Origin of the sequence: Borborobacter xinjiangensis, assembly GCF_047739745.1 — a bacterium.
Classification (GTDB): domain Bacteria; phylum Pseudomonadota; class Alphaproteobacteria; order Rhizobiales; family Rhizobiaceae; genus Pseudaminobacter.
In genome coordinates, this window is the sequence record NZ_JBLLVA010000001.1 from 225,491 (window position 1) to 280,257 (window position 54,767).

Consider the following 54,767-nt stretch of genomic DNA (forward strand, 5'->3'; position numbering starts at 1 on the left):
GGCGGTCTCTTCATCGACCCGGCCTTTCATGGCCGCGGCTTCGGCAAGACGCTCATTCTCCATGCCGCGCAACTGAAGGGTGCCCTCGACGTCGAGCTTTATGCCGCCAATCGGGCGGCATACCGCTTCTACCAGCGCGCCGGCTTTGAAGAGACAGGAAGGCTTGCTCGGGATGCGGAAGGACGCCGGCATGCCGTCATCCGCATGCATCGGCCTGAATGACGTGTCTGGCCGGGTGTCTTTTGAGCGCCCGGCCAACATGCCTCTTTATCGTCATGCTGATGCGGGTAGAGTGACGACTCATTTGGGGCGGCCTGCCGGAGTGTGATGCTGGCGCGACTGTTTGTGTTCATCGGCGGATTGATCGTGCTGGCGCTGACGGCGGCGCTGGTGGGCCCGTATTTTATTGACTGGACGTCCTACCGTTCGGATTTCGAGCGCGAGGCAAGCGCAATTCTGGGGCGCAAGGTGAAGGTCGAGGGAACCGCGACGGCGCGTCTGCTGCCGTTTCCTTCGGTGACGTTTTCCGACGTTTCGGTCGGCGGCGCGGGTGATCGCGAGCCGGCGATGACGGTCGAAGAATTCTCGATGGATGCGGAACTCGCGCCGTTTCTGCGCGGCGAATTCCTGATCTTCGACATGCGGCTGGTGCGGCCGAGAGCAACGATCGACGTGGCGGCGGACGGAACGGTGGACTGGGCCATCAGGCCCTCGGCGCCGTTCGATCCAAAACGGATTGCGCTCGAAAAACTTACGGTGAGCGAAGGGCAGATCACGATCCGCCATGCGGCGGGCGGGCGCGAGCATCTTTTGTCGGAGATCGACACCGAAATATCGGCAAAGTCGCTCGCCGGACCATGGCGCGCAAATGGGATGCTGCGCTTTGACGGCATGAAAACCGCACTTGCCGTTTCCACCGGCTCCGTCGACGAGACCGGCCAGATGCGGCTGAGGCTCAGGGTCGATCCCGAACTCTATCCGGCGACAATCGAGGCGGACGGCAATGCGCGTTTGGAAAAGGGTGCCGCGCTTTATTCCGGTCAGTTCAAGATTACCGGAGAGGAGGGTGAGCAGGAAAAGCTGCGCGGTGGCGACGGTGAAATGGTCGAGGCACAGGCGTTGAAAGCCGAGCCCGGCTATCGGCTCAATGGCGAATTTGTCTTCGACCACAAGAAGCTCGACATCAGCGACTTCCGCTTCGAGACCGGGCCGCTCGACAATCCTTACACGGCCGATGGCACAGCCTTCGTGGAGTTCGGTGGCGAGCCTCGCTTTTCGATCGAGGCGAAAGGTGCCCAGGTGCGTTTCGACGAGGCGATCGCCGGCAGCGAAACCGGCGCCGGGCTGACGCTGGCTGACCGGATATCGGCCTTGGAAAAGGCGCTTGCCGATTTGCCCAAGCCGACCATTCCCGGCAAAGTCGAAGTCAATCTGCCGGCTGTCGTTGCCGGCGATACGACGGTACGCAACGTGCGGCTTTTGGCGGAGCCGGCCGACAGCGGCTGGGCCATAGAATCGCTCGCAGCCACGCTGCCAGGCCGCACGACGCTGGAGGCGGACGGCTTCCTGCGGACCGATCAGGCGTTCGGCTTTACCGGCTCGCTGCTTTTGGCGGTTGGCCAGCCGTCCGGCTTTGCGGCATGGGTATCGACGGACGTGGACGAAGCAATCAGGCGTCTGCCGGCAGCCGGCTTCAAGGCCAGCGTCGACATGACCGAAAGCCGCCAGACATTTCGCGACCTGGAACTCGTGCTCGGCACGGCGAAGTTCACGGGCGAGATCGATAGCCGGCAGCCCACGGATGTCCGGCCTTCGATGTTCCTGAAGCTCGATGGCGAGGCGCTGGACGTGGACGGGCTGGCGGCCTTCGCTTCTCTTTTCGTCAGCGACAAGGGAACGAACCGTTTCGCTGATCGTGACCTGGATTTCCGTATCAAGGCCGGGCCTGTCACGGCTGGCGGATTGACCGCCGATACCGTCGATACGGCGCTCAGATTGCGCAATGGTTTGCTCGAAATCGACCGGTTGTCGATCGGTGGGCTGGCCGGCGCGTCGCTGAGCGCCACTGGCACTGTGAAGGATTTTCCGAAAAACCCAACCGGAAATCTCGACGCCTCGATCGTGGCGGTCGATCTTGCCCCCTTGGTCGGGTTGGCCGCTGAACGCTTTTCCGACAATGTGCTGCTCAGGGAATTGAATGCGCGGGCGGTCGCCTATCCGGGCCTGCTGGAGGATGCGCGGATCGACGTCGTCGCCAATGCCGCCGCCGATGACGCCAAGCCTTCGGCCCTGGCGCTAAGCGTCAAGGGCAGTGCCGGAGGTTCGGAGATCTCCGCGGTGCTGACAGGCGATGGCAGGACCGACGCGCCGCTTGAGATGCCGCTATCGCTGTCGTTTTTTGCGCGCAACGATGATGCAACCGCTTTGATGGCGTTGGCCGGTCTGCCAGCCTTGCCGCTCGGCGTGACAGGTTCGGGCGAACTTGCCGCATCGGCGAAGGGCACGTTCGCGAGCGGTCTGGAGACGGCGTTCAGCCTGGCAGGACAGGATTTCGACATCAAATTCAGCGGCACCGGCAAGGTTACGGAGCAGGGGCCTGCAGCCAAAGGAACGGTCAGCGTGGACGCTGCCGATATCGAGCCCTGGCTGATGACGCTCGGCGTCGGCTTGCCGGGAATGGGCATGGGAACGCCGGTGGCGCTTGCCGCCAACGCCGATTTTGCAGCCGGTCGTCTGGCGCTTACCAATCTCAAAGGCACAATCAACGAAGGCGCGGTCGCCGGCGACATAGACGCTGAAATGAAGGAGGGCGTGCCGCATCTGTCAGGCAGGTTGGTGCTGGATGAGATCGAGCTTTCGCCGGCACTCGCCATGGTGCTGGGTGAGAAGGCGATTGCGCCGGCGAACGGACGCTGGCCATCGGTTCCTTTCCAGCAGAAAGCGTCGGTTCCGGTCAGCGCCGATGTCGAAGTTTCGGCTGGAACGGTCTCGGTCGGAGCGATCGCCACCACCTATGACGCGACGCTCACGCTTGGCCTCGGGGCTGAGGGTTTGCGTCTTTCCGACGTCAGAGCCCGCCTCTACGGAGGTGAACTCTCCGGCCTGTTCGAACTGAAGAATGATGGCGGAACAGGCTTGTTTTCCGCCCAGATGAAAATCGACCATGCCGATATTGCCGGGGCGGTTGCGGGAACGGGCCTTACCGGCAGCGGCGATTTTTCCACCGCCTTGACAGCCAGCGGCAAGTCGATTGGTGGCCTGGTCGCTGCGCTCTCGGGCTCGGGCACAGTGGCGCTCAGGAACCTCGTGATTCCGGGGGTGAACCCGGAGGCATTCGGAGCGATTATCGCGAAGGCGGACGCCTTGGGGCGCGATATCAATGCCGAAAAGACCGCATCGTTTGCGCCGGAAATTGCCGCAGCAGGCGCCTTTCCGGCGGGAAATGCCGAGGTGGCCTTCACGGTTGCAGGCGGCATCGTGCGCGCGCCGCCGATAAGCTTCGAGATTCCATCGGCGAAAATCTCGACGGATTTTCGTGCCGACCTCAACGCTGGCACGGTCGCGGCGGAAGGTTCCATCACCTACGAGCCGGGCGACGAAGCCTTGGTCGGCTCCGAACCCAGTCTGCGGTTCAGCCTTTCCGGTCCGCCGTCGCGCACTGCGCGGAAGATGGACAGCCAGCCACTGGCGCAATTCCTGACGCAGCGCGCGTTGGAACGTGAACAGGCGCGCGTCGAGGCCATGCAGGCCGCTGTGCTGGAAAAGCAAAGATTGCGGCGTGAGGCGCGCTATTACGCTGCGTTGCAGGAGGAACGGGACCGCGCTGCCGAGGCGCTTCGTCTTCGACGAGCGGAAGAGGCGCGATTGAAGGCGGAGGCCGAAGCGAGGGCCAGGGCTGAGGCGGAAGCAAAAGCGCGAGCCGACGCGGAAGCCGAAGCCAAGGCAAAAGCCGAAGCGCAAGCCAGGGCCGAGGCGGAAGCCGAAGCCAGGGCAAGAGCGGAAGCAGCGGCAAGGATCGAAGCAGAGAACAAGGCGCGCCGCGCCGCACAAGAGGCGGCGCGTGCGGCCGAAGCGGAAAAGGCGCGTAGAGAAGCCGAAGACAAGTCAACGCCAGCTCCGAAAGTCGAAAATACGCTGCCCGAACGGCCGGTGGGGCCGACCGCATCACCCGAGACCAGGCAGGGGATCGATCCGCTGTCGATCGACGGTTTTTTGCGATCGCTGGAGGACGGAGGGTAGGCTTAACCGACTCTCGATCGCTTCGCCTCTTCCAGCACAAAAAGCCGCAGCGCCGAAGAAAGATTTGTCTCGCGCGGACGATCGGCATCGATCTCGGCGATGAGACCAGCCAGGCTAAGATTGCGCCTGGCTGCAATTGTCGCCAGTTCATCGAAGAATGGCTTTTCGAGCGAATAGCTGGTGCGGTGGCCACGAATGGTGACCGAGTGCTTCTGCACGACGCTCACTTCTTACCGTCGCCGTTCGGCTCGGTTTGTTCGTCGGGATACTCGCGCTTATGACCGTCGATGAAACGCGCGGAGCGCTCCGCCGTTTGTCGATCCTTTGCCTTTTCAGTTTTCGTGCGGCCGTGCAGGAGCCTGTTCTGCTCGGCGGTACGCTCCTTTTCAGTGCGTTCTCTGCGCTTGCGCGCTTGGCGAAGATTGATCACGTCCGGCATTGGTTGACTCGGAACATATTGAATTCACACGACGGCGATATGCGAAAATGGCGTCTCTCGACGCTTCCAAGTGCTCGAAAGGGTGATTTTCCGGCGCGTTGAGCTAGATCTCAACGCGACAGATCATGCTACCGCAATGATGTCGCTATTTCTTGCGGAAGGCATCCAGCGAGACGACCTCGGCGCCTTTGTTGGGGGTTTCCTCGGAGTCGCTGCTCTCGGCGGGCGCCTTCGATTTCTTCTTCGGCTCACCCTTTTCTTCGGCGCGCGGTTCTGCCTGCACGGGTGCTGGGGCCAACGCGGCCCTCGGTGCTTCCGAGCCGGTATCGGGGGCTTCGTCTGTCTTTACGTCGAACTCGAGCTCGAAATTCACGGAAGGATCGTAAAAACCGCGCACCGCGGAGAACGGAATTTCAAGCTTTTCCGGCACGTCGGAAAACGACAGACCTATCTCGAACCCGGTCTCGCTCACCTTGAGATCCCAATATTGGAACTGCACGACAATCGTCATCTGTTCAGGATAACGCTCGCGCAGGCGGCTTGAGATGCGAACGCCGGGCGCTCCGGTCAGGAAGGTGATGAAAAAATGATGGCTTCCGGGAAGACCTGTGCGCGCGACCTCGGCCAGAACCTTGCGCATAACGCCGCGCAGTGCCTCCTGGGCGAGAATGTCATAGCGGATGTGGTCTTCGGCCATACTGCAAGCGTGTTTCGGTGAATCGACCTCCTAGCTGTAATCAAGCTTGAGGCCGTCGTAAACCGCATTTAGCGCTCTCGGTGTCTTTTGGGAGCCCCGTACCGAAGCCTGTCTGCTTACATATAAATTCCATGCGTTCAGCGATCGGTCCCGTTGGAACGGAGATCAACTCGTAGCCGAAGCGCGCGTAAGTTTCGGCCATTGCATCGAAGGTGCGCCGCGCCTCTGCGAAGGACTGCCTGCGCTCGGTGTCCTGACTGAAGATTTCAGCCCAGGGCGGCAGAATGAAGGCTTTGCGATTGTAGCGGAAAACCTCCGCCGCCTTTTCGATGTGGGCAGGTACCGGCAGGCCGGTCAGCCGCAGATAGCCGACAACATCGGGCACGCCGCGGTCGAAGAACACCGGGCTGCTTGCAGCCGAGGCAATGGCATAGGAGCGCATTTCCCACGACAGCATCAGTTCGGCGAAAGCGGCCGGATCGCTCCAAGGCAAGGCGGGGCCGCCAATCGCCGATTGATCGCGGATGATCGCTCGTCCGGCTTCGACCGATGTGGGAAAGCCTGCTGCGCCGAGCGCCTCGATCAGCGTGGTCTTGCCTGATCCCGGCCCTCCGGTCAGCACGAAAAAGCGGTCGGATGTAGCCGACATGTCGGTCGCTCCTGAATTGTATTGCGGAAATTCCGGCGCGTCTCTGCGGGCGCATGAAGAGCGCCTGCGAGTGCCGGCAGAGGTAAGGAGAAGGAGGGAGAAGTGGAGGTTTCTGTTGCCAGGTACCTCCGAACCCCGCCTAGAAGTGCGAACCTCTAGGGCTTGATTTGAAGCTATCGCACCGCATTAAGCGGCGAGACGTGCTTCCGCATAGTTGTCGTTTGCAACTACTAGTTTAGTCCGATAACGGTGGTACAATGCCGGGCAAAAGTACGATCTTTACACCTTCGTCGATCCTGTTTCGCCCCCAGCAGGAGCCGCTCCTCGAAGCGGTTTCTGGTGGAGGCGCCGGGTACCGCCCCCGGGTCCGAACGGCTTATTGCATCGCCCATTTATCGCCATAGTCAGTCAAGCTGACCCGCTGAATATAGGGAGGGCTGACAGAAATTGGAAGGGTGCAAGGTCGCAATTCCATTCCTTCAAAATGCTTGACAGGGCTGCGTGTTGCACGGAAGGTTTCAACTTGTGAGATTAGGCGGGGAACGCAGAGGTTGTGAGTCCGCGATCTCCCATCTGTGAGGTCTTTTCTACGAGGGGAATTTTTCATGGCCGATTATCTGGCGGACGTTAAAAAGTATGATGCTGCAGCCGACGCGGATGTCGTCAACAAAATAGTGAAGCACCTGGGCATTGCGTTGCGCAACCGCGACTCCTCGCTGGTATCGTGTAGCGATGAAAAAGAGCTCGATCGCGTCAAGGCGAACTGGATCGCCAAGAAACTCGGTGTCGCCGACGCTGCGAAGGCTGACGCGGCAATCGAGAAGGTCTGTCAGGCGATGTCGGCCGACAATACCAAGAGCCGCGTGACGTTCTACTATCTGGCCGCCAAGGAACTCGGCAAGCTCGGCGCCCTCTAAAGGCGTCCCGCCAATCGAGCGGCCATCGGGATATGCATGGCGCATGCGGGAGCTTCCGCTATGATCGGGAAGCTCCCGAATCGATGCGGAACCGATGCGCCAGTATCTCGACCTTCTGAAATGTGTTCTCGAAACCGGCGTGGACCGCAGCGACCGCACCGGGACGGGAACACGTTCGATCTTTGGCTATCAAATGCGGTTCGATCTGGGCGAAGGCTTCCCGGTCACCACGACGAAGAAGCTGCATCTGAAGTCGATCATCCATGAGTTGCTGTGGTTTCTGGCTGGCGATACCAATGTCGGTTATCTGAACGCCAACGGCGTGACCATCTGGGACGAGTGGGCGGACGAAAACGGAGATCTTGGCCCCGTCTATGGCAAGCAGTGGCGGTCATGGCCGACGCCGGACGGCGGCGAGGTCGACCAGATCGTCAATCTTTTGCGGGATATCCGCAACAATCCCCATTCGCGGCGGCTGATCGTCTCGGCCTGGAATCCGGCCGAAGTCGATCAGATGGCGCTGCCGCCATGCCACTGCCTGTTCCAGTTCTACGTGTCGGACGGCAAACTGTCCTGCCAGCTCTATCAGCGATCGGCCGATATTTTTCTCGGCGTTCCCTTCAATATCGCTTCCTATGCGCTGCTGACGCTGATGGTGGCGCAGGTGACGGGGCTGAAGCCCGGCGCGTTCATTCATACGCTGGGTGATGCGCATCTTTACGCGAACCATTTCGAGCAGGCCCGCGAACAATTGCGGCGTGCGCCCAAGCCCTTGCCGCGAATGCACATCAATCCTGAGGTGCGGGATCTTTTCGCATTCCGCTTCGAGGACTTCCGGCTCGAAGGCTATGAGGCGGACCCCTCGATCAGCGCCCCGATCGCAGTCTAGGATTGTTCCGCTCAGGCGGGCATCCAACACCAATTCACGCTTTGAAGTTCACCGCGCAAATCCGCTGCGTGATGCTGAGTGCCGTGCGCGAAAACGCATCGCAGAGATTTACTTCCTCGCTTCACTGTTATATCCGTTTGAATATATCGAGTCGAAGTTAGAATGCGCAGCCTTTATCCGACGAGAGGAGATTTCATGTTGACACGCAGGCGCTTCATTTCAGGATTTGCCGGCGCCATTTGCGGCCTTGCGATCATGTTTGGCGGCGCGCCAGCTCAGGCGCAGGACGACATCACCGTATTTGCGGCAGCGAGCCTCAAAAACGCCCTCGACGAGGTCAGTGCGGCCTGGCAGGCCGATTCCGGCAAGCATGCGACGATCTCATATGCGGCGAGCTCAGCGCTTGCCAAGCAGATCGAGGGAGGCGCGCCGGCGGATGTGTTTATCTCGGCCGATCTCGACTGGATGAAATATCTGTCGGAAAAGCAGCTGATCAAGGAAGGCACCGAGTTCGATCTGCTCGGCAATCGCATCGTGCTGGTCGCGCCAGCGGATGCCTCGGTTGAAACCACAATCGGGCCAAATTTCGATCTTGCCGGCCTGCTGGGCGACGGACGGCTCGCCATGGCGAATGTCGCTGCCGTGCCGGCCGGCAAATACGGCAAGGCGGCGCTCGAGAAGCTCGGCGTGTGGACGTCTGTCGAAGACAAGGTGGCGCAGGCTGAAAATGTCCGCGCTGCACTTGCGCTCGTTGCGACCGGTGAAGCACCGCTCGGCATCGTCTATCAGACCGATGCCGCAGCCGAACCGAAGGTGAAGGTAATCGCCGCCTTTCCGGAAGACACGCATCCGGCGATCGTATATCCCGTTGGCGTGACGGCCGATACGGATAGCGCCGACGCGGCGGGTTTCGTTTCATATCTTCAGTCGGCCAAGGCCAAGGAATTGTTCGAGGCGCAGGGCTTCACCTTCCTCGCGTCCGAACCGAATTGAAGGTTGAAGCTGACGCATGGAATGGCTGGACCTCAGTCCCGACGAATGGAATGCGGTCCGCCTCTCCATAAAGGTCGCCACATGGGCAATGGTGGTGAGCCTGCCGTTCGGAATCCTGATCGGCCTGGCTTTGGCGCGCGGCACATTCTGGGGCAAGTCGGTCCTCAACGGCATCGTTCATCTGCCGCTGATCCTGCCGCCGGTGGTGACCGGCTATCTTTTGCTGCTGAGCTTTGGACGGCGGGGGCCGGTGGGCGCTTTTCTCGAAGAGCACTTCGGCATCGTGTTCGCGTTTCGCTGGACCGGCGCGGCGCTCGCCTGCGGCATCATGGGCTTTCCGCTGATGGTGCGGGCAATCCGGCTGTCGACCGAGGCCGTCGACCGGAAGCTTGAGGCGGCCGCCGGCACGCTCGGCGCCAATCCGGTGTGGGTGTTCGCCACCATAACATTGCCGCTGATCCTGCCCGGCATCATTGCCGGTATGATCCTCTCCTTCGCCAAGGCCATGGGCGAATTTGGCGCAACGATCACCTTCGTTTCCAATATTCCCGGCGAGACGCAGACCTTGCCATCGGCGATCTACACCTTCACCCAGATCCCGGGAGGAGACATTGGCGCGCTTCGCCTGACCTTCGTGTCGGTCGTCATCGCCATGATCGCGCTGGTGGCGTCGGAGGTGCTTGCGCGTCGCGTCGGCCGGCGGATGGACGTCGAATGATGCTGTCGGTTGCCGTACGTCACCGGCTCGGCGGGTTCGTCCTTGACGCCGCCTTTGAAACGAGCGGCCGGCTGACCGCATTGTTCGGTCCCTCCGGCTCAGGCAAGACGTCGATTATCAATCTCATCGGCGGACTGACGCGCCCAGACCGCGGCCGGATCGTGGTCGATGGCCGGGTGCTGGCTGACAGCGAAATTCGCAAGTTCCTGCCCAAGCACAAGCGCCGGATCGGCTATGTATTTCAGGATGCGCGGCTGTTTCCGCACATGACCGTCAGCCAGAATTTGCGCTACGGCCGCTGGTTCACGCCGCCCGCCGAACGCTACAACGACATGAAGTATCTGGTTGAGCTGCTGGGCATCGAACATCTGCTCGACCGCCGCCCCGACCGGCTTTCCGGCGGCGAAAAGCAACGCGTGGCGATCGGCAGGGCGTTGCTGGCAAGCCCGAAGCTTCTGCTGATGGACGAACCGCTCGCCGCGCTCGATGCAGCCCGCAAGGCCGAGATCCTGCCCTATATCGAGCGACTGCGCGACGAGATCGGCATTCCGATCGTCTATGTCAGCCATTCCATTGGTGAGGTCGCGCGGCTGGCGACGGATATCGTCGTGCTTTCCGGTGGCAAGGTGATCGCTTCGGGTGCAACGTCCGAAATCATGCAGCGGCTCGACCTCCTGCCGGAAGAGGAAAAGCGCGAAGGCGGCGCGGTGATCGACATGAGCATCGCGCACCAGGACGACGCTTTCGGCATGACGGTGTTGCACTCCGCCGCGGGCGAAATCCGCATGGCGGCGGTGGAAGGAGCGATCGGCGCGACGGTCAGGGTGCGGATCAGGGCGCGTGACGTGATGGTTGCGACCGAGCGGCCCAAGGGCCTCAGCGCGCTCAACATACTGCCAGGCACCATCATCGACATTACCCCGGATGCAAGCTGGCTGGCTGATGTTCGCATCGATTGCAATGGCCAGGCGGTCGTGGCGCGCATAACCCGGCAATCGGTCGAGGCGCTTGGCCTGCATGCCGGGCAGGAGGTCTTTGCGGTGATCAAGACGGTAAGTTTCGATGGTCCCAGCATGATGCGAGGGTCGCTGCCGCGCAGCTAGCGCGCGCCTTTGGTTATGTCATTTTCGATATAACGACAGAAGGGACGCGAGTCTGATAGAACCGGAAGCATGAACCTGAACTGGCTGGTGCCAGCGGGGAGGAATGTGACCATGCCATCTCTCAGCCTGCGGATAAACCTGGATCCCGACGGTCGTATCGGGCCCGGCAAGATCGAGCTTCTCGAGCAGATCGCGGCTTTCGGATCGATCTCGGCTGCCGCGCGCGGCATGAAAATGTCCTACAAACATGCCTGGGATCTGGTCGAAGAGATGAACGAGCTGTTCGGAAAGCCGGTCGTGTCGGCCCAGACCGGCGGGAAACGTGGAGGCGGGGCCCAGTTGACGCCGGTCGGGCTTGCCGTGGTCAGCCGTTTTCGGGCCATAGAACGCGCCGCCAATGCGGTGGCCGAGCAACATATTTCGGCGCTTCAGGCAGAGATCGACGCGGCCTGATTTAGCTGAGGTCGGGCTGTCAGGCTTCCGTCTTTCTCCGCCCGTTTCGGCCGTAAATCATTGCATTTTCAGCAGAATTGGTCCAATCTGACACGTGCGGATTTGCTGGAAATTCCATCATGACAATACGTTTTGGCCTGCTTGGTGCAGGGCGCATCGGCAAGGTTCACGCCACGGCTGTGGCCTCCAACTCGCAGGCGAAGCTCGTCGCCGTCGCGGATGCATTCGAGAAGGCAGCGAGTGAACTTGCCGGCACCTATGGCGCGGCGGTGCGCTCCATCGAAGAGATCGAGAAATCGGCCGACATCGATGCAGTCATCGTCTGCACCCCGACTGACACTCATGCCGATCTGATCGAACGGTTTGCGCGTGCCGGAAAGCCGATCTTCTGCGAAAAGCCGATCGATCTCGACGTGATGCGCGTCGAAAAATGCCTGGACGTAGTCGAGCGGACGCAGGCCACTTTGATGGTCGGTTTCAACCGCCGTTTCGATCCGCATTTCGCCGCCGTGCGCAAAGCCATCGAGGATGGCGCAATCGGCGATGTCGAGATGGTGACGATCACTTCCCGCGATCCCGGACCGCCGCCGCACGACTACATCGTCCGTTCAGGCGGTATCTTTCGTGACATGACAATCCACGATTTCGACATGGCGCGGTTCCTGCTTGGCGAGGAACCGGTCGCAGTCAGCGCGCATGCCTCGGTGCTGGTCGACAAGAAAATCGGTGAACTTGGCGATTTCGACAGCGCCAGCATCATCCTGGAAACAGCGTCCGGCAAGCAATGCCTGATCTCCAATTCGCGCCGCGCCACCTATGGCTACGACCAGCGCATCGAGGTGCATGGTTCGACCGGCATGGTGTCGGCGGAAAACCAGCGGCCGGTTTCCATCGAATTGGCCAATGCCGAAGGCTACACCCGCCCGCCGCTGCACGATTTTTTCATGACGCGCTATACGCAGGCTTATGCCAACGAAATCGCGGCCTTCATCGAAACGGTGACGAAGGGAGGCGAGGCTCGGCCAAGTGGCCGCGACGGATTGATGGCGCTGAAGCTGGCGGATGCCGCGCTGCGTTCGGTGAAGGAGGGCAGGGCGATCCGGTTGGATTGAGCGCCGGGTGCGCAACCACGCACTTAAGCCTATCGCACGTCGATCCAGCGCTGCTCGGCAAATGACCGTGCCATGGAATGCACGGTGCGTTCGATTTCGAGCCCTTCGTCAAATCCGATAAGATTGGCGGGCTTGCTCGCGATCCGGGCGAGGAGTTCGTGGCATTCGATCGTCTTCAAATCATTGAAGCCAAGGCCATGGCCGGGCGCCGGTACGAAATTTCCGTAGGGCGCGTGCGCCGGTCCGGCAAGAATGGTTCGATAGCCCTGCTCGGCCGGCCGGCCTGAGGAGAGATAGAGCTGAAATTCGTTGAAGCGCTCCTGGTCGAACAGGATTGATCCCTTTGCGCCGAAGATCTGTAGCGCGATGCGGCCCTTGCGGCCCCAGGCCGAGCGATTGACCTGAAGCGTGCCGGACACGCCATTTTCCAGGTGCATCAGCGCGCTGGCGATGTCGTAAGTCTCGACCTCACGTCGGTTACGGCCGTCGACGCGTCTATCCGCATAGGGTTTCGACATGTCGCACATGACCTTTGCGACCTGGCCGAACAGGACATGGATCAGGGAGAGTGGATGAACGGCAAAATCGTCGAGCGCGCCATAGCCGGACGTCGCGGCGTGCTTCCAGAAGAACGGCGCGTCGGGATCGGCCATGAAGTCTTCGTCCATCTCGATGCGCAGATGATTGATCCTACCGATGGTTTCTTCGGCAAGCAGGCTGCGAATGTGGCGAATGGCAGGGCTCTGGATATAGTTGTAGCCGAGCACCGCGATCTTGCCGGAGTTGCGCGCGGCTGCGGCCATCGCTTCGGCTTCTTCAAAGGCAGGCGCCATTGGCTTTTCGCACCACAGATGCTTGCCGGCTTCCAGCGCGGCAATCGCCATTTGCGGATGGAGCTGGTTCGGCGTGGTCAGCGAAACCACATCGACCTCGGGGTCTGCGATAACCGCGCGCCAGTCATCTGACGCCTTTTCGAAACCGAGTTCGCGTGCCTTGCGCTTCGCCAGTTCGGCATTTGCCTCGCCAAGATGCACCAGGCGGATTTCCGGAACGTCGCCGAAAATCGGCCTGACCGCATTCCAGGCCAATGCGTGGCATTTGCCCATGAAGCCCGTGCCGATCAATCCGACGCCGATGCTTTCCATCTGATCTCAGACCGTTCCGCCAAGGGCGCTCGACAGTTCGGCCAGTTCCTTGCCGCCGGCCATCATGTTCTGCAACTGATCGGCGGTGATCTCGCCACGGACGGCGGTGCCCAGCGTCTTGCCGCGATTGAGCACGGTAAAGCGGTCGCCGACCGCCATGGCATGGCGGACATTGTGGGTAATGAACACCACGCCGAGCCCCTTCTTGCGTACCATGTCGATATATTTCAGCACCATGGAGGTCTGCCGGACGCCGAGCGCCGAGGTGGGTTCGTCGAGGATAAGCACCTTGGCGCCGAAATAGACGGCGCGGCTGATGGCCACGCATTGACGCTCGCCGCCCGAAAGCGTGCCGACCGCCTGGCCCGGATCGCGCACGTCGATGCCGATCCGCTTCATTTCCTCACGTGTGACCCTGTCGCAGAACTCGAAGTCGATGTTGCGGAAGGGCCAGATGCCTCTCACCGGCTCGCGCCCCATGAAGAAGTTGCGGGTGATCGACATCAGCGGGATCATCGCCAGATCCTGGTAGACGGTGGCGATCCCGGCATCGAGTGCTTGACGCGGGCTTGTGAAGGTGACCGGTTGGCCATCGACATACATCTGCCCTTTGGTCGGCTGGTGCACGCCGGCCATGGTCTTGATGAAGGTCGATTTGCCGGCGCCGTTGTCGCCGAGCAGGCAGTGTACTTCGCCTGCGTTGACGGTGACCGAAACGCCATTCAGCGCGATGACGGAGCCGAAATGCTTTTCGATATCGCGCATTTCCACGATCGGAGCGGTCATCACCGTTCTCCCGTCACGCGCTTGCGGATGATGTTGTTGAAGAACACCGCCATCAGCAGCATGGCGCCGAGGAAGACCAGATACCAGTCCTGATCGATGGTGGTGTAGGTGAGGCCGATCAGCACCATGCCGAAAATCACGGCGCCGAGTGCGGCTCCGATTGCCGAGCCATAGCCGCCGGTGAGCAGGCACCCGCCGATGACCGCCGCGATGATCGCCTCGAATTCCTTCTGGAAGCCGCGGCGTGCATCGGTGGAGCCGGAGTCGAGCACCGTGAGCACGGCGACGATTGCTGCGCAAACCGCGGTAAGCATGAACAGCGAGGTTTTGACCCTGCGCACCGGCACGCCGGAATTTCGCGCCGCATTCGCATCGCCGCCGGAAGCGAAAATCCAGTTGCCGTAGCGGGTGCGCGTCAGCAGGAAGGCGGCGAGGCCGGAGACCGCGACGAACCAGAGGATTTCGATCGGAACGCCGGTGACCTTGGGCTGCCCGTTCGGAAATTTGGCGATCCAGTCGTTTGCGGCGAGCCAGGTGAACAGTCCCTCGAAGGCATCGCCGGCGAAAATCTCATAGAAAAAGCTTTCCAGCGGGGAATCGGTCGCAGCCTCGCGAACGCCGCGCAACTGTGTGGCACCCCCAGTCGCCCATTTCAGCCCGACCAGCGACAGGCCGCGCAGGATGAAGAGAAAAGCCAGCGTGACGATGAAGCTCGGCAGGCCGGTATGGATGACGATCTGGCCGTTGGCGAAGCCCATGGCCGCGGCAAAGGCCAGCGTCAGCAGGATGGCCAAGGGCAGCGAAATGCCAAGCGTGACGACACAGGCGGCGAAGATCAGTCCGGTGAAAGCGACCATCGAGCCGACCGACAGGTCGAACTCGCCACCAACCATCAACAGTGCTGCGCCGATTGCGAGAATGCCGAGCTGGGCTGCGGGCGCCATGAAATTCATGATGCCGGCGAGTTCGAACATGACAGGGTTGGCGACGGCGACGAAGAATACCGTCACGATGACCACGCCCATGAATGCGCCGAGTTCGGGACGGCGCATCAGCTTGGTGAGCAGCCCGGCTTCCTTGAGACGTTCGTCGCGGGCTGCCTGAACTACCGGATTGATGTCGGCCATGGTTCCCTCCCAGTGCGAACCGAACTGTCGCGGCTCTGCCTGGCAGGGCCGCGTCTCCCAAGAGTTCAGCGGCCGCGTAGCGAGCGCGACCGCTCCGCCTGGGGCGTCAGCGAATGCCTTTTGCCGCCAGGTCGACCACTTGCGCGGCCTTTTCCTTGGTTACGAGATTGGGGCCGGAAGGCACGTTGCCGCCTGGCATAAGGCCATATTTGGCGTTGAGCGCCAGGAACACGACCGGCAGGTAGCCTTGCAGATATTGCTGCTGATCGATCGCGAAGGCAGCCTTGCCGTCAGCGACCGCCTGCAGAAAGCCGGCCGACATGTCGAAGGTGGCGACATTGACCTTGCCTTCGCCGCCTGACTCGCTCACCGCCTGCACGGACGGTTCACCGCCAAGCGAAGCGTTGAGGGCCAGGATCGTATCGACGGCGGTGTCTGAGCTGAGCTTGGCCTTGACCTTGGCAAGAACATCGGCCGGATCGTTCGAAGTCGGCACCACGTCGACCGGATTGCCGAATCCATCGGCGAAGCCCTTGCAGCGCTGGTCGAGCGAAACGTTGCCGACTTCATGGTTGACGCATACGCCCTTCTTGCCGCCCATTTCGGCAAGTTTTTCGCCAGCGGCCTTGCCGGCGTCATATTCCTCCTGGCCGACATGGAGCAAGGCGCCGAGTTTCTTCGATACATCGGAGCCGGAGTTCATGGAGATGACCGGAATGCCGGCGGCAACCGCTTTCTCGATGGAGGGCCCGAGTGCGTCGGCATCGGGGATCGAGACGATCAGGCCGGCCGGATTCTGATTTACGGCGGCATCGATGAGCTGCGCCATCGCCACCATGTCGAAGGTCTCGGGTGCGCGATAGTCGACCGTTACACCCATATCGGTGGCTGCCTGAGTGACGCCGTTCTTGACCACCGACCAGAACGGATCCGAAGCCTGTCCATGGCTGACGACGATGATGCTGGTGGACTGCGCCTGAGCGGCGAACACGGTGCCTGCAAGTATCGTTGCGGCCGCAAACGCCTTGAACATCGATTTCATGACAAATCCTCCCGATGGATGAATTTGCGGGCGGGTCGGCTCCTCCGCGCCCGAACCGCAATGCGACGAAAACGGAACGGTTGAACCATTAAAATCGTCACTGGAATATTCATTCCATTTCTGACACAATGCGTCAAGCGTTGATTTTTGGCGCCGGGCAGGGCAAGCGCTGCAACGCCTTTGCAATGGGAAAGGGGCGAATGGATTCGATCGTGGAAGGCCGGCCGCAAGAAACGCCGCGCGATTTCGATGCGCTGAAAACCCTCATCCTGGCGCGGCGCAAGGACCTGCCGAAGCGCCTGGCGCAAGTGGCGATCTATGCGCTCGACAATCCCGACGAGATTGCCTTCGGGACCGCCGCGAGCATCGCCCAGTCGGCACAGGTGCAACCCTCGACGCTGGTCCGTTTCGCCCAGAATCTCGGCTTCGACGGTTTCAGCGACCTGCAGAGTGTGTTTCGCAACCGGCTGAAGGAGCGCACCAGCAATTACGACGAGCGGCTGGCGACTATTCGAGCGGAGACCTCGCACGGCAAGGAGGACATCGCCATCCTCAACGGTTTTCTGTCGGCGGCGACCCGCTCGTTGGAGAAACTATCCAAGACCATCGATCCCGCCAGGTTCGAGAGGGCAACGACGCTGCTTGCCAATGCCGAGACGATCTACCTGATTGCGCGGCGGCGTTCCTATCCGCTGGCGGCCTATCTTGCCTATGCGTTCGGCAAGATGCGGGTGCGCTACGTGCTGACGGGCTCTGGCGCCGGTCTGGATGCGGAAGTGCTTGCCATGGCGACACCGCGCGATGCGGCGATCAGCATTTCATTTTCGCCCTATGCGCCGGCAACCGTCGAGCAGGCCCGGGAACTTGGCAAGCGCGGCATTCCGGTGGTGTCGATCACCGATACGGCGTTTTCCCCGTTGGCCGAGTGCGCCGCCGAATGGCTGGAAGTCGCGGAATCGGATTATGCGGATTTCCGGTCTCTTTCGGCGACGATAGCCTTGTGCATGGCGCTTTCGGTCAGCATTGCCGAGCGCCGCGGAAGTCCCGATGCAGGCCATTGATGGCGGAATAAATATTCCGCGTTGACTATAAAATAGAACTTGTGTTTCATTGCAGCGAGGGTCTGGCGGGTTAGCAGCCAGACGACTTCCCAGCCGTTCGGGAGGGTACTTTGGCTGTTGCGGACGCAGGAACGCATCTTCTCGACGTCATCACCATCGGCCGCGCCTCGGTCGATCTCTATGGCCAGCAGATCGGCTCACGGCTGGAAGATGTGACGTCATTTGCCAAGTCCGTTGGCGGTTGTCCGGCCAATATCGCCATCGGCACAGCCCGTCTCGGATTGAAATCGGCGCTGCTCTCTCGGGTCGGTGACGAGCAGATGGGCCGCTTCATCCGCGAGCAGATGCATCGGGAAGGGGTCTCTGTGGACGGGCTGGTCACCGATAACGAACGGCTGACGGCGCTCGCTGTCCTTTCGGTCGAAAACGGTCAGAAATTTCCGCTGCTGTTCTATCGCGAGAACTGCGCCGACATGGCGCTGTGCGAAGACGACATCGATCCGGCCTTCATCACTTCCGCCCGCGCGATCGTTGTGACGGGTACGCATTTTTCAAGGCCTGGTCCCGAAGCTGCCCAGCGCAAGGCCATGCGGCTGATGAAAGAGGCCGGCGGCAAGGTTGTGCTCGACATCGACTATCGACCGAACCTCTGGGGTCTGGCTGGCCACGCTGCCGGCGAAAACCGGTACATTGCCTCGGGGGCCGTTTCCGAACGGATGAAGACTGTGCTCGGCGATTGCGACCTGATCGTCGGCACGGAGGAGGAAGTGCTGATCGCTTCGGGCGAGGCCGAGCTTCTGACTGCGCTGAAGACGATCCGGTCGCTTTCTTCGGCGACGATCGTACTCAAGCGCGGACCCATGGGCTGCGTCGTCTATGACGGGCCCATCCCCGATGATCTCGAGCAGGGCATCGTGGGCGAGGGGTTTCCGATCGAAGTGTACAACGTGCTGGGCGCGGGCGACGCCTTCATGTCAGGCTTTTTGCGCGGCTGGCTCCGCGGCGAGGATCTGCGGACCGCCGCAACCTGGGCCAATGCATGCGGAGCGTTGGTGGTATCGCGGCTCCTGTGCTCGCCGGAAACTCCGAGCTTCGAGGAATTGCAGTTCTTCCTCACCAACGGCAGCAAGGAACACGCACTGCGCAAGGACCAGGCGCTCAACCATATCCATCGGGCGACCAACCGGCGACGCGAAATTCCGCTGCTGATGGCGCTGGCGGTCGACCATCGCGTGCAGCTTGAGGAGATTGCGGCTCGGCTCGGCGTCGATCCCGCGCGGCTCGGTGCGTTCAAGGTGCTCGCGGTGAGGGCCGCGGCGAAGGTGGCCGACGGGCGCGACGGCTATGGCATGCTGATCGATGAGCGGCTTGGGCGCGAGGCTATGTTCGAATTCGCCCGGCATCCTTTCACCTGGCTTGGCCGGCCGGTCGAACTGCCGGGCTCGCGACCGCTGCGCTTCGAATTCAGCCAGGATATCGGTTCGCAATTGGCCGAATGGCCGGTCGATCACTGCATCAAATGCCTGTGCTTCTACCACCCGGATGATCCGCCTGAGTTGAAGGAAGAGCAGCAGCAGAAGCTGCGCGCCTTGTTCGAGGCGGCGCGCAAGGTCGGCCGCGAATTGCTGGTGGAAATCATCGCCGGCAAGCACGGCAAGCTTGCCGAAGATACGGTGCCGCGCGTGCTGGAAGAGCTCTATGCGCTTGGAATCAAACCCGATTGGTGGAAGCTGGAGCCGCAGGCGTCGAGCACAGCGTGGAAGGAGATAGAAGCCGTAATCGCCCGACATGATCCTTGGTGCCGGGGCGTTCTTCTGCTCGGGCTGGAGGCGCCGCAGGAGGAGCTTGAGGCGGCCTTCGCCGCAACCGCTGGAGCAAAGGTGGTGAAGGGCTTTGCCGTTGGCCGTACCATATTTGTCGATGCCGCCGAGAAATGGCTGGCCGGAACGATCTCGGACGAGGAAGCTGTCGCCGACATGGCTGCGCGGTTCAAAAGGCTGACTGAAGCCTGGCTTGCGGCGTCCAAAAGCGGGAGGAGAACATGACGAACACCATCCGGCTGACCATGGCGCAGGCACTGACGCGCTTCCTCAGCCGTCAGATGACCGAGATGGACGGGCAAAGACTGCCGCTTTTCGGCGGCGTCTGGGCGATATTCGGCCATGGCAATGTCGCAGGGCTCGGCGAAGCGCTCTATCAGGTGAGAGACGACCTGCCGACCTTTCGCGCCCACAATGAGCAGGCGATGGCGCATGCGGCAATCGCCTATGCCAAGGCGCATTTTCGCCAGCGCATGATGGCGGCAACGACCTCGATCGGGCCGGGTGCTACGAATATGGTGACGGCGGCAGCGCTTGCGCATGTCAATCGCCTGCCGGTGCTGCTGCTGCCGGGCGACGTGTTCGCCAGCCGCATCCCGGATCCGGTGCTCCAACAGGTCGAGGATTTCGGTGATGGTACAGTTTCGGCCAATGACTGCTTCCGGCCGGTGTCGCGCTATTTCGACCGCATCACGCGGCCCGAGCAGATCATGCCGGCGCTGGGACGGGCCATGCAGGTGCTCACCGATCCGGCTGAATGCGGCCCGGTGACGCTGGCGCTCTGCCAGGACGTGCAGGCGCAGGCATATGACTATCCGGAAAGCTTCTTTGAGGAACGGCTGTGGACGCCGCGCCGCCAAAGGCCGGACCAGATCGAACTTGCGGCGGCGGCCGAGGCGCTAAAAAATGCGGAAAAGCCGCTGATCATCGCCGGCGGCGGCGTGCTTTATTCCCAGGCCTCCGACCAATTGGCGGAGTTCGTCCAGGCGACCGGCATTCCGGTCTGCGAGACGCAGGGCGGAAAGTCGTCGCTTCCGGACGATCATCCGCTCAACATGGCGGCAATCGGCGTCACCGGCACATCGGCGGCAAACCGCCTGGCGGAAGAGGCCGACGTTATTCTGGCGGTCGGTACGCGGCTTCAGGATTTCACCACCGGCTCATGGGCGCTGTTTCGCAATCCGGAAAGGCGTTTTATCGGTTTGAACGTCCAGCCATTCGACGCCGGTAAGCACCGGGCGCTGCCGCTGGTGGCGGATGCGCGCGAAGGCCTGGCCGAGTTGCGCGCCGCGCTTGGCGCGTATCGTGCCCCGGCCGATTGGGGCGATCTGGCGATGACGGCCAAGGCCATATGGAGCGCGCAAGCGGCGAAGGTCACCGCTTCGACCAACATTGCGCCGCCTTCCGACGCACAGGTGATCGGGGCGGTACAGCGCGTCATGGGCTCGGGCGCGACCGTGCTCCATGCGGCGGGCGGGTTGCCGGGCGAAATGCACAAACTGTGGCAAGCCGGCGCGCCCGGAACCTATCATGCCGAGTACGGCTATTCCTGCATGGGCTACGAGATTGCAGGCGGGCTCGGCGTGAAGCTGGCGAAGCCGGATGACGAGGTGGTCGTCATGGTCGGTGACGGCTCCTATCTGATGCTGAACTCCGAAATCGCCACCTCGGTGATGCTGGGGCTGAAGCTCATCGTCGTGCTTCTCGACAATCGCGGCTTCGGCTGCATCAACCGGTTGCAGATCGCGACGGGGGGGGCGAACTTCAACAACCTCCTAAGGGATGCAAAGCACCAGACTTTGCCTGAAATCGACTTCGCGGCCCATGCGGCGAGCCTCGGCGCGATCTCGCAGAAGGTGACTTCAGTGGCCGAGCTGGAAACGGCGCTCGCGGCCGCCGGAAACAATGATCGGACGACGGTGATCGTCATCGAAACCGATCCCCTGGTCTCGACCGAGGCCGGCGGCGCATGGTGGGACGTCGCCGTGCCGGAAGTCAGCGAGCGGCCGCAAGTGCGGGAGGCGCGCAAGGCTTACGAGGACGAGGTGCAGGCGAGGCGGGAGGGACGTGACTTGGAGAGGAACGAATGATCCGCATCGGGGCGAACCCAATCGGCTGGTCGAACGACGATATGCCGGAGATCGGCGGCAATATTCCGCTGGAGCAATGTCTGGAGGAGGCGAAGGCGGCCGGCTTCGTCGGCATGGAACTTGGCAACAAGTTTCCGCGAAAATCCGCCGAACTCAGGCCGATCCTTGAGAGGTTTGGCCATTCGCTTGTTGGCGGCTGGTACTCGACCGAGCTTCTGGCGCGCGGGGTTGGCGACGAATTGATTGCGGCGAAGTCGCATGCGACCCTGCTCAATGAGATGGGTTGCTCCGTCTTCATCGCCGCCGAGACATCCGGCGCCATCCATTCGGATCGGAAGCTGCCGCTGTCGGCGCGTCCGGTGTTGCCGAAGGATGCATGGAAGCAGTTTGGCGAGAGATACACGCAATTTGCCGAAGAGGTGCGCGGCGATTACGGGCTGCAACTCGTCTACCATCACCATATGGGCACGGTCGTTCAGTCCGAGGCCGAGATCGATCGCTTCATGGAGGTGACCGGCGAGGCCGTGCATCTGCTGCTCGATACTGGACATGCCACATGGGGCGGTGCCGACCCGGTGCGGCTGGCGCGCCACTACCGGCAGCGCATCAGCCATGTACATGCCAAGGACGTCCGCGAGGCGGTGATGTGGCAATCAAACCGGGAGGATTGGTCGTTCCTCGATTCGGTATTGGCCGGTGTCTATACCGTTCCGGGCGACGGGATGATCGACTATGTTCGGGTGTTGAAGGAACTTGGACCCTATTCCGGCTGGATCGTGGTAGAAGCCGAGCAGGATCCGCAAAAGGCCAATCCGGCTGACTATGCCAGGCTCGGTCACCAGAATCTGACGCGGTTCCTGAACGAGGCCGGCTTGATTTGACCAGGGATTCACAGCATCCATTCTTCCGGCCGCTTTGGCGGCGAATCGCGGTGGTCGTCGTCTGTATTGCGTGGGCAGTCATTGAGTTTTCGTCCGGCGCACTTTTGTGGGCCGTGATTGCCCTTGGCTTTGCCGCCTACGCGGCGTGGCAGTTCTTTTTCCTCTATTCGCCGCCGGCCGGATCCGAGAAAGCGAACAAGGAATGAGGCCATGTCGAAATTGCTGGTGAAGGCAAAGGGCGGGAGCGGACGCGTCGCCCATGTCACGCCGGAAAATGCCGGCTGGACCTATGTCGGTTTCGACCTTCATCGGTTGAAGCAGGGCGACACTGTCTCGGCTCAAACGGGCAACCGCGAAGCCTGCCTGGTGTTCGTCACCGGCAGGGGTGAGGTCGAGGCGGGCGGCGCAGATCTCGGCACGCTTGGCGAACGGATGTCGCCGTTCGATGGAAAGCCCTGGTCGGTCTATGTGCCGCAAAACTCGGACTGGTCCGTGACCGCCAAGACCGACATGGAACTGGCGGTCTGCTCGGCGCCGGGCCTGGACGGCGGGCTGCCGGTGCGCGTTATCGCACCGAACGATCTTGGCCAGGAAGTGCGCGGCAAGGGCACCAATACGCGTTACGTGACCAACATCCTGCCCGAAAGCGAAAAGGCGGATTCGCTGCTTGTGGTCGAGGTCATCACGCCGGGTGGCCACACGTCGAGCTATCCGCCGCACAAGCATGACCAGGACGATCTGCCGGCTGAGTCCTATCTGGAGGAAACCTATTATCACCGCCTGAACCCGCCGCAGGGCTTCGCCTTCCAGCGCGTCTACACCGATGACCGCTCGCTGGACGAGACAATGACGGTGGAAGACGGTGATGTCGTGCTGGTGCCGAAGGGCTATCACCCTTGCGCGGCCTGCCACGGCTATGATCTCTATTATCTCAATGTCATGGCCGGTCCGAAGCGGACTTGGAAATTTCACAACGCCAGGGAGCACGAATGGCTGCTGAACGCCCGAATTTGAGGAAGCTTGCCATTGTGGTGGCAATTGCCGAAAACGGCGTGATCGGCAGGGAGGGTGGCCTGCCGTGGCGGCTTTCGAGCGATCTCAAGCGCTTCAAGGCCGATACCATGGGCAAGCCTATCATCATGGGCCGCAAGACCTGGGAAAGCATCGGGCGTCCGCTTCCGGGCCGGATCAGCATCGTCGTGACTCGCGACAAGTCATTCCGCGCCGAGGGTGCGGAAGTGGTCAACTCGTTCGAGGATGCCGTTGCGCTTGCGCGGATACGCGCGCAAGATTTGCCGGATGCCGACGAAATCTGCATCATCGGCGGTGGGGAGATATATCGGCAAGCCCTGCCGCTGACCGACAAGCTCTATGTGACGCATGTTCTGGCCTCTGTCGACGGCGACACGCGCTTTCCAGAGATCGATCCGGAAATCTGGCGCATGGTGCGGACGTTCGACGTGCCTGTCGGTAAAAATGACAGCCTTGCGACACGTTACACCGTTTACGAACGGCGCCCGACCGTGCATTGAAGAGGCGCGGGCCGCACCAAATCTCGAAAATCGAGGGTGCCGAGGGCGAGCGCGTTGAAAGCGCGGTATGGCGTCCCTATAGAAGGAATACGACTGTTCGCACCTTGCGGCCGGTGCGTCGAGGATTTGAACCGAGAGGACATTCATGCCCTGGAACAATCAGAGCGGAGGAGGCGGCGGTCCATGGGGCGGCGGCGGTAATGGCGGCGGGCCGTGGGGCCAGGGGCCGCGTGGCCCGAGCGGTCCGCAGGGAACCCCACCCGATCTTGAAGACATCATCCGCCGCGGCCAGGACAAGCTGAAGAGCGTGCTTCCCGGGGGTGGCACGGGAAGTCCGGCGCTTTTTGCGCTGATTGCACTTGCGGTCGTGGTGTTCTGGGCATTCCAGGCGATCTACACCGTGCAGCCTGATGAAGTGGCGGTCGAACTACGCTTCGGCAAGCCGAAGACCGAACTCTCGCAGCCGGGCCTGCATTTCCACTGGTGGCCGATCGAAACCGTCGAAAGGGCCACGACGGCCGAGAAGCTTGTCAATATCGGCAGCGGCTCGCGTGAAACCGGGGATTCTGGCCTGATGCTGTCGGGCGATCAGAATATCGTAAACGTCCAGTTTTCGGTGGCCTATCAGGTTTCAGACCCGAGCGCATATCTGTTCAATGTCTCCGCGCCCGACGAAATGCTGCGCCAGGTTGCCGAAAGCGCCATGCGCGAAGCAGTCGGCCGGCGCCCGGCGCAGGACATCTTCCGTGACGACCGCCAGGGCATAGCGGAGGCAGTGCGGGAAATCATCCAGAACTCACTCGACGAATATGGCGCCGGGCTCTCCGTGACCGCAATCTCGATCGAGGATGCGTCGCCGCCGCGTGAAGTGGCCGATGCGTTCAGCGAGGTGCAGCGCGCCGAGCAGGACGAAGACCGCTTCGTCGAGGAATCCAACCAGTATTCGAACCAGAAACTTGGCCAGGCACGCGGTGAGGCAGCCCAGATCCGCGAAGAGGCCGCAGCCTACAAGAACCGCGTCGTCCAGGAAGCCGAAGGTGAGGCGCAGCGCTTCATCTCGGTCTACGAGGAATATGCCAAGGCTCCCGCCGTGACGCGCGAGCGGCTCTATCTCGAAACCATGGAAAAGGTGCTGAAAGGTTCCAACAAGGTTATTGTCGGGCAGGGCGAGGGCCAGGGCGTAGTGCCGTATCTGCCGCTGCCTGAACTGCAAAAGCGCGCGCCGGCAGCACCCGCCGCCAATGCTACGGGAGGAAACAACTAATGGCCAACCGACTCCCCATTATTGCCTTTGTTGTCCTTGCCATTCTGTTCATCCTCTATTCGTCGGTGTTCGTGGTCAACGCGAAGCAGCAGGCGATCATCCTGCGCTTCGGCGAGATCGTCGACGTGAAGAGCGAGCCGGGAATCTATTTCAAGGCGCCGTTCGGCATGTTCGAGGCCGACAACGTCCAGATGGTCGAAAACCGCGTGCTGCGCTTCGATCTCGATGACATCCGCGTTCAGGTCTCCGGCGGCAAGTTCTACGACGTCGACGCGTTCATGGCCTATCGCATCTCCGATCCGCGGCGTTTCCGGCAGGCGGTGTCGGGCAATATCGCATTGGCCGAGGCGCGTCTCAGGACCCGTTTCGACGCGGCATTGCGCCGGGTATACGGTTTGCGCGGCTTTGAGGCGGCGCTGTCGGAGGAACGCGCCTCGATGATGCGCGAAGTGCGCGACCAACTGCGTCCGGACGCCACGTCGCTGGGGCTGGAGATCGAGGATGTCCGCATTCGCCGCACCGATCTCACGCAGGACGTTTCCGAGCAGACCTTCGAGCGCATGAAAGCCGAGCGTCTTGCCGAGGCCGAAAGGCTGAGGGCGCGCGGTCGCGAGGCGGCACAGCGCATCCGTGCCCGTGCCGATCGCGAGGTGATCGAGACGGTTGCCGAGGCGCGCAGGGAATCGGAAATCCTGCGTGGTGAAGGTGAAGCCGCCCGCAATGCGGCCTTTGCGGCAGCCTTCGAGCGCGACCCGGAATTCTTTGAATTCTACCGCTCGATGAAAGCCTATACGGAGGCTTTGGAAGGCTCGGGTACGACGATGGTGCTTTCGCCGGAAGCGGAATTCTTCCGCTATTTCCGCGGTGCCCAAGGCGGCAATACCGGAGCAGCCGCGCCGGCTGCGGGAACCGCACCTGCCGGCGGCGCTGCGGCTCCGCAGCCCGATACCGGCGCCAATCCCTGAAATCCCGGCCATGTGGGATTTCATAGCCGCCATGGGGCTGGTCTTTGTCGTTGAAGGACTGGTCTATGGCGGCTTTCCCGGTCTTGCTCGAAAGCTGGCGTCGGAGGTTCTTTCGACGCCGGAGAACCATTTGCGCGTTGCCGGCCTGGCCGCGATTGCGCTTGGCGTCGGCATCGTCTGGCTGGCGCGCGGCTGACGCAACTTCACGCCCGACGCACGAAAAGCCGTAGGCAAAGCCGCAAACACGCCTTATTTTTTATCAAGATGGCCTGACACCGATCCGGAGGCACTTCCCGATGATATCCCGAACCATTCTGCCTCGCCTGCGAAATACATTTGTCGCCGCGACGGCAGCCTTCGCACTCGGCACAGTCTTGATCCAGCCTTTTGGCGGTCCCGCAGCGGCGCAGGACAGGCCCCAGCCGCCCGCGCAAGGCCCGGCTTCGGTGGCTGATCTTGCAGAAGGGCTGCTGGGTGCAGTGGTCAACATCTCGACCTCGCAGACAGTGAAGGGCGGTGGTGGCCCAGGCGCGGTGCCGATGCCGCAACTGCCGGAAGGCTCGCCGTTTCAGGATTTCTTCGACGACTTCTTCAAGAACCGCCCGGGCGAGGACGGCGGCGGGGGCGGTTCCCAGAAAGTACAGTCGCTCGGCTCCGGCTTCGTGGTCGATGCCGAGAAAGGCATCGTCGTTACCAACAACCACGTGATCGCGGACGCCGACGAGATCGAGGTGAATTTCTCCGATGGTTCCAAGCTGAAGGCGGAACTGGTGGGTACCGATTCCAAGACGGATATCGCCGTTCTCAAGATCGACCCGAAAGCCAAGAAGCTGACTGCCGTAAAATTCGGCGATTCAGCCAAGATGCGCATCGGCGACTGGGTGATGGCTGTCGGCAATCCTTTCGGCCTCGGCGGCTCCGTCACCGTCGGGATCATTTCAGCGCGCAATCGCGACATCAATTCCGGCCCCTATGACGACTTCATCCAGACCGATGCGGCGATCAACCGGGGCAATTCCGGCGGGCCGTTGTTCAACATGTACGGCGAGGTGGTCGGCATCAACACTGCCATCATCTCGCCAACCGGCGGATCGATCGGCATCGGCTTTTCGATACCTTCCGAACTTGCGGCGGGCGTCGTCACGCAGCTTGCCGAGTTCGGCGAGACGCGGCGTGGCTGGCTTGGCGTGCGCATTCAGCCGGTCACCGATGAGATCGCCGAAAGCCTCGGCATGAAGGACGCCAAGGGTGCTCTGGTCGCAGGCGTAATGAGGGGCGGTCCGGTCGACAATGGCACGATCCTGCCGGGTGACGTGATCACGAAGTTCGATGGCAAGGAAGTCGAAGAGATGCGCGACCTGCCGCGCGTCGTCGCTGAAAGCCCGGTCGGCAAGGCGGTCGATGTCGAGATCGTTCGCAAGGGCGTCGAGCAAACCGTCAAGGTGACGCTCGGCCGCCTCGAGGACGGGGAAAAGCTCGCCAAGGCCGATGACGCCGATCAGTCGGCGCCGGATGGCTCGCTCGCGGCAACCGTCTCGGTTCTCGGCATGACCATCGGCGAACTGAACGACGACAGCCGCTCGAAATTCGAGATCGGAGCGGATGTCGCAGGCGTGGTCGTCACCGAAGTGGAGCCGGGCTCGGCGGCTGCCGAGCGTGGAATTCTGGCCGGCGAGGTCATTACGGAAATTGCCCAGGAAACCGTCTCATCGCCTAAGGAGGCGATGGACCGCATCAACACGCTGAAGGAGCAGGGACGCAAGAACGCGCTTTTGATGCTGGCGTCCAAATCCGGCGAGCTGCGGTTTGTGACCGTGCGAATGGATTGAGTCGGAAAACCGACGCAAGCCATTGCGATCGAATAATAAAAGGCGGCTATTCGGCCGCCTTTTTTCTTGCCTGCCAGTCTTGCCTCGAAAGCCGGTACAGCACATGCCGCTTCAGTTCAGGATGGGTGTCGGGCACGCTCGGATGGTCGAAATCCGCTTCGATGTCGCGGGTCATGCCAAGCCGCCGCATGACTGCGGTCGAGCGGTCATTGTTCCACACCGCAAATGAGATGATCTCCGGCTTGCCGAGCTCTTCGAAGCCGAAGCGGAGCATCGCTTCAGCGGCCTCGGTGACATAGCCATGGCCCCAGAACTCCGGCGCCAGCCGCCAGCCGATCTCAAGGGTTCCGGCCGGCACCAATGGCTCGATCTCGGCATCATGCAAGCCGACAAAGCCGATGCATGCGCCGGATTCCGCGACTTCGACCGCGGTGAACCCATAGCCGAGCGAGGCTGCTTCGTCGCGCAGCTTGTCCATCATCGCATCGGAGCGGGCGCGGTCGCGGCGGAACGGAAAGAATTCCATGACGGTGTCGTCGGAGTTTATCCGAAAAAACAGCTCGCGGTCGCGCTCCTCCCAGTTGCGCAGGATGAGGCGGCCGGTGCGTATCGGCCTCATGTCACGAAATCCGTCTGACGATAGCCTTGGATGTAAAGGAGCGCGGTGAGGTCGCCATGATCGATGCGTATCCTTGCTTCGGCCGCAACCACCGGCTTGGCGTGCAGGGCGACACCCGTGCCGGCCAGGCGGATCATGTCGAGGTCGTTGGCGCCGTCGCCAACGGCGATCGCGTCGGCAGGGGTGAGGCCGAAGCGGGCGGAAATTTCGAGAAGAGCCTCTGCTTTGGCGGCGCGCCCGAGAATGGGTTCCACGGTTTCGCCGGTGAGACAGCCCTCGCGTTCGATCAGCCGATTGGCCCGGTGCTCGTCAAAGCCCAGCATGGCGCCGACGCGCGAGGTAAATACGTCGAACCCACCGGAGACGAGCGCAGTGTAGGCACCCCGCCGGCGCATTGTTGCCACCAGTTCGCGCCCGCCCGAGGCCAATGTGAGGCGGCCGGCGATGATCCGCTCGATGACCGCCATATCCAGCCCTTTCAGCAGCGCGACGCGTTCACGCAGTGCCGGCTCGAAGGCGATCTCGCCGTTCATCGAACGCGCGGTAATGGAGGCAACCTGATCCTTCAGACCGATCTCGTCGGCCAGCTCATCAATGCATTCCTGGTCGATCATGGTCGAATCCATGTCGGCTATCAGGATTTTCTTGGCGCGGCCCTCGCGCTCCTGCACGACGATGTCGACCGGCTCGGAGGCGAGTGCGTCACGCAGGGCGGCATCCGCCTCGACGGCCTGCATTCCTTCCGGAACCGCGAGTTCGCAGGCGATTGACTCGCCGAGCCATTCGATGCGGCTTGCGCCGAGCGCACGCAACGCCATATTCGCCAGCGTGGGCGACAGGCGGCGTTGGGCCGGATGGGAAACAAGCGTGGCAACGAGCGACATCGATAAATCCGGTACTGACAGGAACGAAGGGCGGATCAGGAACGCGTTCCTGATAGCCGGGCCTACCGCCAGCGGCAAGTCGGCCATGGCGCTCGCTCTTGCCGAGGAAAAGGGCGGCGTCATCGTCAACACCGATTCCATGCAAACCTATTCGGTGCTGAACGTGCTGACGGCACGGCCGACGGAGGCGGACATGAAGCGCGCGCCGCATTACCTTTATGGCCATGTTTCGCCGAAAACCGCCTATTCCACCGGCGCGTGGCTGCGCGATGTCATGAAACTCATGGACGAGGAGGTGTTTGCGGGGAAAGTGCCGATCTTCGTCGGCGGCACCGGCCTTTACTTTCGTGCCTTGGCCGAGGGCATTTCTGAAATGCCCGACATCCCGCCGCAAATCCGCGACCGCTGGCGTTATCGGCTGACCGAGGACGGACCCGACCGCCTGCATCGTATCCTTCGCCGGGAAGACCCGGACGTTGCCCTTCGCCTGAAGCCCACCGACGGCCAGCGCATCGTGCGGGCATTGGAAGTGCTCGAAGCTTCCGGCAAGTCGATCCTGCGCTGGCAGGCGGAAAAGGGACGTCCACTAATTGATCGGGCAAGCGCACACTTTTTCGTGATCGAGCCGAAGCGGGAGGCGCTTGTCGATCGGATAGACCGGCGTTTCGATGCGATGCTGGCTTTGGGCGCGATGGAGGAGGTGCGAGCAGTGACCGCACTGGAACTCGATCCGGCGTTGCCGGCGATGAAAGCTATCGGTCTTCGTGAGCTTCAGGCGGCGGCTTCCGGCGAAATCACGCTTTCCGAGGCGATTATGCGCGCAAAAATTGCAACCAGGCAATATTCCAAGCGTCAGGCGACATGGTTCCGCAACCAGCTTGGGCCCGAGTGGAAGCGCATCACGACCATGGCGTAGGCAGATCATTGTCGAGAACGGCAGGACCATTGCGCCCTGCCTGCGGTTGCTGTTCAGTGCAGAACTCACGCGACGGTTGCCGCGATTAACTCCCCGTAAGGCCAACCATGGCATAACGGAATCCGGAAGTTGGCCAGCGGAAAGTCTATGCGCGTCCACAAGTCGGAATCGGCATTCTTTGTCTTTATGACCGTCATTCTTGGCGCCGGTGTCGCGACGATTTTGGCCTATGACGCGCTGCGTGGCTCCGTTGAGACACTTCATCAGCCTGAACAACTGGAGACGATCGCCTATCTGTCGAAATTGCTTTCGGCGGCGGGCGTGCTGTTGGCGACAGCGCTCGTCTTCGGCGTTTTCTTCATTTATCCGCTGCTGCGCACCCAGGCGCGGGAAGAAGGCGAATTGCGCGCCATGACCGCCTCGCTGAGTGCCCGTTCCGAGACGCTTGAGCATGCTGCGCTGACCGATGCGCTTACAGGGATGCAGAACCGGCGCTATTTCGACGATGCGCTGACCGAATATCTCGACGAATTCCGACGCATCGACAAGCCGGTGGGCTTGATGATCCTCGACCTCGATCATTTCAAGCAGGTCAATGACACCCATGGCCATGATATAGGCGATGAAGTGCTGCGTGCCGTCGCCAAATGCCTGAAGGACATGACACGCTACCATGATGTCGTGGCGCGACTTGGCGGCGAGGAATTTGCAATTGTGGCGCCCAACATGGACAAGGAAAGGCTGTTCGCGCTTGCGGAACGCATCAGGAAGGCCATCGCGGCCACTACCGTGGTTTCGGGAAATGTGCGCCTGAAGATCACCGCCAGCCTCGGTCTTGCGACATGGGACAGGAAAGAGAGCGCCGAAGCGTTCTACCGGCGCGCCGACAAGCAGCTCTATGACGCCAAGCGTCAGGGGCGGAACCGCGTCAGCGCCTGATCTCCCTTCGAAGCTTCCGATACAATCAAGATCAGCGCTGCTCAGTCCGAGCGCGGACGGAGCCCGAATGTCGTCGGTTTCAGGCCGAAGGCGACATCCAGATCTTCCGGCGGGGGAGGCGGTGGGGCGGGCTTGCGATATTCCGGATCGCCGGCCTGGCGTTGCACATCGACCGGCTCGGCGAAGCCAAGGGCCTGCTGCGGCCGCGGCACGTTGCGCAATTTTTCCACGATAGCGGCAAGGTCCACGTCATCGCCATTCGAAGGCGAAGACTCGAAGGGATTTCGGCTTGCTGTGCCGGGGATCAGGTTATCCGGCAGGCGTTCGAACTTGAGCCGCATGGTGGTCGCCACGCCCTCGCCGAAGGCAATCGCCTCGCGCTGGCCCATGGACGACAGGAAGGAAAGCGTCGAGGCGGAGGAATCGGCAATCGCCGAGCGGATGATTGCCTGGTCCTGCTCGTTGGCAAGCCGCATGGCAAACACCGTCGAGCACTGCGAAAGAACCGTTGGGTCGAGTTCTCCCGGTCGCTGGGTCACCACGCCGAGGTAGCAGCCATATTTGCGGCCTTCCTTGGCGATCCGCGACAAAGCGTGGCGGGTTGGCGCAAAACCGAGCCGCGGATCGGCAGGCATATAGCGATGGGCCTCCTCGCACAGCACGAGGAGGCGCAAGCGGCCCTCGCTCCACAGGGCAAGATCGAAGGCGAGCCGCGCCAGAACGGAACAGACCGAATTCACCACTTCGGACGGCATGCCAGCCATTTCGAAGCAGGTGATCGGCCGGCCGCCATGGGGAATGCGAAAAATATTGCCGACCGTCTGATGGATCGTGTCCTCGATCAGCCGCGACGCGAACATGAAGCGATAGCGAGGATCGGCGACCGCAGCTTCGATGCGGGTTTTCAGCGAGCGATAGACCGGACGATCATTTTTGCTTTCAAGCAATCCCATGCGCTCGTCGAGCTGTCTGATCAGGTCGGCGATGCGGTAGGGAACAGGCGTGTCGGCAGTCACCGCATCGCCGCCCCGGCGCAGGAAGGCGCCCGCGCCGGGGTTGCGGTACATGTTCTTGGCGCTCGGAATGAGGTCGCGCAGCACATCGATTTCGTCTGGGACGACTTCGCGCCCGCGAAACAGCACTTCGGCAAATTCCTCCAGCCGGAACAGCCAGAATGGAAGATCAAGCGTCGACGTGTCGACCCTGACGCTGAGATCCGGCAGAGCCGCCGCGAACTCGTTGTGCGGATCGAGGATCAGCACGCGCAGATCCGGCTTTGCCTGGATGGTCTTGCGCAGGAGCAGCGACACCGCCGTCGATTTGCCAACGCCGGTGGTGCCGACCACGGCAAAATGGCGCGTCAGCGTATCGTCTATGGCAATGCGGGCCTCGATCGCTTCGTCTTGCGAAAGTGTGCCGATGGTGACGGCAGGTCGGCCGGCGAGGTCGTAAGTTGCCTGCAGGTCGCGCATGCGGATGCGGTGCGCAACGGCACCGATATGCGGATAGGTGGTGATGCCGCGATCGAAGACCGGCTTGCCCAGCGGGGGAGTGTCGCGCACCTCGCCAATCAGCTCGACGCTGACTTCGATCGCATTGCGGTCATTCGCATTCCACGCCCTGTCGGGCTTGGCTATTGCGTAGACCAGGCCGACAGTGCGGGTGGAGCCGAGATTGATGGAAATCATTCGGCCGACGGTCCAAAGGCCAGTCATCCCGCCGCCGACATCAGCAAACGCCGCGATCGTTGCGCGCGATCCGTCGCATTGCACGACATGGCCGAGTACGCGCGCGTCCGGCTGGGCTTCGTCGCGACGCTCCTGCGACGTCGCTTCCCCGGCGAATTTCTCTCCGTCGACAAACATCGAGATGCTGCTTTCCCCCTCGGCCCCTGTGAGCGCCACATTAGCAGGCGACGGTTAAGACGCGATGAGGTCGGATGGTGCAGAAATCGCTAAGAACAAGCGTGGTTTTCGCCCTTTCCGCGCCGCTGCCGTGATCGTCCAACGGCGGTGTTTTTCCCATTGACTGGCGTTTTCGCCGTCACTATGGTGCGCCCCCATGAAAACGGCACTCATTCTCGTAGTAGGAAGGCGCGTGGGCAAGGCGGTGTAACCGCCGGGCGAAAACCTCCCATGCGCTGCACACAGGCTCCCTCGGGGGCCTTTTTTATTGGCTGAAATACCGATACGACCAGAAATGCTGAATCAGTGGATGAAAGCGGGACCAGATCGATGACCAGTGGACAGACTGAAACCGGGCGACGTGAAATGACCGGCGCGGAAATGGTGATCCAGGCGCTGAAGGATAACGGCGTCAAGCACATTTTCGGCTATCCGGGCGGTGCTGTCCTTCCGATCTATGACGAGCTTTTCCAACAGGAAGAGATCGAGCACATCCTGGTGCGGCACGAGCAGGGCGCGGGACACGCGGCAGAAGGCTATGCGCGCTCGACCGGCAAGGCGGGGGTCATGCTGGTGACCTCCGGCCCGGGCGCCACCAATGCGGTGACACCCTTGCAGGACGCCTTGATGGACTCGATTCCGCTTGTCTGCATCACCGGCCAGGTGCCGACGACGCTGATCGGCTCGGACGGTTTTCAGGAATGCGATACGGTCGGCATCACGCGTCCTTGCACCAAGCACAATTGGCTGGTGAAGGATATAAGCGAACTGGCGCATATCCTGCACGAGGCATTTCACATTGCGACGACCGGCAGACCCGGCCCTGTGGTGGTCGATGTGCCCAAGGACGTGCAGTTCGCCAAGGGCATCTATACGCCGCCGCAGACATCGCCGCGCACCAGCTACCATCCGAAGGTCCAGGGCGACCTCGACAGGATCAAGGCAGCCGTCGAACTGATGACCACGGCGAAGAAGCCGATCATCTACTCCGGTGGCGGCGTCATCAATTCCGGTCCGGAAGCGAGCCACCTCTTGCGCGAACTGGTCGAACTGACCGGCGCGCCGATCACCTCGACGCTGATGGGGCTCGGGGCCTATCCGGCGTCGGGCAAGAACTGGCTCGGAATGCTCGGCATGCATGGCTCGTACGAAGCCAATATGGCAATGCACGATTGCGACGTGATGCTGTGCGTGGGCGCCCGCTTCGATGACCGTATCACCGGGCGGCTCAACGCGTTTTCACCGAACTCGAAGAAGATCCACATCGATATCGACCCGTCCTCGATCAACAAGAACGTCCGGGTCGACGTGCCTATCGTCGGCGATGTCGGGCGGGTTCTGGAGGATATGGTGCGGCTGTGGCGGGCGACCGGCAAGGCCGACAAGAAGGCGCTGCATCCCTGGTGGGAGCAGATCGCCCGCTGGCGTGCGCGCGATTCCTTCGCTTTCGCTTCGAATAACGAGGTCATCCTGCCGCAATACGCCATCCGACGTCTCTACGAACTGACCAAGGGCCATGACACCTACATCACCACCGAAGTCGGCCAGCACCAGATGTGGGCGGCGCAGCACTTCCATTTCGACGCGCCGAACCGCTGGATGACCTCCGGCGGGCTCGGCACCATGGGTTACGGGCTGCCTGCGGCACTCGGCGTGCAGATCGCGCATCCCGATGCTCTGGTCATCGACATAGCGGGTGACGCTTCCGTGCAGATGACGATCCAGGAGATGAGCGCGGCGGTGCAATACGAGGCGCCGATCAAGATCTTCATCCTGAACAACCAATATATGGGCATGGTGCGCCAGTGGCAGCAGCTCCTGCACGGCAACCGGCTGTCGCATTCCTATACCGAGGCGATGCCGGATTTCGTCAAAATGGCCGAGGCCTATGGCGCGCACGGCATGCGCTGCGAGAAGCCCGGTGACCTGGACGATGCAATCAGGGAGATGATCTCGGTGAAGAAGCCGGTGATTTTCGATTGCCGGGTCGCCGCACTCGCCAACTGCTTCCCGATGATCCCCTCCGGCAAGGCGCACAACGAAATGCTCCTGCCCGACGAGGCCACCGATGAGGCGGTCGCCAACGCGATCGATGCCAGGGGCCGGGAGCTGGTATAGCGCCCGCGTCCTTAGGATGCGTGTGGAATCAGGGCATTATCGCTGAAATTTGAGATCGGGATTCAGTATGAACGCACAACTTCAACCGACCGGTTCGGCCTATTTCATCTCCAAGGAGACGGAACGGCCCGAAAATCACACGCTGTCGGTGCTTGTCGACAACGAGCCGGGCGTGCTTGCCCGCGTCATCGGTCTGTTCTCAGGCCGAGGCTATAACATCGAGAGCCTGACGGTTTCGGAAACCGAGCACGAGAAGCATCTTTCGCGCATCACCATCGTGACCAACGGCACGCCGCACGTGCTGGAGCAGATCAAGCACCAGCTGGAGCGCATCGTGCCGGTGCATCGGGTGGTCGATCTTTCCGTGCGCGCTGTCGAGCTTGGCCAGGACAAGCCGCTGGCGCGCGAATTGGCGCTGATCAAGGTATCGGGCACCGGAGACGCGCGCGTCGAGGCGCTGCGCCTGGCTGGCGCTTTCCGTGCCAATGTCATCGATGCGAACACTGAGCATTTCATCTTCGAAATTACCGGCAAAGTGTCAAAAATCGAGCAGTTCATTGCCATCATGAAACCGCTCGGTCTGGTGGAAGTCTGCCGGACCGGCGTCGCCGCCATGAATCGCGGCCCGCAATCCATGTAATCCTGCCGCAAATTTCTATCCGCAATACCGCGGCCGACGTGAGCCGATCCCGGGATATGGCGATGTCCTTCGACACTTTCCTTGCGCTGTTCGTCTATGCTTTCGTGACCTCGATAACCCCGGGGCCGAACAATTTCATGCTCCTGGCTTCCGGAGTGAATTTCGGCTTCGTGCGCACCATCCCGCATATGCTGGGGATAGGCGTCGGCTTCCTGTCGCTGCTGCTTGGCGTCGGGCTGGGACTGGGGGCGGTGCTGACGGCCTTTCCGTTGTTGCACTCCGCCCTGAAGATCGCAGGTGGCGCCTACCTTCTCTATCTCTCCTGGCGCATTGCGATGTCGCGGACGCTTGGCAACGACGCGGGCGCGGCCGCCAAGCCCATGACATTCCTTGAAGCTTCCGCCTTTCAGTGGGTCAATCCCAAGGCGTGGGTGATGGCGATCACCGCGATGGCGCTCTACACCGATCCAACGGCGCCGCTGCTGTCGGTGCTGATCGTTTCGCTCGGCTTTGCTATCGTCAATCTGCCAAGCGTTTCGACCTGGGCCGGCTTCGGCATGGCGCTGCGTGGATTTCTGGCCGATCCGCAGCGTTTGAAGTGGTTCAACATTGCCATGGGCATATTGCTGGCTGCAACGCTCTGGCCGATGGTGAAGTGAGCCTTCGGTTCATTTCAAAGGCTTGAGTTCGCCAAGCATCGTCGGGATGAGCTCCGAAACCGTCGGATGGATGTGCATGGCACGCTGGACGGTCGTGTACGGTGCCTTCGCATACATCATGTCGATAATGGAATGGATCGCCTCGTCGCCGCCCGTCCCGAGTATGGCGGCACCCAGAATGGCGCGGTTGTCAGCATCGACGAGGACTTTCATGAAGCCCTGCGTCTCGCCTTTTTCCACCGCGCGACCGACGCGGCTCATCGGGCGCTGGCCGACGAGAACCTGCTTGCCGGATTTTCGCGCCTCGGCTTCGGTCATGCCGACACGGCCCAGTGGCGGATCGATATAGAGCGCATAGGCCATTATCCTGTTGCTGACCCGGCGCGGATCATTGTCCAGAATATTGGCGGCTACGATCTCGAAATCATTGTAGGACGTGTGGGTGAAGGCGCCTTGGCCATTGCATTCGCCGAGCGCCCAGATGCCGGCAACATTGGTGCGGAGTTGGTCATCGACCGTGACATAGCCGCGCTTGTCGGTTTCGACGCCTGCCTTGTCGAGATCGAGATCGTCGGTGTTGGGCTGCCGGCCGACTGCCAACAGCACATGCGAGCCGAGAGCCTCGGGCTCGCCTGACGTGCAATAGAGGCCGACGCCGATATCTCGTCCCTTGGGCGTGAAATCTATGCATTCGGCATCGAGGCGAATGGCAATGCCTTCGTTTTCGAGAATGCCCTTGATCGCGTCGGAGATGTCCGGGTCCTCGCGCTGGATCAGGCGAGGCCCCTTTTCGACCACCGTCACCTCGCTGCCAAAACGGCGGTACATCTGGGCAAATTCAAGCCCGATATAGCTGCCACCGACGATGACCAGATGCCGTGGCAGAGTTTCGAGTTCGAGGATCGACGTGTTGGTGAGATAGTCGACCTGATCGATGCCGGGCGTGTCGGGCACGGCAGCACGGCCGCCGACATTGATGAAAATGCGGTCGGAAGCGAGCACCTGGTTTTCGACTGCGACTTCGCGCTGCGACAGAAAACAGGCCTGGCCTCGAACGACCGTGCACTTGTCCATGTCCTTCAGCCAGTCCTCGACGCCTTTGCGCGCTTTGCCGACGACCGCGTCCTTGCGGGCCTTCAACGCCTTCATGTCGACGCCGACGGCGCCGCCGATCGTCACGCCATAATCGGCGGCTCGTTGGGCGAGGCGCGCGGCATAGGCGCTGGCGACCAGCGTTTTGGTCGGTATGCATCCGGTGTTGACGCAGGTTCCGCCGAAGAGCTTGCGCTCGATCAGCGCTACCGTCATGCCGGCCTCAGTAAGACGGCCTGCAAGCGGCGGGCCCGCCTGACCGGCGCCGATGATGATCGCGTCGAATTTCCTGCTCATGGCACCAATGATACGATCAAATATGCGCCGATGATGGCGATAGCGCCAGCCTGAACGAATCAGCCCAAACATCTTGCCCTTCGCGTGCGAATCCTGTCAGTCCAAGGCTATGGAATTTTCACCTCAACAGGATGCGGCCCTGCAGGCGGTGGCGCGCTGGCTGAAAGGCGGCAAGCCGCAGGTTTTCCGGCTGTTTGGCTATGCCGGTACCGGCAAGACGACGCTGGCGCGCTATTTCGCCGAACATGTCGACGGGCAGGTGCAGTTCGCAGCCTTTACCGGCAAGGCAGCGCAGGTGCTGCGATCCAAGGGCGCCGTCAATGCGCGCACCATCCATTCGCTGATCTACCGGCCGCGCGGCGAAGAGGCGGTGGAGGACGAGGCCACCGGCAAGACATCTATGTCGCCGACATTTTCGCTGAACCGGCAAAGCCCGATCTCGAAGGCGGCGCTGGTCATCATTGACGAATGCTCGATGGTCGACGAGGCATTGGGGCGTGACCTGCTGTCGTTCGGCACGCCCATCCTCGTGCTTGGGGATCCGGGGCAATTGCCGCCGATCTCCGGCGGCGGGTTCTTTACCGAGCACGAGCCCGACTATCTGCTCACCGAAATCCACCGGCAGGCGCGGGACAATCCGATTATTCGCCTGGCGCTGGACGTGCGCGAGGGCCGGGAGTTCATGCGCGGCGATTATGGAACCGCCAGGGTGATCGGCAAGGAAGAGGTCACTCAGGAACTGGTGCTCAATGCCGATCAGGTGCTTGTCGGCACCAATCGCACGCGCAAGCGCTACAATCAGCGGCTGCGCGAGCTCAAAGGCTTTACCGCCAGCTATCCGCAGGCCGGCGACAAGCTGGTCTGTTTGCGCAACGATCCTTCGAAGGGCCTGCTGAACGGCTCGCTTTGGAAGGTGATGACATCGTCGCGCGAGACGGTGAAGCCCGGCATCAACCTCCTGGTTTCGCCGGAAGAGGACGATCCGGATCGCGGCGTCGCCAAGATCAAGCTGCTCAAGGCCGCTTTCGAAGACCCCGACGCGGAGATCGCCTGGAGCACGAAAAAACGGTTCGACGATTTCGACTACGGCTATGCGCTGACGGTCCACAAGGCGCAGGGTTCACAGTGGAATGAGATCGTGCTTTTCGACGAGAGCTACGCCTTCAAGGAGACCCGGCAGCGCTGGCTCTATACGGCAATCACCCGCGCCGCCGAACGGCTGACGGTGGTGCGGTAAGACCTAGGTCCACGCCCTCGGGGGTACAGGTTTCCCATAGCGAGAACTGGAGCGGTTCGCCAAATCGGAACCGCTCAATCGAAACGCTGCCGCCCATGCTGGCGGCTATTTGTGGACCGGGATCATCAGATGCGCATAGGGCGTGCCCGGCCACATGACATAGGGCTGCGTCGTATCGGGCTTGGCCTCGGTCGGATAGCCTTGCATGAGGTCACCCGCATTGACGATCATGACATGCGGGCCGGTCTCGATCCAGTTGTTGCCCTCTTCCGGCTTGGTCGCATAAGGGTCGGTGTTGCTGCCGTCGGTGCCGCCCGCCAGCATGTAGATGAAGCCGACCTTGTCCTTGGGCGGATCCTTCTTGCTGATCCACGCCATCGCCCATTCCATGGCATTGGCGTCGCCGCACATCGGATCGGGACCAGGTGTCGTCGTATTGTCCGGCATGCACCAGAAGCCGTTCTTGCCTTCGCGAAGCGTCCGCATCTTGCCGTCCGCTTCCATGGCATAGATGGTCGCTCCGGCACCGACCGCCGCGGGTGCGGCTGATTCGGCGCTCTTGATCAGGGCAGCGTCATCCGCGTTTGCTCCGGACAACGCAAAAAGGCTGCCAACTGCCAATATGGCAGCCGTCATCGAAAGCCGTTTCATGGCTGTTCTCCCAAGCGATGAATCTTGATGTGCATGATATTCCGGCCTGCGGCCATTGAGGGCCGTGCCTACCGGTGAGCCAAGCTTAAGCCTGTCATGCACCGCCCTACAATGTTAGCGGCAGCGCGTGACCTACCTAATATGACGGAACGCGGGGTAATGCCCTCCACCGAAAGAGGGATTGACGGTCCATAGGCCTACACCGGTCTGCCACCCACCCACTCCCAGGCAACCGCTTCCTCGTCCGCATTGAAATACCGGGTCTCGATGGAGGTGAGAGGGCCGAAAATGCCGACCATCGTGCGCAGCCAGCCTGGGCCACCGACGAGCGCGTATTTGCGGATGTGCCGCAGCGCCTGTGTTTTGCCGCGAACCGTCACGTCGGTGAACGCGGCGCCCCAATCGAAGCCCTCGTAACGGGTTATACGTACAAACAGATCGATTTTCTCGTGGACGGCATAGGCTCCCTCGAGCAGACCATAGGCATTTTCCAGATCAGCCGACGTAAAATGGCCGACGACTTCAAGCGCGCAGAGATCGTCGCGATCCGTGTCGATGCGGCGAATGGCGGGAACGGCTTCCAGCGGGTGCATCAAGGCGTCCTTCCGAATGGGTTTGGGCTGGAACACATAAATGCGCTGTCTGTTCCCGCCGAAGACGCTATAGAGGCTTGCTCGCAATCGTTCGAGGTTCGTCCCATGCCTGCCAAGCTTTCCGTCAATCTCAATGCCGTGGCCATGCTGCGCAATCGCCGAGACCTGCCATGGCCGAGCGTGACGGGGCTCGGACGCATCGCGCTCGCCGCAGGCGCTCACGGGCTGACGGTGCATCCCCGGCCGGACGAGCGGCACACGCGCTTTTCCGACCTGGCCGAGATCAGGGCCTTGATCGATGACGAGTTTCCGCAGGCCGAGTTCAATGTCGAGGGCTATCCGACGGAGGAATTTCTCCGGCTGGTGGAGAAGCACCAGCCCGATCAGGTGACGCTCGTGCCCGACGATCCGGCGCAAGCGACGTCGGATCACGGATGGGATTTCATAGGGCAGGCGTCATTTCTGAAGCCAATTGTCGCCCGGCTGAAAAAGGGCGGATTTCGCGTATCGCTGTTTGCCGACCCCGATCCGGCGCAGGTGCCCGCGGCCCGCGATACCGGCACCGACCGCATCGAGCTTTATACCGGACCTTATGGCAGCTACCATTCCGATTCCGAAAAAGCGCGCAAGGAGCTGGAAAAGCTCGGAGAAACCGCGGACGCGGCACTGGCCGCCGGGCTTGCCGTGAACGCCGGCCACGATCTGGTCGTCGCCAACCTGCCAGCCCTGGTCAAGCGCATTCCAGGGCTAACGGAAGTGTCGATCGGGCACGGTTTGACTGCGGACGCATTGGAATATGGTATGAGTGCTACGACGCGGCGATTTCTTGCGGCCTGCGGCTGGCCGGCATAGTTCACGCTCGTTTAAACGACTGTTTCGGCACATGAAATCTGCCGCGAGACCCGGCAGTTTTTCCCGCTGAACTGCGTTTCGATTTTGGAGCCGTTGAGGCATTGTTGCTGGTCCGCGCTTGAGCGGACGCAAGACATCTGTTGCTATTGCCGCGCCAGGGGAGTAGAGCACCGCGCCTCATTCGGAGTCGCCCATGCCCCATGCCACCCCTGGCCCTGAGGCGGAACTTTTGCAGCAGTCGGCATCCGCGAGCCCGGTCTCGCAAGATACCAAATTGCTCATGCTTGGCGCGCTGGGTGTCGTCTATGGCGACATCGGCACCAGCCCGATCTACGCCTTTCGCGAGGCGCTGGTCGCAGCCTCCGGCAGAGCCGTCGCGTCGCAAGAGGCGGTTTTCGGCGTGCTTTCGCTGATCGTCTGGGCGCTGACCATCATAGTCACGGTAAAATACATCGCTTTCGTGCTGCGGGCCGACAATCGGGGCGAGGGCGGCACGCTTTCGTTGATGGCGCTGGCGCAAGGCAGCTTTCAAAAACCCTCGCTGTTCATACTCGGCGTCGGAATCTGCGGGGCGTCGCTGTTCTTCGGCGATGCCATCATCACGCCGGCCATTTCGGTCCTGTCGGCAGTCGAGGGCATGAGGGTCGTCACTCCGGCGTTCGAACCTTACGTGGTTCCGCTGACACTTCTCATCCTTGCTGCGCTGTTTGCCGTCCAGCGTTTCGGAACGGGGCGTGTTGCGACGGTTTTTGGACCGATCACCGCCCTGTGGTTTCTCGCCATCGGCATTTCCGGCTTGATCCATATTGCGGATGCACCCGCGATTCTGGGGGCGCTTAATCCGATCCATATCGTCTCATTCCTGATCCATTCGCCCGGCGTGGCTTTTGTGACTGTCGGTGCAATCTTTCTTGCCGTGACAGGCGCTGAAGCGCTTTACGCGGACCTTGGCCATTTCGGCAGACGACCGATCGTTCTGGCGTGGCTGTCGATCGTTTTTCCCTGCCTGCTCTTCAATTATTTCGGGCAAGGGGCCTATGTGCTCGCCCATGAGGGAACGATCGGGCAACCATTCTTCGAAATGAACGGCGGCTGGACCCTTGTGCCGATGGTCGTGCTGGCGACCACGGCTACCGTGATTGCCAGCCAGGCGGTGATTTCCGGCGCGTATTCACTGGCGCGGCAGGCTGTGCAACTCAATCTGCTGCCGCGGTTCGAAATCCAGCACACGTCGGAAACTCAATCCGGCCAGATCTATATGCCGCGCGTCAACATGCTGCTTGCCATCAGCGTCATGCTGCTCGTGGTGGGCTTCCAGCAATCCAGCGATCTGGCGTCCGCCTACGGCATTTCGGTTACCGGCGACATGCTGATGACGACTGTGCTGCTTGCCGTGGTGATGCGACGGCTTTGGAATTGGCCGCTCCCTCGTGTAGTGGTGCTGATAGGCTTGTTCGCCTTGATCGACGTCGGCTTTTTCGCGGCCAATATCGTCAAGGTCTCTGAAGGCGGCTGGACCTCGCTGCTGGTCGCCGGGGCGATCATCCTTGTCATGTCGACGTGGGTGCGCGGCGCTCGATTGCTATTTGAAAAGACCCGCAAGAGCGAAATTCCGCTCGATTTTCTGGTCGGAAACCTCTCCGAAAAGCCGCCTGCAGTTGTTCCAGGCACCGCAGTCTTTCTGACCAGCGATCCGCAAAGCACCCCGACGGCTTTGATGCACAGTCTCAAGCACTACAAGGTGCTGCATGAAAGCAATGTGATCCTGACCGTCGTCACCGCACGACAGCCGAACGTGCCCGTCAACGAACGGGTGAAGATGGAAACTCTCAACAACCTCTTCATGCGCGTGACGCTGACCTTCGGCTACATGGAGCACCCGAACATCCCCAAGGCCCTGGCAATCTGCCGCAAGCAAGGCTGGAAGTTCGACATCATGACAACCTCGTTCTTCGTGTCGCGGCGCTCGTTGAAGGCTTCGCCCAATTCGGGCATGCCATTATGGCAGGATAAGCTGTTCATAGGGCTGGCGCGGACCGCTGCGGACGCCACTGAGTATTTCCAGATACCGACGGGCCGTGTGATCGAGATCGGCACGCAGGTCGCGATCTAGAAATTTCTCGAGCCGAACCGCGCCGACCGTGGAATTCGCACTTGCAAAGCGGCACGCATTTAGGCATTGATTTTTCCGAACCGTAACGTACGGTACGGATCGGATCGGAGCGAAGCCGACTTGTTAAGCCAGCACAGCCAAGGACCGGACAATTCCACGCAGGGCGCGCTTGGCGGCGATGCGGGCGAAGAATTGACGGAACGCCAGAAGGACGTTCTCAACGCGGTGCTGCGGCTTCTGGTCGAAGAGGGCGACAAGCTGACGATGACGGCGGTGGCGCGGCGGGCCAGTTGTTCGAAGGAAACGCTCTACAAATGGTTCGGCGACCGCGACGGACTGTTGACGGCGACCGTGCAGTGGCAAGCCTCGAAGGTGCGTGTCGCATCCGTCGATCGAGCGCGGCTCGACATGGTGTCGCTCACCGCAAGTCTCGAACGCTTTGCGTCGGATTGGCTGAGCGTGATTTCGAGCGAGACTTCGATCGCGCTCAATCGCGTGGCGGTCGGCCATGCGGGATCGGACAAACGGGATTTGGGCGCAATCGTGCTGGAAAATGGACGTCTGGCGATGGGCAGGCGTTTGAAGCCGGTGCTAATGGCCGGCCGCGACGCCGGCTTGCTCGCATTCGATGACGCGGAAGAGGCGTTCCGGACGTTTTTCGGACTAGTCGCCCGCGACGTGCAGATAAGGTTGCTGCTCGGCGACCGGCTTGAAATGACTGACGCTGAGATCGGCCGGGATGCGGCCCAGGCGACGCGGCAGTTTCTCGCTCTCTATGGAGCAAAAACCCCGGCGATTTGACGCCGCCTCTGAACCACGCAAGGGAAGGACCAGAAAATGCGCGTTTACTATGATCGCGATGCCGATCTCAATCTCATCAAGGGAAAGAAGGTCGCCATCATCGGCTATGGCAGCCAGGGCCGGGCGCATGCGCTCAACCTCAAGGATTCGGGCGCCAAGGAAATCGCTATCGGCCTGAAAGCCGGCTCGGCCACTGCCAAGAAGGTCGAGGCCGACGGTCTCAAGGTGATGAGCGTTGCCGAGGCAGCCAAATGGGCCGACCTGATGATGATGGCGACGCCCGACGAGCTGCAGGCGGACATCTACCGCGACGAAATCGCGCCGAACATCCGCGATGGCGCTGCGATCGCCTTCGCCCACGGCCTCAACGTGCATTTCGGCCTGATCGAGCCGAAAAAGACTGTCGACGTCATCATGGTGGCGCCGAAGGGTCCCGGCCACACGGTGCGCGGCGAATACCAGAAGGGCGGCGGCGTGCCGTGCCTGGTCGCCGTTCATCAGGATGCCTCGGGCAACGCGCTCGACCTCGGCCTTTCCTATGCCTGCGGCGTGGGTGGCGGACGTTCCGGCATCATCGAGACCAATTTCAAGGAAGAGTGCGAAACCGACCTGTTCGGCGAGCAGGTGGTGCTGTGCGGCGGCCTGGTCGAATTGATCCGCGCCGGTTTCGAGACGCTGGTCGAAGCCGGATACGCGCCGGAGATGGCCTATTTCGAGTGCCTGCATGAAGTGAAGCTGATCGTCGACCTGATCTATGAAGGCGGCATCGCCAACATGAATTACTCGATCTCGAACACTGCCGAATGGGGCGAGTATGTTTCTGGCCCGCGCATTATCACCGCTGAGACCAAGGCCGAGATGAAGCGGGTGCTCAAGGACATCCAGACCGGCAAGTTCACCTCGGAATGGATGCAGGAATACCGTTCGGGTGCTGCCCGCTTCAAGGGCATCCGCCGCATGAACGACAGCCATCAGATCGAGGAAGTCGGCGAGAAGCTGCGCGGCATGATGCCGTGGATTTCCAAGAACAAGCTGGTCGACAAGGCGAAGAACTAAGAGGCTGTCCGCAAATTTTCCGATTGCCGCAACAAAAGCGGTCAATGCAAAAGCCGGCGGAGCGATCCGCCGGCTTTTTGTTCAGATGTTGAATCCTGATCCTGAGCTAAGTGTCTGTAACAGCGGAAATATCAGCCGTAATGCCAGCTCGGCTTGGGTTCCTTTCCGGAAAAGCTGACGCCGATGCGCTTGTCCTTCCGCCAGACGACGGTGGAGCGATAGGCAATGCCGTCTATCGGAACATAGAGCAGGAATTCGGCTGGCACCGGCGCGCCAACGGGGACATCGAGTTCCGCGCCATTCTGGTGCATGTTGCGGACGACGCATTTGATTTCCGAATTCGAAATTCCGGTAAGGATCGATGCGCCTTTCAGCACGCGTCGGCGGTGTTCACGCCGCATGTCGGTTTCGTTGGCGTCCGCCATTCGAGAATTCCTCCGGGTCCGTGCCACCAGTGGAAGCGCGTGCACCTGTTCGGTTGGTGGCCAGCTATAGGCGCGGAGCCTCAAGAAAGCTTTAAGCCAGTATCGTCGAGCTGAACGGGTTACGGTCAGCTATAGGGAGACAAACACTGGCGCCTCGGTCCGTTGAAGGGCTGAAACGTGTTGTCCTTAGGGCGGTAGGAACGATAGCGCATGGAGCACCAGTCGACATGTGCAGGCGAGACGCGGATCCTGTAGGAACTGGGCGGCTGGACATAGCGGGGCCGGCCCATACGGTAGTCGGGGTCCGCATAGCGCGGCGATTGTACGCCCAGATCGAGATAGACATCGGGCTGGCGGTATTCACTGCGCGGAAGTGCAAGGTGCGGGGAGCTCCATCCGTGCAGGTGGCGCGGCCCGGAGTGGCCGATCAGGCAGTTTTCGCCGACGCCGCAGTGGGAAAGCAGTCGCTGCCCTACATTCAGCAGGGGAGACGACGAAGCGGCAGACGCTGAAAACCGCCCGGGCAAGGCGCCGGCGGATGTCGGCAAGAACAAGGCAGCCAGGACGGCGAGGGCCGCGAGGCCTGACAGCACGGATGAAGGCAAGGTCGTCTTCATTTTTCCTTCCGGATGAAAAAGACAGAGTACTCCGCTCGCCGGTTTCCGGAAATGGGCGGGTTGGGCTTTTGAGGGGAACGGTGGTAAAACCCGCCGGTTCCGGGTGCGACAGGCTTGTTTTTGACGGCACATCGGGGCAATGCTCGCCTCCATGTCGCTTCGCCTTGCCACGTTCAACGTCGAAAACCTTATGAACCGGTTCGATTATTCCGGTTTCCGCAATCAGCTCAATCAGGATCGGACGCTGGCTCTCTTCCAGATCAGGGACGAGGCCGAGTACAGGTTTCTGGAACAAGGGCGCGCCATCGCCCATGCGGACGACATGCGGCAATTGTCGGCGCTCGCCATCGCCGAGACCCGCGCCGACATTCTGTGCATGCAGGAAGTCGACAATATCGATGCGCTCCAGGCGTTCGAATATGGTTATCTGTTCAAGATGATCGGGCAGGGCTATCGCCAGAAATACACGACTTCAGGAAACGACACGCGCGGCATCGACGTGGCGGTGATGATGCGGACTGAAACGGCCGACGGCGACTCGATCGAATTCGTGCGAATGACCAGCCATGCGCATATTACCTACGAGGAGTTCGGCCTGCATACGCCGGAACTCGCCGCAATCGGCAATGAAGCTTTCGAGCGCATATTCCGGCGCGACTGCCTCGAGATCGACGTGAAGATCGGCGGCCGCCCGCTGACCATCTACTCGGTGCATTTCAAGTCCATGGGCAGTGCGCGCAACGGCGTGCCCGGACGCCATGCGACGATGCCGATCCGCATCGCCGAGGCGAAAGCGGTGCGACGGATCATCGAGAACCGCTTCGGCAAGGATCATGCGGGAGACAAGCGCTGGGTCATTTGCGGCGATTTCAACGACTACCGCCAGCGTGTGGTTATCGGTGGCAGTGCGCACGCCGGCTACAGCTTCGAGGTGGTGAACGAGGCCGAATCCTGCCTCGACATTCTGCTCGATGACGGTTTTGCCGAAAACATCGTCGAGCGCCGCCCCGAAATGGATCGTTGGACGCTCTACCACACGCGCGGCCCCGAAGAGCGGCATCTATGTCAGCTCGACTACATTCTTCTGTCGCCGGCGTTGGCCCGCGAGAATGCGGAAGCGGTGCCCGACATCGTGCGTGGCGGCCAGCCATGGCGCACCGTCTTTCCGCCCGGACAGGAAGTCGAACGCTACCCGCGCGCCGGCTGGGATCGGCCGAAGGCGTCCGACCACTGCCCGGTCGCAGTGTCGCTGCGTATCAGGTAATTCATGGCTTTCGACATTCCGCGTAATATCATCTTGCCGGTGGATGCGGTCGAGGTCAGGTTGGACCCTGCGCCGCATCCGTTCGAGATCGCCAACCGGGAGGCAATCGAGCGCAACTGGTCGGCTGAAAAGACCGAGCGTCCGGCGCTATTCGACGGCACGGTCGTGCTTCTGTCGGAGCTTTCCTATGCCGCCGGCAGATTGCGGGGCTGCTGCCACGCCATACGCTACGCGACCTTCCTGCATTGGCGCGGCAATCCTTCCATTCCGGGCGCGGAGCACGCTTTCGCGCAGGCAATGCTGGTATCGCGCGACAATGCGCTGATTACGATCCGCATGGCTTCCCACACGGTCAATGCCGGCTCGGTGTACTTTGCAGCCGGGTCGTTCGAACCGACGGATTTCGTCGATGGGATCGCCGACATCGACCTGAACATGATTCGCGAAGTGGGCGAGGAAACGGGCCTCGACATCAGCCAGGCGCGGCGCGCCGGGCGCTATCACGTCATGTCGGCTGACGGCGGCACGGTGATCTTCCGCCGCTATTTCCTCGATCTGGATGCGGAAGAGATTGCGGAGCGGATTCGCGGCTTTGTCGCGAAAGAGACCGAACCGGAGATCGACGGGCCGGTGATCATAGGCGGGCCGCACGATCTGCCGGACGGGCTGAAGCCCTATATGCGGCCGTTGGTCGAGTGGCATTTTTCCGGAGCGGAATGAGCTTTCACCCGCTCATGCCATTATTCGTGCCGCAGGGCATCGATCGGGTCGAGACGCGCGCCGCGCAGCGCTGGGAAGAAGCCGAAGACCATGCCGATCAGAGCCGAAAAACCAACGGCGAGCACAATGACGGCCACGCTCGGTGCGAATGGTATCGCAAGCGTGAGCGAGGCAGCGCCTGCCAGCGCAAGCCCAAGCAGGATCCCGATCAGTCCGCCCAATAACGACAACACCGTCGCTTCGACCAGGAACTGGATCAGGATGTGCTTTTCATGCGCGCCGATGGCCAGCCGTATGCCAATCTCTCGCGTGCGCTCGGTGACCGAAACCAGCATGATGTTCATGATGCCGATGCCGCCGACGAGCAGGCTGACGGCGGCGACTGCACCCAACATGCCGGTCATCGTCGCGGTGGCGCTCGCCATGGCGTCGGCAATCTGCGTCATGTCGCGCACCTGGAAATTATCCTCGCCATCGGCTGCGATGCGCCGCGTCTCGCGCAGGATCGTTTCGATGCTCTCCTGCACTGTCGAGGTAGGCACGCCGTCCTGCGCCGCGACATAGATGGCGTCGATGTCGCGGTTGCCGGCGATGCGCCGCTGGAAGGCGGGCAGCGGCATCATCACCACATTGTCCTGATCCTGGCCGAAACCGGAGGTGCCCTTGCTCTGAAGCACGCCGACGACCCGGCAACTCATGCGGTTGACCCGGATGGAAATGCCGTCGGGGTCGCCCGCACCGAAGAATTGCTGGCGCACCGTCTCGCCGATGACGCAGACATTGGTTCCGCCGCGAACCTCCTGTTCCGTGAACAAGCGGCCGGTGGACACGTCCCAGTCGCGCGCGATGAAGAAATCGGTATCCGTGCCCGTCACATCGGCGGCGATATTTTGCGCAGCATAGACGACGCGCACGCTTTTTTGCGATGCGGCCGACACGGCCTTGGCGTTGGTCAGTCCCTTCCTCAGGCCCACAAGGTCCTTCTCGTCCAGCTTGCGTGGCGTGAAGGAGGTGGAGCCGCCACGGTCCGGCCGGGCGGCGCGCACCACGAGCAGGTTGCTGCCGAGCTTCGAAATGTCGTTCTTGACCTTCTGGGTCGTACCGCCGCCGATGGTGATCATGGCGATGACGGCCGCGACCCCGATGACGATGCCAAGCAGCGTCAGGAAAGAACGCAGCACGTTGCGGCGAACCGAACGCAGCGCAAGTCTAATGGTTTCCCATAGCATCAGGCGGCCTCGCGCGTCATCGTATCGGAGGCGATGTGGCCATCGAGGAAGCCGATGGTGCGCTGCGCATAGGCAGCGATGTCGGCTTCATGCGTGACCATGACGATGGTCAGGCCAAGCTCGGCATTCAACCGCGTCAGCAGGTCCATGATCTCATGGCTGCGGGCGGTGTCGAGATTGCCGGTGGGTTCATCGGCAACCAGAAGCGTCGGCTTTGCAACGATGGCGCGGGCAATCGCCACGCGCTGCTGCTGGCCGCCGGAAAGCTCGGCGGGCGTGTGGTTCTGTCGGCCGAGGAGGCCAACCTGCTCCAGCGCCTCGATGGCGCGGTCGCGCCGCTCACCGGCTGCAATGCCGCGATAGATCAGCGGCAGCTCGACATTTTCCGCGGCAGTGGTTCGTGGCAGTAGATTATAGCCTTGGAACACGAAGCCGACATAGAGATTGCGCAGCACCGCGCGCCGGTTGCGATCCAGGCGGCCGGCATCGACGCCGAGAAAACCGTATTTGCCCGAAGTCGGCGTATCGAGGCAGCCGATAATGTTCATGGCAGTCGATTTGCCGGAGCCGGAAGGGCCCATGATCGCAACGAACTCGCCGCGATCGATCGCAAGATCGACGCCGGCAAGGGCGTTCACCCGGGCCTCGCCATGGCCGTAGGTTTTCCAGATCTTGTCAAAGGTGATCAGGGGTTCCCGCGTCATCGGCGTCAGTTCCGTGCCTGGCGGATGCCGGTCACGACAAGGTCGCCGGCGGCGATGCCGGAGAGGATTTCGGTGTTCTCGCCATCGGTTGCGCCGGCCTTGACCTTGACTGCTTGCGGAGCGCCGCCCTCCAGCACATAGAGCGTGCGCGAGCCATCCGCGGCGGGCGCTTCCTGCCGGCCCTGGCGGGATCGCCCGAAGCGAGGCATGAACAGGTTCTGAAGGCTCCAGCCGCGGCGTGGCTGCTCTACCGCGGGCCGATAACGAAAGGCCGTGTTCGGCACCAGTACGACTCCGCTGGCCTCGCGGGTGACGACGGACACGGTCGCAGTCATGCCGGGCCGCAGCAGCATTTCTGCATTGTCGACATCGAAGCGCGCGTCGTAGGTGACGACGCCTTCGGTGGTTACCGACGCATAGGCAATATCGCGGATCTCGGCGTCGAAGCGCCGGTCGGGAAAAGCGTCGACGGTGAAGCGTGCCTTCTGGCCGGGCGCTACCGAGCCAATGTCGGCCTCGTCGATTGCCGCTTTCAGCTCCATCTGCCGCAGATCGGCGGCGATGACGAAGAGCACCGGCGCTTGCAGCGAGGATGCGACGGTCTGGCCCGGATCGACCGAGCGCGTCAGAACGACGCCGTCGATCGGCGCGTAGATGGTGCTTTTCTCGAGGTCGGCCTGCTGCAGCTTGAGCTCGGCCACGGCGATCGCCAGATTGGCGTCGGCGCTCGCCACCGCGCTCTCGGCGCGGTCGCGCGCGGCCTCGGCCGTTTCAAGGTTCTGGTCCGCCAGCATGCCGCGCTTCGACAATTGCTGTGCGCGTGTCAGCGCCTGTGCGGTTTCCTTGAGCGTGGTCTTGGCGTCCATGACCTTTGCCTCGGCCGCCTTGGCGGAAGCTTCGGCGCGCTCGACCTGCGCGGAAAGCCGGGTCGTGTCGAGTTTCGCCAGCACGTCGCCTTTGCGCACCGGCTGATTCTCCTGGACTGCGACCGAGCGGATGACGCCCGACAACTCGCTGGAAATGTCGACCTGGGTCAGCGGCTGCAGGGTGCCGGTCGCCGAAACCTGGACGACAAGATTGCCGGTTTCGGCCGGCGTGGTGGCGTAGGCAACCGCCGCAGTGGAGCTTGCGGACCAGAAATAGGCAGCGCCCACGCCGACGAGCAGCAAGCCTGCCAGCGCCAAGGCCCATCCGCGCCGGCGCTTGCGGGCATTGTCTTTTCCGTCGATGCTAAGCGCTGCTTCGACAGAAGCTGGAGTTTCCGTCGCTGGCCGATTGACAAGTTGGTCCATGATGGCCCCCTTATGCCTGCGAACGTCCCTGTGCATCGACAATTCGTATCCAAGGGAAGGGATTACAAGTTAAATTTCGCTCATCTTTGGAATCGGGCCGAGGAACCTGGCGATGAAGGGCCGCAAATATCTCCTCTATGATGTGTTCACGCAGGACCCGCTTACAGGCAATCCGCTGGCGATCGTGCTGGAAGCCGAGGGCCTCGATGCGGCCGCGATGCAGCGTATTGCGCGTGAATTCAACCTTTCGGAGACGGCGTTCGTCGATGCGCCGGCAGATCCCAAGCACAAGGCCCGCGTGCGCATCTTCACGCCCGATTACGAGATGCCGTTCGCCGGTCATCCGACCGTCGGCACGGCGATCGCGCTGTCGGAGCTTGCCGGAGGCGAGGACGCCGACGAAATATTCGTGCTCGAGGAGAATATCGGCCTTGTGCGCTGCGCGATCTCGAGGAACGCATCCGGGCCATTCGCGGAATTCGATCTGGTTGAACTGCCACGGCAGCTCAAGCTGACCGTCGAGCCGGAAGTGGTCGGCGCCGTGCTTGGTCTCGATGCCGATGAAATCGGTTTCGAGAATCACCGTGTCGGCTTGTGGTCGGCGGGCGTGCCGTATCTTACAGTGCCGGTTGCCAATCTTGGTGTGGCGGCGCGCGCCAGACTCGATAGTGCAGCCTGGCAGGAATTCGCGCCGACAGGCACCGGTGGCAGCGCCGCGAACGTCTATGTCTACACCCGCGACACGCATGATCGCGACAATGCCTTTCACGCCCGCATGTTCGTGGCGGGCAATCCATCCTATGAAGACCCGGCCACCGGCTCGGCGGCGGCGGCTTTTTCCGGCGCAATCATGCACTTCGATCAACTGCCCGAGGGGCCGACGCGGCTATGGATCGAGCAGGGAATGGAAATGGGCCGCCCGTCACGCATCAGGCTGGAAATCGACGTGAAGGGCGGGCGGATGATATCGGCGCGAATCGGCGGGCATGCCGTGAAGGTGGGCGAAGGCCAACTGTTTGCCTGAGCGGTAAACCGGTTGATCTTTATGCAGAATGCGAAATCGAGGACTGGACAGGGTCGAAAGCTGTCGCTATATCCGCGCCAACACCGGCACGCCGGTGGTGTGGGTGTGTAGCTCAGTTGGTAGAGCAGCTGACTCTTAATCAGCGGGTCCACAGTTCGATCCTGTGCACACCCACCAATCTTTTCAATGACTTAGCATGAAATCCGTACATCCTTGCGCCTTGCGTGAGGTGATGCGAGTCCGTAGAGGCGCAAAGCCTCGTCAACTGCGTTTTAAGGCCTTTGCGGCAATCTCGCGGCATGGCTGGTTTCACGCTTCCAAAATTGAGATGGTTGGTCATTGGCGCGGTTGGCGCGGGTATCTGGGCGATGACGCAGGACCCCCCGGCTCAGCGCAGGCATCAGAGCGTCCAGCGGCCGGCCGCCGCCGTTCAGCGCAGTGCGGCGACGTCGAAGTCGTCCAAAACGCCGGTGAAAGTCACCGCGCCGGCGCCGAAGCCGACCCATATGACCACCAGCTCCATTGTGCGACCGCAACGCGTGGTGCCTGGCAAAACGGGTGATTGGTTCTACACGAGCGAGCGGGTAAATATGCGGGCGACTGCGAGCACGAGCGCGCCGGTCGTGGACACGCTGAAGGCCGGCGAAGCGGTCAAGCTCATCGTTCGGGACGGAAAATGGCGGCTTGTTTCGTTTCAGGGCAAAAAGGGCTGGATCCATGGCGACTATCTGGGAGCCAAGGAACGGCAATCCGGAAGCACGCCGCGCCCGCGCGAGGACGTCGTGAAAACGTCCGTGCTCTCGCCGTTGAAGCGCTTGTTGAGCGGTGGCCGCAAGCCGTCGCGGGCACCTCAGGCGGGCGATTGCCAATGTCCATACGACCTGATGATCGACGGCAGCCAATGCGGAGATCGCAGCGCCTACAGCCGCCGAAGCCGCAAAAACGTTCAATGCTACCTATAAAATGAAACCGCCGCGAGGCGCGGCGGTTTTGGTATTCCTGCGCGCCTGTCAGCGGCGCGAGAGCAAACCCAGCAGCAAGCCGACGACGGCAATTCCGACAACGGTTGCCGCCACCGGATTGTCCCGTGCCGCCCGCTTGACTGCGCGCGAGCGCTTGGCAAGGTGAGGAAGGGCATCGCTCACGCGGGCCATTATGTCTTCGTAGAGATCCGATGCGCCGTCGCGCGTATCCTCATAGGCTGCGGCTCCGCGCTTGGAGAGCGACTTCCTGAGCGAGGAGACTTCCCGCCGAAGCTTGACGATCTGCGTTTCAAGATCGTCCTCGATGTCGTCGCGAAGCTTTGAAAATGCGGATGCCATTATCGAAAATCCTTTTGGGTACGGTGGTGCCGAAACGACTGCCGGCGTTATTGGTTCCAACGCTTCCCGGGCTGAATGCGGTTCAGTTTTCGGAGACGCCGGCCTCCGCAAAGCTCGCCATACCCGTGTGGCATTCCAATGCCGAGCGAAGGATGTTGACTGCCAGGCAGGCGCCGGAACCTTCGCCGAGACGCATGCCGAGATCGAGCAACGGCGGCAGTTCGAGGGCACCGAGAAGCGCCCGATGGCCGGCTTCGGCCGAAACATGCGCAGCCTGCGCGTGCGCAAGTCCGGTTGGGTGAAGTTTCGCTAATGGGGCGGCGGCGGCTGTACAGACAAATCCATCGAGCAGCACCGGCACGCACAGTTGCCGCGCTGCAAGCGTCGCACCAAGGATGGCAGCCAGTTCGCGGCCGCCAAGAGCGGCTGCGACCTTCAACGGATCGTCCAGCCTGGCCACGTGCAGCGCCAGCCCCTTGTCGATGGCCGCGATCTTCCGTCGAAGACCCGCATCGTCGATCCCGGTGCCGCGCCCCGTCCAACGTTCGGCTCCGCCGCCGAACAGTGCGGCCGCGATCGCGGCCGCCGGCGTGGTGTTGCCTATGCCCATTTCGCCGAAGCAGACCAAATCGATATCGCGAGTGACCGACTGATGGCCGGCACGGACCGCTGCCAGAAATTCGGTTTCGTTCATGGCTTCGTTTTGGGTGAAATCACCCGTCGGGCGTTCGATGTCGAGGGGCAACACATCCAGTTGCGCGCCAGCGATCCGCGCCAACTGGTTGATGGCGGCGCCGCCGCTGGCAAAATTCGCCACCATCTGGGCAGTGACCTCTGAGGGAAATGCCGACACGCCCTGCGCGGTGACACCGTGGGAGCCGGCAAAGACGATCACCTTCACGTTTTCGAGTTTGGGCGTGTCTCGCTCCTGCCAGCGCGCCAGCCAGGCAACCAGCTTTTCCAAGCGGCCGAGGCTGCCCTGAGGCTTGGTCAGCGTGTCCTGTCGCCGGGCGACGGCCCCGGCTGCCTTTTCACTGCCGGAAGGCAG

54 protein-coding genes, 1 tRNA gene and 1 other RNA gene (2 of these 56 running past the window's edge) are annotated in these 54,767 nt (G+C 61.7%); 34 read left to right on the forward strand and 22 right to left on the reverse strand.

Annotated features, from left to right (window positions below):
- Positions 1 to 222 carry the final stretch of a GNAT family N-acetyltransferase gene (locus ACLKMW_RS01050; protein ID WP_415722515.1) on the forward strand. The gene continues 234 nt to the left of window position 1, outside the view, so 222 of the gene's 456 nt are visible here — the last part of the coding sequence; the start codon falls outside the window, past its left edge; the stop codon is at positions 220 to 222.
- 105 nt (positions 223 to 327) lie between these two features.
- Positions 328 to 4,239, forward strand: coding sequence for an AsmA family protein (locus ACLKMW_RS01055; RefSeq protein ID WP_415722516.1), 3,912 nt, complete (start codon positions 328 to 330; stop codon positions 4,237 to 4,239).
- Positions 4,240 to 4,241: 2 nt separating this feature from the next.
- On the opposite strand, the gene ACLKMW_RS01060 is transcribed toward ACLKMW_RS01055, so the two are convergent.
- From ACLKMW_RS01060 to ssrA, 5 genes are all read right to left on the reverse strand, one after another.
- Positions 4,242 to 4,466 carry a ribbon-helix-helix domain-containing protein gene (locus ACLKMW_RS01060; RefSeq protein WP_415722517.1) on the reverse strand — a complete coding sequence of 75 codons (225 nt, stop codon included), beginning with the start codon at positions 4,464 to 4,466 and terminating at the stop codon, positions 4,242 to 4,244.
- Positions 4,463 to 4,678 carry a DUF4169 family protein gene (locus ACLKMW_RS01065; protein ID WP_415722518.1) on the reverse strand — a complete coding sequence of 72 codons (216 nt, stop codon included), beginning with the start codon at positions 4,676 to 4,678 and terminating at the stop codon, positions 4,463 to 4,465. Before ACLKMW_RS01065 ends, ACLKMW_RS01060 begins: the two co-directional genes overlap by 4 nt.
- A gap of 145 nt (positions 4,679 to 4,823) precedes the next feature.
- On the reverse strand, positions 4,824 to 5,375 hold the full coding sequence (locus ACLKMW_RS01070) for an SspB family protein (RefSeq protein ID WP_415722519.1): 552 nt from the start codon (positions 5,373 to 5,375) through the stop codon (positions 4,824 to 4,826).
- A 40-nt stretch (positions 5,376 to 5,415) separates the two neighbouring features.
- Positions 5,416 to 6,024 carry an AAA family ATPase gene (locus tag ACLKMW_RS01075; protein WP_415722520.1) on the reverse strand — a complete coding sequence of 203 codons (609 nt, stop codon included), beginning with the start codon at positions 6,022 to 6,024 and terminating at the stop codon, positions 5,416 to 5,418.
- 101 nt (positions 6,025 to 6,125) lie between these two features.
- Positions 6,126 to 6,481, reverse strand: a transfer-messenger RNA (tmRNA) gene (gene ssrA / locus ACLKMW_RS01080).
- Positions 6,482 to 6,629: 148 nt separating this feature from the next.
- Between ssrA and ACLKMW_RS01085 the strand changes: the two genes are divergently transcribed.
- The 7 genes from ACLKMW_RS01085 to iolG all read left to right on the forward strand — a co-directional run bounded on the left by ACLKMW_RS01085 (position 6,630) and on the right by iolG (position 12,209).
- A complete protein-coding gene (locus tag ACLKMW_RS01085) occupies positions 6,630 to 6,941 on the forward strand; it encodes a DUF2853 family protein (RefSeq protein ID WP_415722521.1) in 312 nt (103 codons plus the stop codon).
- A gap of 94 nt (positions 6,942 to 7,035) precedes the next feature.
- Positions 7,036 to 7,830, forward strand: a complete 795-nt coding sequence (locus ACLKMW_RS01090; protein ID WP_415722522.1) for a thymidylate synthase — start codon at positions 7,036 to 7,038, stop codon at positions 7,828 to 7,830.
- A 195-nt stretch (positions 7,831 to 8,025) separates the two neighbouring features.
- Positions 8,026 to 8,823 carry a molybdate ABC transporter substrate-binding protein gene (gene modA, locus ACLKMW_RS01095; RefSeq protein WP_415722523.1) on the forward strand — a complete coding sequence of 266 codons (798 nt, stop codon included), beginning with the start codon at positions 8,026 to 8,028 and terminating at the stop codon, positions 8,821 to 8,823.
- A gap of 16 nt (positions 8,824 to 8,839) precedes the next feature.
- Positions 8,840 to 9,541: a molybdate ABC transporter permease subunit gene (gene modB, locus ACLKMW_RS01100; protein ID WP_415722524.1), complete on the forward strand. Its 702-nt coding sequence runs from the start codon at positions 8,840 to 8,842 to the stop codon at positions 9,539 to 9,541.
- On the forward strand, positions 9,538 to 10,644 hold the full coding sequence (gene modC, locus ACLKMW_RS01105) for a molybdenum ABC transporter ATP-binding protein (protein ID WP_415722525.1): 1,107 nt from the start codon (positions 9,538 to 9,540) through the stop codon (positions 10,642 to 10,644). The genes modB and modC overlap by 4 nt, the downstream gene beginning before the upstream one ends.
- Before the next feature lie 111 nt (positions 10,645 to 10,755).
- Positions 10,756 to 11,097 carry a winged helix-turn-helix domain-containing protein gene (locus ACLKMW_RS01110; protein ID WP_415722526.1) on the forward strand — a complete coding sequence of 114 codons (342 nt, stop codon included), beginning with the start codon at positions 10,756 to 10,758 and terminating at the stop codon, positions 11,095 to 11,097.
- Positions 11,098 to 11,216: 119 nt separating this feature from the next.
- Positions 11,217 to 12,209: an inositol 2-dehydrogenase gene (gene iolG / locus ACLKMW_RS01115; RefSeq protein WP_415722527.1), complete on the forward strand. Its 993-nt coding sequence runs from the start codon at positions 11,217 to 11,219 to the stop codon at positions 12,207 to 12,209.
- 29 nt (positions 12,210 to 12,238) lie between these two features.
- Here iolG and ACLKMW_RS01120 read toward each other — a convergent pair whose 3' ends face one another.
- From ACLKMW_RS01120 to ACLKMW_RS01135, 4 genes are all read right to left on the reverse strand, one after another.
- A complete protein-coding gene (locus ACLKMW_RS01120) occupies positions 12,239 to 13,354 on the reverse strand; it encodes a Gfo/Idh/MocA family protein (RefSeq protein ID WP_415722528.1) in 1,116 nt (371 codons plus the stop codon).
- A gap of 6 nt (positions 13,355 to 13,360) precedes the next feature.
- Positions 13,361 to 14,140 carry an ATP-binding cassette domain-containing protein gene (locus tag ACLKMW_RS01125; protein ID WP_415722529.1) on the reverse strand — a complete coding sequence of 260 codons (780 nt, stop codon included), beginning with the start codon at positions 14,138 to 14,140 and terminating at the stop codon, positions 13,361 to 13,363.
- Positions 14,140 to 15,267: an ABC transporter permease gene (locus tag ACLKMW_RS01130; RefSeq protein ID WP_415722530.1), complete on the reverse strand. Its 1,128-nt coding sequence runs from the start codon at positions 15,265 to 15,267 to the stop codon at positions 14,140 to 14,142. The genes ACLKMW_RS01125 and ACLKMW_RS01130 overlap by 1 nt, the downstream gene beginning before the upstream one ends.
- A gap of 106 nt (positions 15,268 to 15,373) precedes the next feature.
- A complete protein-coding gene (locus tag ACLKMW_RS01135; protein ID WP_415722531.1) occupies positions 15,374 to 16,309 on the reverse strand; it encodes a sugar ABC transporter substrate-binding protein in 936 nt (311 codons plus the stop codon).
- A gap of 200 nt (positions 16,310 to 16,509) precedes the next feature.
- Here ACLKMW_RS01135 and ACLKMW_RS01140 point away from each other — a divergent pair, with 200 nt between their 5' ends.
- From ACLKMW_RS01140 to ACLKMW_RS01185, 10 genes are all read left to right on the forward strand, one after another.
- A complete protein-coding gene (locus ACLKMW_RS01140) occupies positions 16,510 to 17,370 on the forward strand; it encodes a MurR/RpiR family transcriptional regulator (RefSeq protein ID WP_415722532.1) in 861 nt (286 codons plus the stop codon).
- A 110-nt stretch (positions 17,371 to 17,480) separates the two neighbouring features.
- Positions 17,481 to 19,415 carry a bifunctional 5-dehydro-2-deoxygluconokinase/5-dehydro-2-deoxyphosphogluconate aldolase gene (locus ACLKMW_RS01145; protein ID WP_415722533.1) on the forward strand — a complete coding sequence of 645 codons (1,935 nt, stop codon included), beginning with the start codon at positions 17,481 to 17,483 and terminating at the stop codon, positions 19,413 to 19,415.
- Positions 19,412 to 21,280, forward strand: coding sequence for a 3D-(3,5/4)-trihydroxycyclohexane-1,2-dione acylhydrolase (decyclizing) (gene iolD / locus ACLKMW_RS01150; protein ID WP_415722534.1), 1,869 nt, complete (start codon positions 19,412 to 19,414; stop codon positions 21,278 to 21,280). The genes ACLKMW_RS01145 and iolD overlap by 4 nt, the downstream gene beginning before the upstream one ends.
- Positions 21,277 to 22,161 carry a myo-inosose-2 dehydratase gene (gene iolE / locus ACLKMW_RS01155; protein WP_415722535.1) on the forward strand — a complete coding sequence of 295 codons (885 nt, stop codon included), beginning with the start codon at positions 21,277 to 21,279 and terminating at the stop codon, positions 22,159 to 22,161. The genes iolD and iolE overlap by 4 nt, the downstream gene beginning before the upstream one ends.
- A 210-nt stretch (positions 22,162 to 22,371) precedes the next feature.
- The gene (gene iolB, locus ACLKMW_RS01160; protein ID WP_415722536.1) at positions 22,372 to 23,175 is read left to right on the forward strand and encodes a 5-deoxy-glucuronate isomerase; all 804 of its coding nucleotides are present in this window, start codon (positions 22,372 to 22,374) and stop codon (positions 23,173 to 23,175) included.
- Positions 23,151 to 23,693: a dihydrofolate reductase gene (locus tag ACLKMW_RS01165; RefSeq protein ID WP_415722537.1), complete on the forward strand. Its 543-nt coding sequence runs from the start codon at positions 23,151 to 23,153 to the stop codon at positions 23,691 to 23,693. Before iolB ends, ACLKMW_RS01165 begins: the two co-directional genes overlap by 25 nt.
- Positions 23,694 to 23,838: 145 nt before the next feature.
- A complete protein-coding gene (gene hflK, locus ACLKMW_RS01170; RefSeq protein ID WP_415722538.1) occupies positions 23,839 to 24,957 on the forward strand; it encodes an FtsH protease activity modulator HflK in 1,119 nt (372 codons plus the stop codon).
- Positions 24,957 to 25,922, forward strand: a complete 966-nt coding sequence (gene hflC, locus ACLKMW_RS01175) for a protease modulator HflC (RefSeq protein WP_415722539.1) — start codon at positions 24,957 to 24,959, stop codon at positions 25,920 to 25,922. Before hflK ends, hflC begins: the two co-directional genes overlap by 1 nt.
- A 10-nt stretch (positions 25,923 to 25,932) precedes the next feature.
- The gene (locus ACLKMW_RS01180) at positions 25,933 to 26,118 is read left to right on the forward strand and encodes a DUF2065 domain-containing protein (RefSeq protein ID WP_415722540.1); all 186 of its coding nucleotides are present in this window, start codon (positions 25,933 to 25,935) and stop codon (positions 26,116 to 26,118) included.
- Between the two features lie 100 nt (positions 26,119 to 26,218).
- The gene (locus tag ACLKMW_RS01185; RefSeq protein ID WP_415722541.1) at positions 26,219 to 27,751 is read left to right on the forward strand and encodes a DegQ family serine endoprotease; all 1,533 of its coding nucleotides are present in this window, start codon (positions 26,219 to 26,221) and stop codon (positions 27,749 to 27,751) included.
- Positions 27,752 to 27,797: 46 nt separating this feature from the next.
- On the opposite strand, the gene ACLKMW_RS01190 is transcribed toward ACLKMW_RS01185, so the two are convergent.
- Both ACLKMW_RS01190 and serB read right to left on the reverse strand, forming a co-directional pair.
- Positions 27,798 to 28,370, reverse strand: coding sequence for a GNAT family N-acetyltransferase (locus ACLKMW_RS01190; RefSeq protein WP_415722542.1), 573 nt, complete (start codon positions 28,368 to 28,370; stop codon positions 27,798 to 27,800).
- Positions 28,367 to 29,254 carry a phosphoserine phosphatase SerB gene (gene serB / locus ACLKMW_RS01195; protein WP_415722543.1) on the reverse strand — a complete coding sequence of 296 codons (888 nt, stop codon included), beginning with the start codon at positions 29,252 to 29,254 and terminating at the stop codon, positions 28,367 to 28,369. The genes ACLKMW_RS01190 and serB overlap by 4 nt, the downstream gene beginning before the upstream one ends.
- Between serB and miaA the strand changes: the two genes are divergently transcribed.
- Together miaA and ACLKMW_RS01205 are read left to right on the forward strand one after the other, a co-directional pair.
- On the forward strand, positions 29,238 to 30,170 hold the full coding sequence (gene miaA, locus ACLKMW_RS01200; protein ID WP_415722544.1) for a tRNA (adenosine(37)-N6)-dimethylallyltransferase MiaA: 933 nt from the start codon (positions 29,238 to 29,240) through the stop codon (positions 30,168 to 30,170). The genes serB and miaA overlap by 17 nt on opposite strands.
- Before the next feature lie 147 nt (positions 30,171 to 30,317).
- Positions 30,318 to 31,109, forward strand: coding sequence for a GGDEF domain-containing protein (locus tag ACLKMW_RS01205; protein WP_415722545.1), 792 nt, complete (start codon positions 30,318 to 30,320; stop codon positions 31,107 to 31,109).
- 41 nt (positions 31,110 to 31,150) lie between these two features.
- Here ACLKMW_RS01205 and ACLKMW_RS01210 read toward each other — a convergent pair whose 3' ends face one another.
- A complete protein-coding gene (locus ACLKMW_RS01210; RefSeq protein ID WP_415722546.1) occupies positions 31,151 to 32,974 on the reverse strand; it encodes an ATP-binding protein in 1,824 nt (607 codons plus the stop codon).
- Between the two features lie 369 nt (positions 32,975 to 33,343).
- Between ACLKMW_RS01210 and ACLKMW_RS01215 the strand changes: the two genes are divergently transcribed.
- The 3 genes from ACLKMW_RS01215 (at position 33,344) to ACLKMW_RS01225 (ending at position 36,430) form a co-directional block, all read left to right on the forward strand.
- A complete protein-coding gene (locus ACLKMW_RS01215; protein ID WP_415722547.1) occupies positions 33,344 to 35,131 on the forward strand; it encodes an acetolactate synthase 3 large subunit in 1,788 nt (595 codons plus the stop codon).
- A 67-nt stretch (positions 35,132 to 35,198) separates the two neighbouring features.
- Positions 35,199 to 35,771: an acetolactate synthase small subunit gene (gene ilvN, locus ACLKMW_RS01220; RefSeq protein WP_415722548.1), complete on the forward strand. Its 573-nt coding sequence runs from the start codon at positions 35,199 to 35,201 to the stop codon at positions 35,769 to 35,771.
- A 62-nt stretch (positions 35,772 to 35,833) separates the two neighbouring features.
- A complete protein-coding gene (locus ACLKMW_RS01225; RefSeq protein WP_415722549.1) occupies positions 35,834 to 36,430 on the forward strand; it encodes a LysE family translocator in 597 nt (198 codons plus the stop codon).
- Between the two features lie 9 nt (positions 36,431 to 36,439).
- Here the strand turns inward: ACLKMW_RS01225 and ACLKMW_RS01230 are convergent, their stop codons facing one another.
- Positions 36,440 to 37,819 carry an FAD-containing oxidoreductase gene (locus ACLKMW_RS01230; RefSeq protein WP_415722742.1) on the reverse strand — a complete coding sequence of 460 codons (1,380 nt, stop codon included), beginning with the start codon at positions 37,817 to 37,819 and terminating at the stop codon, positions 36,440 to 36,442.
- A gap of 109 nt (positions 37,820 to 37,928) precedes the next feature.
- Between ACLKMW_RS01230 and ACLKMW_RS01235 the strand changes: the two genes are divergently transcribed.
- A complete protein-coding gene (locus ACLKMW_RS01235; protein WP_415722550.1) occupies positions 37,929 to 39,056 on the forward strand; it encodes an ATP-dependent DNA helicase in 1,128 nt (375 codons plus the stop codon).
- Positions 39,057 to 39,161: 105 nt separating this feature from the next.
- Here ACLKMW_RS01235 and ACLKMW_RS01240 read toward each other — a convergent pair whose 3' ends face one another.
- Together ACLKMW_RS01240 and ACLKMW_RS01245 are read right to left on the reverse strand one after the other, a co-directional pair.
- Entirely contained in the window at positions 39,162 to 39,707 is a 546-nt protein-coding gene (locus tag ACLKMW_RS01240; protein ID WP_415722551.1) for a hypothetical protein, read from the reverse strand.
- 197 nt (positions 39,708 to 39,904) lie between these two features.
- Complete coding sequence (locus ACLKMW_RS01245) at positions 39,905 to 40,300, reverse strand: SpoIIAA family protein (protein ID WP_415722552.1); 396 nt, start codon at positions 40,298 to 40,300, stop codon at positions 39,905 to 39,907.
- Positions 40,301 to 40,405: 105 nt separating this feature from the next.
- On the opposite strand from ACLKMW_RS01245, the gene ACLKMW_RS01250 reads away from it, so the two are divergent.
- The 4 genes from ACLKMW_RS01250 to ilvC all read left to right on the forward strand — a co-directional run bounded on the left by ACLKMW_RS01250 (position 40,406) and on the right by ilvC (position 45,122).
- Positions 40,406 to 41,152, forward strand: coding sequence for a pyridoxine 5'-phosphate synthase (locus ACLKMW_RS01250; protein WP_415722553.1), 747 nt, complete (start codon positions 40,406 to 40,408; stop codon positions 41,150 to 41,152).
- Positions 41,153 to 41,345: 193 nt separating this feature from the next.
- Positions 41,346 to 43,265, forward strand: coding sequence for a potassium transporter Kup (locus ACLKMW_RS01255; RefSeq protein ID WP_415722554.1), 1,920 nt, complete (start codon positions 41,346 to 41,348; stop codon positions 43,263 to 43,265).
- Positions 43,266 to 43,457: 192 nt separating this feature from the next.
- On the forward strand, positions 43,458 to 44,066 hold the full coding sequence (locus tag ACLKMW_RS01260; protein WP_415722743.1) for a TetR/AcrR family transcriptional regulator C-terminal domain-containing protein: 609 nt from the start codon (positions 43,458 to 43,460) through the stop codon (positions 44,064 to 44,066).
- Between the two features lie 36 nt (positions 44,067 to 44,102).
- Positions 44,103 to 45,122 (forward strand): ketol-acid reductoisomerase, encoded by a 1,020-nt coding sequence (gene ilvC, locus ACLKMW_RS01265; RefSeq protein WP_415722555.1) that lies wholly within the window; start codon positions 44,103 to 44,105, stop codon positions 45,120 to 45,122.
- Positions 45,123 to 45,253: 131 nt separating this feature from the next.
- Here ilvC and ACLKMW_RS01270 read toward each other — a convergent pair whose 3' ends face one another.
- Entirely contained in the window at positions 45,254 to 45,547 is a 294-nt protein-coding gene (locus ACLKMW_RS01270) for a PilZ domain-containing protein (RefSeq protein ID WP_415722556.1), read from the reverse strand.
- A gap of 125 nt (positions 45,548 to 45,672) precedes the next feature.
- Positions 45,673 to 46,164 (reverse strand): BA14K family protein, encoded by a 492-nt coding sequence (locus ACLKMW_RS01275; RefSeq protein ID WP_415722557.1) that lies wholly within the window; start codon positions 46,162 to 46,164, stop codon positions 45,673 to 45,675.
- A gap of 151 nt (positions 46,165 to 46,315) precedes the next feature.
- Between ACLKMW_RS01275 and ACLKMW_RS01280 the strand changes: the two genes are divergently transcribed.
- Together ACLKMW_RS01280 and ACLKMW_RS01285 are read left to right on the forward strand one after the other, a co-directional pair.
- The gene (locus ACLKMW_RS01280) at positions 46,316 to 47,428 is read left to right on the forward strand and encodes an endonuclease/exonuclease/phosphatase family protein (protein WP_415722558.1); all 1,113 of its coding nucleotides are present in this window, start codon (positions 46,316 to 46,318) and stop codon (positions 47,426 to 47,428) included.
- A 3-nt stretch (positions 47,429 to 47,431) separates the two neighbouring features.
- Positions 47,432 to 48,148: an NUDIX hydrolase gene (locus tag ACLKMW_RS01285; protein ID WP_415722559.1), complete on the forward strand. Its 717-nt coding sequence runs from the start codon at positions 47,432 to 47,434 to the stop codon at positions 48,146 to 48,148.
- Between the two features lie 20 nt (positions 48,149 to 48,168).
- Here ACLKMW_RS01285 and ACLKMW_RS01290 read toward each other — a convergent pair whose 3' ends face one another.
- From ACLKMW_RS01290 to ACLKMW_RS01300, 3 genes are read right to left on the reverse strand one after another with little or no spacing between them, the layout of a single operon-like run.
- The gene (locus ACLKMW_RS01290) at positions 48,169 to 49,377 is read right to left on the reverse strand and encodes an ABC transporter permease (protein WP_415722560.1); all 1,209 of its coding nucleotides are present in this window, start codon (positions 49,375 to 49,377) and stop codon (positions 48,169 to 48,171) included.
- On the reverse strand, positions 49,377 to 50,081 hold the full coding sequence (locus ACLKMW_RS01295; RefSeq protein WP_415722561.1) for an ABC transporter ATP-binding protein: 705 nt from the start codon (positions 50,079 to 50,081) through the stop codon (positions 49,377 to 49,379). The genes ACLKMW_RS01290 and ACLKMW_RS01295 overlap by 1 nt, the downstream gene beginning before the upstream one ends.
- 5 nt (positions 50,082 to 50,086) lie before the next feature.
- A complete protein-coding gene (locus ACLKMW_RS01300) occupies positions 50,087 to 51,373 on the reverse strand; it encodes an efflux RND transporter periplasmic adaptor subunit (RefSeq protein ID WP_415722562.1) in 1,287 nt (428 codons plus the stop codon).
- 112 nt (positions 51,374 to 51,485) lie between these two features.
- On the opposite strand from ACLKMW_RS01300, the gene ACLKMW_RS01305 reads away from it, so the two are divergent.
- The 3 genes from ACLKMW_RS01305 (at position 51,486) to ACLKMW_RS01315 (ending at position 53,359) form a co-directional block, all read left to right on the forward strand.
- Entirely contained in the window at positions 51,486 to 52,397 is a 912-nt protein-coding gene (locus tag ACLKMW_RS01305; RefSeq protein WP_415722563.1) for a PhzF family phenazine biosynthesis protein, read from the forward strand.
- A 101-nt stretch (positions 52,398 to 52,498) separates the two neighbouring features.
- Positions 52,499 to 52,574, forward strand: a tRNA-Lys gene (locus ACLKMW_RS01310).
- A 191-nt stretch (positions 52,575 to 52,765) separates the two neighbouring features.
- On the forward strand, positions 52,766 to 53,359 hold the full coding sequence (locus ACLKMW_RS01315) for an SH3 domain-containing protein (RefSeq protein WP_415722565.1): 594 nt from the start codon (positions 52,766 to 52,768) through the stop codon (positions 53,357 to 53,359).
- A gap of 48 nt (positions 53,360 to 53,407) precedes the next feature.
- Here the strand turns inward: ACLKMW_RS01315 and ACLKMW_RS01320 are convergent, their stop codons facing one another.
- Entirely contained in the window at positions 53,408 to 53,719 is a 312-nt protein-coding gene (locus ACLKMW_RS01320; protein WP_415722566.1) for a hypothetical protein, read from the reverse strand.
- 82 nt (positions 53,720 to 53,801) lie between these two features.
- A protein-coding gene (gene cobT / locus ACLKMW_RS01325) for a nicotinate-nucleotide--dimethylbenzimidazole phosphoribosyltransferase (RefSeq protein WP_415722567.1) crosses the window boundary here: on the reverse strand, positions 53,802 to 54,767 show its 3' portion. Its footprint extends 45 nt past the window's final position; only the last 966 of its 1,011 coding nucleotides appear in the window; its start codon lies off the right edge, out of view — the gene reads right to left on this strand; the stop codon is at positions 53,802 to 53,804.

Excerpts from the sequence above, each read along its gene's own strand:
- ACLKMW_RS01315 (WP_415722565.1), top strand. The coding sequence starts at position 52,766 with ATGACGCAGGACCCCCCGGCTCAGCGCAGGCATCAGAGCGTCCAGCGG.
- ACLKMW_RS01180 (WP_415722540.1), top strand. The coding sequence starts at position 25,933 with ATGTGGGATTTCATAGCCGCCATGGGGCTGGTCTTTGTCGTTGAAGGA.
- ACLKMW_RS01225 (WP_415722549.1), top strand. The coding sequence starts at position 35,834 with ATGTCCTTCGACACTTTCCTTGCGCTGTTCGTCTATGCTTTCGTGACC.
- ACLKMW_RS01240 (WP_415722551.1), bottom strand. The coding sequence starts at position 39,707 with ATGAAACGGCTTTCGATGACGGCTGCCATATTGGCAGTTGGCAGCCTT.
- ACLKMW_RS01135 (WP_415722531.1), bottom strand. The coding sequence starts at position 16,309 with ATGAAATCGATGTTCAAGGCGTTTGCGGCCGCAACGATACTTGCAGGC.
- hflC (WP_415722539.1), top strand. The coding sequence starts at position 24,957 with ATGGCCAACCGACTCCCCATTATTGCCTTTGTTGTCCTTGCCATTCTG.
- ACLKMW_RS01090 (WP_415722522.1), top strand. The coding sequence starts at position 7,036 with ATGCGCCAGTATCTCGACCTTCTGAAATGTGTTCTCGAAACCGGCGTG.
- ACLKMW_RS01255 (WP_415722554.1), top strand. The coding sequence starts at position 41,346 with ATGCCCCATGCCACCCCTGGCCCTGAGGCGGAACTTTTGCAGCAGTCG.
- modC (WP_415722525.1), top strand. The coding sequence starts at position 9,538 with ATGATGCTGTCGGTTGCCGTACGTCACCGGCTCGGCGGGTTCGTCCTT.
- ACLKMW_RS01215 (WP_415722547.1), top strand. The coding sequence starts at position 33,344 with ATGACCAGTGGACAGACTGAAACCGGGCGACGTGAAATGACCGGCGCG.
- modB (WP_415722524.1), top strand. The coding sequence starts at position 8,840 with ATGGAATGGCTGGACCTCAGTCCCGACGAATGGAATGCGGTCCGCCTC.
- ACLKMW_RS01295 (WP_415722561.1), bottom strand. The coding sequence starts at position 50,081 with ATGACGCGGGAACCCCTGATCACCTTTGACAAGATCTGGAAAACCTAC.
- ACLKMW_RS01230 (WP_415722742.1), bottom strand. The coding sequence starts at position 37,819 with ATGAGCAGGAAATTCGACGCGATCATCATCGGCGCCGGTCAGGCGGGC.
- ACLKMW_RS01070 (WP_415722519.1), bottom strand. The coding sequence starts at position 5,375 with ATGGCCGAAGACCACATCCGCTATGACATTCTCGCCCAGGAGGCACTG.
- ACLKMW_RS01185 (WP_415722541.1), top strand. The coding sequence starts at position 26,219 with ATGATATCCCGAACCATTCTGCCTCGCCTGCGAAATACATTTGTCGCC.
- ACLKMW_RS01285 (WP_415722559.1), top strand. The coding sequence starts at position 47,432 with ATGGCTTTCGACATTCCGCGTAATATCATCTTGCCGGTGGATGCGGTC.
- iolD (WP_415722534.1), top strand. The coding sequence starts at position 19,412 with ATGACGAACACCATCCGGCTGACCATGGCGCAGGCACTGACGCGCTTC.
- iolE (WP_415722535.1), top strand. The coding sequence starts at position 21,277 with ATGATCCGCATCGGGGCGAACCCAATCGGCTGGTCGAACGACGATATG.
- iolG (WP_415722527.1), top strand. The coding sequence starts at position 11,217 with ATGACAATACGTTTTGGCCTGCTTGGTGCAGGGCGCATCGGCAAGGTT.
- ACLKMW_RS01210 (WP_415722546.1), bottom strand. The coding sequence starts at position 32,974 with ATGTTTGTCGACGGAGAGAAATTCGCCGGGGAAGCGACGTCGCAGGAG.
- ACLKMW_RS01275 (WP_415722557.1), bottom strand. The coding sequence starts at position 46,164 with ATGAAGACGACCTTGCCTTCATCCGTGCTGTCAGGCCTCGCGGCCCTC.
- ACLKMW_RS01300 (WP_415722562.1), bottom strand. The coding sequence starts at position 51,373 with ATGGACCAACTTGTCAATCGGCCAGCGACGGAAACTCCAGCTTCTGTC.
- ACLKMW_RS01235 (WP_415722550.1), top strand. The coding sequence starts at position 37,929 with ATGGAATTTTCACCTCAACAGGATGCGGCCCTGCAGGCGGTGGCGCGC.
- ilvC (WP_415722555.1), top strand. The coding sequence starts at position 44,103 with ATGCGCGTTTACTATGATCGCGATGCCGATCTCAATCTCATCAAGGGA.
- ACLKMW_RS01245 (WP_415722552.1), bottom strand. The coding sequence starts at position 40,300 with ATGCACCCGCTGGAAGCCGTTCCCGCCATTCGCCGCATCGACACGGAT.
- ACLKMW_RS01055 (WP_415722516.1), top strand. The coding sequence starts at position 328 with ATGCTGGCGCGACTGTTTGTGTTCATCGGCGGATTGATCGTGCTGGCG.
- ACLKMW_RS01205 (WP_415722545.1), top strand. The coding sequence starts at position 30,318 with ATGCGCGTCCACAAGTCGGAATCGGCATTCTTTGTCTTTATGACCGTC.
- ACLKMW_RS01110 (WP_415722526.1), top strand. The coding sequence starts at position 10,756 with ATGCCATCTCTCAGCCTGCGGATAAACCTGGATCCCGACGGTCGTATC.
- ACLKMW_RS01120 (WP_415722528.1), bottom strand. The coding sequence starts at position 13,354 with ATGGAAAGCATCGGCGTCGGATTGATCGGCACGGGCTTCATGGGCAAA.
- ACLKMW_RS01085 (WP_415722521.1), top strand. The coding sequence starts at position 6,630 with ATGGCCGATTATCTGGCGGACGTTAAAAAGTATGATGCTGCAGCCGAC.
- ACLKMW_RS01065 (WP_415722518.1), bottom strand. The coding sequence starts at position 4,678 with ATGCCGGACGTGATCAATCTTCGCCAAGCGCGCAAGCGCAGAGAACGC.
- ACLKMW_RS01290 (WP_415722560.1), bottom strand. The coding sequence starts at position 49,377 with ATGCTATGGGAAACCATTAGACTTGCGCTGCGTTCGGTTCGCCGCAAC.
- ACLKMW_RS01075 (WP_415722520.1), bottom strand. The coding sequence starts at position 6,024 with ATGTCGGCTACATCCGACCGCTTTTTCGTGCTGACCGGAGGGCCGGGA.
- ACLKMW_RS01270 (WP_415722556.1), bottom strand. The coding sequence starts at position 45,547 with ATGGCGGACGCCAACGAAACCGACATGCGGCGTGAACACCGCCGACGC.
- ACLKMW_RS01125 (WP_415722529.1), bottom strand. The coding sequence starts at position 14,140 with ATGACCGCTCCGATCGTGGAAATGCGCGATATCGAAAAGCATTTCGGC.
- ACLKMW_RS01130 (WP_415722530.1), bottom strand. The coding sequence starts at position 15,267 with ATGGCCGACATCAATCCGGTAGTTCAGGCAGCCCGCGACGAACGTCTC.
- iolB (WP_415722536.1), top strand. The coding sequence starts at position 22,372 with ATGTCGAAATTGCTGGTGAAGGCAAAGGGCGGGAGCGGACGCGTCGCC.
- modA (WP_415722523.1), top strand. The coding sequence starts at position 8,026 with ATGTTGACACGCAGGCGCTTCATTTCAGGATTTGCCGGCGCCATTTGC.
- ACLKMW_RS01140 (WP_415722532.1), top strand. The coding sequence starts at position 16,510 with ATGGATTCGATCGTGGAAGGCCGGCCGCAAGAAACGCCGCGCGATTTC.
- ACLKMW_RS01190 (WP_415722542.1), bottom strand. The coding sequence starts at position 28,370 with ATGAGGCCGATACGCACCGGCCGCCTCATCCTGCGCAACTGGGAGGAG.
- ACLKMW_RS01250 (WP_415722553.1), top strand. The coding sequence starts at position 40,406 with ATGCCTGCCAAGCTTTCCGTCAATCTCAATGCCGTGGCCATGCTGCGC.
- ACLKMW_RS01165 (WP_415722537.1), top strand. The coding sequence starts at position 23,151 with ATGGCTGCTGAACGCCCGAATTTGAGGAAGCTTGCCATTGTGGTGGCA.
- ACLKMW_RS01305 (WP_415722563.1), top strand. The coding sequence starts at position 51,486 with ATGAAGGGCCGCAAATATCTCCTCTATGATGTGTTCACGCAGGACCCG.
- serB (WP_415722543.1), bottom strand. The coding sequence starts at position 29,254 with ATGTCGCTCGTTGCCACGCTTGTTTCCCATCCGGCCCAACGCCGCCTG.
- ACLKMW_RS01320 (WP_415722566.1), bottom strand. The coding sequence starts at position 53,719 with ATGGCATCCGCATTTTCAAAGCTTCGCGACGACATCGAGGACGATCTT.
- ACLKMW_RS01280 (WP_415722558.1), top strand. The coding sequence starts at position 46,316 with ATGTCGCTTCGCCTTGCCACGTTCAACGTCGAAAACCTTATGAACCGG.
- hflK (WP_415722538.1), top strand. The coding sequence starts at position 23,839 with ATGCCCTGGAACAATCAGAGCGGAGGAGGCGGCGGTCCATGGGGCGGC.
- ilvN (WP_415722548.1), top strand. The coding sequence starts at position 35,199 with ATGAACGCACAACTTCAACCGACCGGTTCGGCCTATTTCATCTCCAAG.